General features: G+C 65.8%; 33 protein-coding genes and 1 pseudogene (1 of these 34 only partly in view). 15 read left to right on the plus strand and 19 right to left on the minus strand.

The features are described from left to right. Positions 1-489: 489 nt before the first annotated feature. On the plus strand, positions 490-3,132 hold the full coding sequence (locus tag AC1POX_RS20680; protein ID WP_372356553.1) for a glycosyl hydrolase 115 family protein: 2,643 nt from the start codon (positions 490-492) through the stop codon (positions 3,130-3,132). A gap of 93 nt (positions 3,133-3,225) precedes the next feature. Here the strand turns inward: AC1POX_RS20680 and AC1POX_RS20685 are convergent, their stop codons facing one another. Then, positions 3,226-5,625 carry a GH36-type glycosyl hydrolase domain-containing protein gene (locus tag AC1POX_RS20685; RefSeq protein WP_372183836.1) on the minus strand — a complete coding sequence of 800 codons (2,400 nt, stop codon included), beginning with the start codon at positions 5,623-5,625 and terminating at the stop codon, positions 3,226-3,228. Positions 5,626-5,627: 2 nt separating this feature from the next. After that, positions 5,628-7,010, minus strand: a complete 1,383-nt coding sequence (locus AC1POX_RS20690) for an MFS transporter (RefSeq protein WP_008571735.1) — start codon at positions 7,008-7,010, stop codon at positions 5,628-5,630. Positions 7,011-7,168: 158 nt separating this feature from the next. On the opposite strand from AC1POX_RS20690, the gene AC1POX_RS20695 reads away from it, so the two are divergent. Together AC1POX_RS20695 and AC1POX_RS20700 are read left to right on the plus strand one after the other, a co-directional pair. Next, positions 7,169-7,753, plus strand: a complete 585-nt coding sequence (locus AC1POX_RS20695; RefSeq protein ID WP_008571736.1) for a gluconokinase — start codon at positions 7,169-7,171, stop codon at positions 7,751-7,753. Positions 7,754-8,610: 857 nt separating this feature from the next. Beyond that, complete coding sequence (locus AC1POX_RS20700) at positions 8,611-10,341, plus strand: outer membrane protein assembly factor BamB family protein (protein ID WP_008571737.1); 1,731 nt, start codon at positions 8,611-8,613, stop codon at positions 10,339-10,341. A 338-nt stretch (positions 10,342-10,679) separates the two neighbouring features. Here AC1POX_RS20700 and AC1POX_RS20705 read toward each other — a convergent pair whose 3' ends face one another. The 5 genes from AC1POX_RS20705 to AC1POX_RS20725 form a co-directional block, all read right to left on the minus strand. Beyond that, positions 10,680-10,907, minus strand: coding sequence for a hypothetical protein (locus AC1POX_RS20705; RefSeq protein ID WP_005914565.1), 228 nt, complete (start codon positions 10,905-10,907; stop codon positions 10,680-10,682). Further along, on the minus strand, positions 10,888-11,337 hold the full coding sequence (locus tag AC1POX_RS20710; protein ID WP_031424894.1) for a type II 3-dehydroquinate dehydratase: 450 nt from the start codon (positions 11,335-11,337) through the stop codon (positions 10,888-10,890). Before AC1POX_RS20710 ends, AC1POX_RS20705 begins: the two co-directional genes overlap by 20 nt. A gap of 10 nt (positions 11,338-11,347) precedes the next feature. After that, the gene (locus AC1POX_RS20715; RefSeq protein ID WP_008571740.1) at positions 11,348-11,776 is read right to left on the minus strand and encodes a hypothetical protein; all 429 of its coding nucleotides are present in this window, start codon (positions 11,774-11,776) and stop codon (positions 11,348-11,350) included. Positions 11,777-12,046: 270 nt separating this feature from the next. Further along, positions 12,047-15,901 (minus strand): translocation/assembly module TamB domain-containing protein, encoded by a 3,855-nt coding sequence (locus AC1POX_RS20720; RefSeq protein ID WP_372164673.1) that lies wholly within the window; start codon positions 15,899-15,901, stop codon positions 12,047-12,049. Next, on the minus strand, positions 15,898-17,679 hold the full coding sequence (locus AC1POX_RS20725; RefSeq protein WP_008571752.1) for an autotransporter assembly complex protein TamA: 1,782 nt from the start codon (positions 17,677-17,679) through the stop codon (positions 15,898-15,900). The genes AC1POX_RS20720 and AC1POX_RS20725 overlap by 4 nt, the downstream gene beginning before the upstream one ends. A 237-nt stretch (positions 17,680-17,916) precedes the next feature. On the opposite strand from AC1POX_RS20725, the pseudogene AC1POX_RS20730 reads away from it, so the two are divergent. Next, positions 17,917-20,606, plus strand: a pseudogene (locus AC1POX_RS20730) (TonB-dependent receptor plug domain-containing protein). A 253-nt stretch (positions 20,607-20,859) separates the two neighbouring features. Here AC1POX_RS20730 and AC1POX_RS20735 read toward each other — a convergent pair. The 3 genes from AC1POX_RS20735 to glyQ form a co-directional block, all read right to left on the minus strand. Next, positions 20,860-22,449: a tetratricopeptide repeat-containing sulfotransferase family protein gene (locus tag AC1POX_RS20735; RefSeq protein ID WP_372356554.1), complete on the minus strand. Its 1,590-nt coding sequence runs from the start codon at positions 22,447-22,449 to the stop codon at positions 20,860-20,862. Then, a complete protein-coding gene (glyS, locus tag AC1POX_RS20740; protein ID WP_372356555.1) occupies positions 22,449-24,644 on the minus strand; it encodes a glycine--tRNA ligase subunit beta in 2,196 nt (731 codons plus the stop codon). The genes AC1POX_RS20735 and glyS overlap by 1 nt, the downstream gene beginning before the upstream one ends. Before the next feature lie 318 nt (positions 24,645-24,962). After that, a complete protein-coding gene (gene glyQ / locus AC1POX_RS20745; RefSeq protein ID WP_008577775.1) occupies positions 24,963-25,871 on the minus strand; it encodes a glycine--tRNA ligase subunit alpha in 909 nt (302 codons plus the stop codon). 89 nt (positions 25,872-25,960) lie between these two features. Here glyQ and AC1POX_RS20750 point away from each other — a divergent pair, with 89 nt between their 5' ends. Further along, positions 25,961-27,775, plus strand: a complete 1,815-nt coding sequence (locus tag AC1POX_RS20750) for a GspE/PulE family protein (RefSeq protein ID WP_372356556.1) — start codon at positions 25,961-25,963, stop codon at positions 27,773-27,775. 402 nt (positions 27,776-28,177) lie between these two features. Here AC1POX_RS20750 and xopAD read toward each other — a convergent pair whose 3' ends face one another. Continuing rightward, positions 28,178-36,835, minus strand: a complete 8,658-nt coding sequence (gene xopAD, locus AC1POX_RS20755) for a XopAD/skwp family type III secretion system effector (RefSeq protein ID WP_372356557.1) — start codon at positions 36,833-36,835, stop codon at positions 28,178-28,180. Between the two features lie 470 nt (positions 36,836-37,305). On the opposite strand from xopAD, the gene AC1POX_RS20760 reads away from it, so the two are divergent. Continuing rightward, positions 37,306-38,058 carry a glutamine amidotransferase gene (locus AC1POX_RS20760; RefSeq protein WP_029820757.1) on the plus strand — a complete coding sequence of 251 codons (753 nt, stop codon included), beginning with the start codon at positions 37,306-37,308 and terminating at the stop codon, positions 38,056-38,058. A 59-nt stretch (positions 38,059-38,117) separates the two neighbouring features. Further along, positions 38,118-39,017, plus strand: a complete 900-nt coding sequence (locus AC1POX_RS20765) for a BPSS1780 family membrane protein (RefSeq protein WP_029820758.1) — start codon at positions 38,118-38,120, stop codon at positions 39,015-39,017. Between the two features lie 184 nt (positions 39,018-39,201). Here AC1POX_RS20765 and tatC read toward each other — a convergent pair whose 3' ends face one another. The 4 genes from tatC to AC1POX_RS20785 form a co-directional block, all read right to left on the minus strand. Continuing rightward, positions 39,202-39,939: a twin-arginine translocase subunit TatC gene (gene tatC / locus AC1POX_RS20770; protein ID WP_005923115.1), complete on the minus strand. Its 738-nt coding sequence runs from the start codon at positions 39,937-39,939 to the stop codon at positions 39,202-39,204. Then, positions 39,936-40,562, minus strand: coding sequence for a Sec-independent protein translocase protein TatB (tatB, locus tag AC1POX_RS20775; RefSeq protein WP_372356558.1), 627 nt, complete (start codon positions 40,560-40,562; stop codon positions 39,936-39,938). The genes tatC and tatB overlap by 4 nt, the downstream gene beginning before the upstream one ends. A 15-nt stretch (positions 40,563-40,577) precedes the next feature. Further along, positions 40,578-40,805: a Sec-independent protein translocase subunit TatA gene (tatA, locus tag AC1POX_RS20780; protein ID WP_003484969.1), complete on the minus strand. Its 228-nt coding sequence runs from the start codon at positions 40,803-40,805 to the stop codon at positions 40,578-40,580. Between the two features lie 72 nt (positions 40,806-40,877). After that, positions 40,878-41,786: a lipid-binding SYLF domain-containing protein gene (locus AC1POX_RS20785; RefSeq protein WP_372356559.1), complete on the minus strand. Its 909-nt coding sequence runs from the start codon at positions 41,784-41,786 to the stop codon at positions 40,878-40,880. 153 nt (positions 41,787-41,939) lie between these two features. Between AC1POX_RS20785 and hemH the strand changes: the two genes are divergently transcribed. Genes hemH through AC1POX_RS20800 form a run of 3 tightly spaced genes read left to right on the plus strand, consistent with a single transcriptional unit; the run spans position 41,940 to position 44,084 of the window. Then, a complete protein-coding gene (gene hemH / locus AC1POX_RS20790; protein ID WP_031424901.1) occupies positions 41,940-42,905 on the plus strand; it encodes a ferrochelatase in 966 nt (321 codons plus the stop codon). A gap of 2 nt (positions 42,906-42,907) precedes the next feature. Next, positions 42,908-43,768, plus strand: a complete 861-nt coding sequence (locus AC1POX_RS20795; protein ID WP_372357203.1) for an alpha/beta fold hydrolase — start codon at positions 42,908-42,910, stop codon at positions 43,766-43,768. Positions 43,769-43,817: 49 nt separating this feature from the next. Next, positions 43,818-44,084 (plus strand): hypothetical protein, encoded by a 267-nt coding sequence (locus AC1POX_RS20800; protein ID WP_240993248.1) that lies wholly within the window; start codon positions 43,818-43,820, stop codon positions 44,082-44,084. Positions 44,085-44,213: 129 nt separating this feature from the next. Here the strand turns inward: AC1POX_RS20800 and AC1POX_RS20805 are convergent, their stop codons facing one another. The 3 genes from AC1POX_RS20805 to ttcA all read right to left on the minus strand — a co-directional run bounded on the left by AC1POX_RS20805 (position 44,214) and on the right by ttcA (position 47,448). Beyond that, complete coding sequence (locus AC1POX_RS20805) at positions 44,214-44,999, minus strand: YgjP family zinc-dependent metalloprotease (protein ID WP_008577754.1); 786 nt, start codon at positions 44,997-44,999, stop codon at positions 44,214-44,216. A 562-nt stretch (positions 45,000-45,561) separates the two neighbouring features. Continuing rightward, positions 45,562-46,467 (minus strand): recombination-associated protein RdgC, encoded by a 906-nt coding sequence (locus AC1POX_RS20810; protein ID WP_008577753.1) that lies wholly within the window; start codon positions 46,465-46,467, stop codon positions 45,562-45,564. Between the two features lie 63 nt (positions 46,468-46,530). After that, a complete protein-coding gene (gene ttcA / locus AC1POX_RS20815; protein WP_372166859.1) occupies positions 46,531-47,448 on the minus strand; it encodes a tRNA 2-thiocytidine(32) synthetase TtcA in 918 nt (305 codons plus the stop codon). A 623-nt stretch (positions 47,449-48,071) separates the two neighbouring features. On the opposite strand from ttcA, the gene xylA reads away from it, so the two are divergent. Continuing rightward, the gene (gene xylA / locus AC1POX_RS20820) at positions 48,072-49,409 is read left to right on the plus strand and encodes a xylose isomerase (RefSeq protein WP_011347136.1); all 1,338 of its coding nucleotides are present in this window, start codon (positions 48,072-48,074) and stop codon (positions 49,407-49,409) included. Positions 49,410-49,621: 212 nt separating this feature from the next. On the opposite strand, the gene AC1POX_RS20825 is transcribed toward xylA, so the two are convergent. After that, the gene (locus tag AC1POX_RS20825) at positions 49,622-50,695 is read right to left on the minus strand and encodes a LacI family DNA-binding transcriptional regulator (RefSeq protein ID WP_014091472.1); all 1,074 of its coding nucleotides are present in this window, start codon (positions 50,693-50,695) and stop codon (positions 49,622-49,624) included. 176 nt (positions 50,696-50,871) lie between these two features. On the opposite strand from AC1POX_RS20825, the gene AC1POX_RS20830 reads away from it, so the two are divergent. The 4 genes in view from AC1POX_RS20830 to AC1POX_RS20845 are tightly spaced (at most 23 nt apart) and all read left to right on the plus strand, a layout consistent with a single transcriptional unit that may run on beyond the window. Continuing rightward, positions 50,872-53,067 (plus strand): alpha-glucuronidase family glycosyl hydrolase, encoded by a 2,196-nt coding sequence (locus AC1POX_RS20830; protein WP_372357204.1) that lies wholly within the window; start codon positions 50,872-50,874, stop codon positions 53,065-53,067. Then, the gene (locus tag AC1POX_RS20835) at positions 53,064-55,028 is read left to right on the plus strand and encodes a sialate O-acetylesterase (protein ID WP_372356560.1); all 1,965 of its coding nucleotides are present in this window, start codon (positions 53,064-53,066) and stop codon (positions 55,026-55,028) included. The genes AC1POX_RS20830 and AC1POX_RS20835 overlap by 4 nt, the downstream gene beginning before the upstream one ends. A gap of 11 nt (positions 55,029-55,039) precedes the next feature. Next, entirely contained in the window at positions 55,040-56,299 is a 1,260-nt protein-coding gene (manD, locus tag AC1POX_RS20840) for a D-mannonate dehydratase ManD (RefSeq protein ID WP_008577819.1), read from the plus strand. Positions 56,300-56,322: 23 nt separating this feature from the next. After that, a protein-coding gene (locus AC1POX_RS20845) for a glycoside hydrolase family 43 protein (RefSeq protein ID WP_173427076.1) crosses the window boundary here: on the plus strand, positions 56,323-57,671 show its 5' portion. 322 nt of this gene lie beyond the right edge of the window; the window shows 1,349 of its 1,671 coding nt (coding positions 1-1,349); its start codon is at positions 56,323-56,325; its stop codon lies beyond the right edge, outside the window.

Below are 57,671 nucleotides of genomic sequence, written 5' to 3' on the forward strand. Positions count from 1 at the left end.
GCGGCCACCGGCGCGGCGCCCGTGGCCATTCACACATGCCGGCACGGTTGAGCCACACCGCGACCATCGCCGCGCTCGGCGAAACCATGGCCGCGCAAGACGTGACCTGCGCAGGGCTGCGGAGCGTCTACCGAGCAGCCGGGCTTGCCGGCGGGCTTGATGTTAGCGCTAACACAACATACTGTCTGTCCACCTTGAATCGGACGATGTACCCAAAGCATTTCATTGCTCGATGGCGTCTTGCATGACAGCAATGCCAGGCACAACGTCATCGCTTGCGTCACTGCGTGAGTGCGATCGACTGTTGCAGTGCAACGACGGCAGTCAACGCACCCAGTTGCGCGTTCATCACCACGCGATGGAACGCGACCCCTCGTGCAGGCGTGGCGCAGACCGGTGCGGTGCATCGGCCGCGCCCGCCGCTTGGCAGTGCCGTCGATCCGTGTGTCGCACCCATCCAGAAATCAGCACCGCATGTGTGGAGAGCCCATGTCCGTTCAAGCAAGAAGCCAGATCTCGTCTAGTGCGCCGTCGGGCGTGCGATCCCTGCTGCTCATCGTGGCCGGCCTTTTCGCCGCCGACGGTGCCTGGGCCTGTCGCACGCCGGTGTCGGTGTGCGAACGCGACAGCGCCGGTGCGTTTGCGCTCATCCGCTCGGACGTACCCGCCACGGTCGTGGTCGATGCCTCGGCCGATTCCGCCGTGCGATCGGTGGCCGACAATTTCGCAGCCGACCTGCAACGGGTTGCCGGCCGCACCAGTGGCGTGAGCACCGATCTGGCAGGCGTCCGCGGAACGGCCGTGATCGTGGGCACGCTCGGCCAGAGCCCGATCATCGATACGCTGATCGCCGCCGGGAAAATCGACAGGCGCGCCTTGCTGCAACGCTGGGAGGCGTATACGCAGATTGTCGTCGATCGCCCCACGCCGCAGATCGATCGGGCGCTCGTCATCGTCGGCGCCGATCGCCGTGGCGCGGTCTTCGGTACCTACGATGTCTCGGAGAAGATTGGCGTGTCGCCGTGGTACTGGTTTGCCGACGTCGCAACGGCGCATCGATCCAACCTGTTCATCACCCGCGGCAGCGTGTCCGATGCGCCGAAGGTGCGCTACCGCGGATTCTTCATCAACGACGAAGACCCTGCCTTGAAGGGCTGGGCGACGAAGAAATTCGGTGGCGTCAATGCGAAGATGTACGCGCATGTCTTCGAGCTGGGCCTGCGCATGAAGGCCAACTATCTGTGGCCGGCGATGTGGGGCAAGGCATTCAATGTCGATGACCCCAACAACATGGTGCTGGCCGATCAGATGGGCATCGTCATGGGTACCTCCCATCATGAGCCGATGATGCGCGCGCAGAAGGAGTGGCATCTCAAGAGCATCCCCAACAGCGGCGGCGCCTGGGACTACACCCGCAATGCCGCCAACCTGCGCGCCTTCTGGAAGGGCGGCATTGCGCGAATGATGTCCAAGGGCGGCGGCCAACGCTACGACAGCCTGGTGACCGTCGGCATGCGCGGGGATGGCGACGAACCGATGGCCGAGAGCACGGCCAGCCATTTGCTGGAACAGGTTGTGGCTGACCAGCGCGCCATCATTGCCGATGTGACGAAGGCGCCGGCCGCGCAAACGCCGCAGGTGTGGGCGCTCTACAAGGAAGTGCAGGACTACTACGACCACGGAATGCAGGTGCCCGACGATGTCACGCTGCTGTTTTCCGACGACAACTGGGGCCAGATCCGCCGCCTTCCGGTGACCGACCTGCAGCGCGCCGGTGGGTATGGCGTGTACTACCACTTCGATTATGTGGGAGTGCCGCGCAACTACAAATGGATCAATACCAATCAGGTCGAAAAGATCTGGCAGCAGATGGATCTGGCCTATCGGCGCGGCGCACGGCAACTGTGGGTGGTCAACGTCGGCGATATCAAGCCGATGGAATATCCACTGAGCTTTTTCCTGAAGATGGCCTGGAATCCGGAGGCGATGACGCCCGGCGCACTTGCGGCGTATCCGCAGCAATGGGCACAGGAATCGTTCGACGCGGCGCATGCCGCGCGCATCGGAGAGCTGATCACCCGCTACAGCATGCTGGTTGCGCGGAGAAAGCCGGAATTGGTCGATCAGGACAGCTTCGCCCTGGGCGAAGGTGCGCCGGCCAAGCTGGATGGCGGTGAGTTCGGCGCAATCGCGGCGCAGTGGCAGGCGCTCGAGCAGCGCATGCTCGGCGTCAAGGCGAGCCTGCCTGCCGACCAGCAAGATGCCTATTACCAGTTGATCGAATACCCGATCGCGGCGGTTTCCAATCTCTACCAGCTCTATTACGCGGCCGCATGGAACAAGCGCCTGGCCGCTCGCAACGATGCACGTGCCAATTACTTCGCCGACATGGTCGAAACCACCTTCGAGCGCGACAAGGCCCTGACACAGCGCTACCACGCGATCAACGGCGGCAAATGGGACGGCATGATGAATCAGGTCCACATGAGCTATGTGATCTGGAACGACCCGACCCAACAGTCCATGCCCTCGATCAGCCGCGTTGGCGGCGATACGCCGCCCGACCGGATCGCGCGCTCGATCGCATTCGCCCCGCCTGCCCCGCAAACGCCAGGGGTGCTCGCGCTCGAAGCGCCCATGTTCTCGCGGGTCATCGCCAACAAGGGGCTGCAATGGACGGCGATCCCCGCGCTGGGACGAACGCAAGGCGCCCTAGTCGCGCTGCCGCAGGGGCAGCCTGCCACCACGGCCGAAGACCGTGTCGCCGTGGAGTACGACGTGGTGGTCACCACGCCGGGCCCTGCGACGCTCGGCCTGTATCTTGCGCCCACACTGGATACGTCCAACCGCGGGCCGCTTCGCCTCGGCGTCTCCATCGACGACGGTCCGGTGACCACCGTCAATTGGGAGCTGCACCCGACCGGCGGGGCACAGAACACGCCCGCCGAAAAAGCCTGGGCAACCGCGGTACGGGACAATGCGGTGTTCGTCTCGGCGCAGATGGGCGCGTTGGCGAAGGGTCGGCACACGATCAAGGTCTTCAGGATCGACGACAACATCGTCCTGGAGAAGCTCGTGCTGAGCACCGTGCCGGTGCCTGCCTCCTATCTGGGGCCAGCGCCGACACGCTAACGCAAGCCAGCTGGAGGGCGTCGCAAGCGCGCTCCAGCCGCTTCAGCCGTCCATTGCCGCCGCCAACGCCGAGGCGGCGACCGGCCCGCGGACTCATCCGGGCAACCGGACCTCGACCCGATACACCTGCCCGCGCGCGATGTTGCCGATGCGCTGCTCCGGACAGAGCGCGCCATCGACCAGTACCTCCATCGCGGTGCGACCCGGCTCGCGCGTCAGCGTGACGTCGAAGTCCGCACCACGGAACTGGCGCCTCGCACGCGCGTGCGGCCAATGCGACGGCAGCTGCGGACGGATCGCCAGCGTATCGCCCTGCCCGACCAGTCCGAACAAGCCCTCCAGCACGCAGCGATACACCCATGCCACCGTGCCGGTGTTGAACAGCTGGCTCGAACGCCCGGCCGTGCGCGGGTATTGATGCCACGCGCCACGGTAGTAGTTGGGCAGCGACACCGGCAGGTGGCCGCGTTGCAGCACATCCTCGCGGGTCGGCCCCGGCAGCAATGCGCGCAGGATTTCCCAGGCGCGGTCGGCCTCGCCAATCTGGTACAGGCTGTACAAATAGAATGCCGCTGCGTGGTTGTACACCGCGCCGTTTTCCGCCGCGCCCGGCCACTTCTGGGTCAGCCGTCCTACGTCATCGCGCATGTGCGTGTACGCCGGCGCCAGCATCACCGGGCCATACGGTGTGTGCAGCTGCTCGCGCACCGCCTCCAGCAGCGCCGCACGTTGCTGTGCATCGGCAGTGCCGGCCAGCAGCGCGAAACTCTGCGGATTGAGATAGATGCGCCCCTCCACATCGTCGGCGATGCCGAAGCGCACCCCGTCGTCGGTGATGCCGCGCGCGTACCAGTTGCCGTCCCACAGCTCACGGTTGGCGTCGGCGTTGATGACGGCAACCGCCTCGCCGAATGCCTGCGCCTGCGCGCTGCGCCCTTGCGCGGTGCAGATCTCCGACCACAGGCGCACTGCATACGCGGTGGCCACGGTGAGCCAGCCGGACACGCCCTTGCCGCGCCAGCCGACCATGTTCATCGGGTCGCACCAGTCGCCCTGCGCGATGAAGCTCAACCCACGTGCATCGCGCGCATCCAGTAGCCACTGCATGGCCGCATCCAGGCGCTCGGCCACGCTCAGGCGCTGCCCGTCATGGGTTTCCACGAGCGCGTCCAGGATGCTGGTATCGCCGGTTTCGGCCAGATAGGCGCTCAAAAAGATCGGCAACCACACGCAATGATCGGTATGCGGCACCTGGTTGATGTATTTGAGCTCGGCGCCTTCCACCAACAAGATGCCGTCCGGCATTGCGCCGCTGGGCTCCTGCTGCGACAGGGCGTGCAACAGCGCCGCGCGTGCGGTGGCAGGCTGCAGGTAGGCCATGCCCATATGGTCCTGCAGATAATTGCGCGTCTGCGGATCGGTGGTCAGGCGATTGACGTCGCCGTGATAGAACACCTGGCGCGGCAACCAATGGTTGACCAGATTATCCAGCGCCGCATCGGGTGTTGCGATCTGCACGCAGCCACGACCGGCCTGCAGATACTCCGCATATTCACGCGCCGCCTGGGCGAAACCGGCTTCGGAGAGATAGCGCGCACGCAGCGCAGCGATTTCGGCATCATCCTTGGCCGGCCCGAATGCGAAGCGATACACGCTGGCCGCATCGGCGTCCAGTGTCAGCCGGTATTGCAACGCGGCGGCAGGCGTTTCGTAGTGCGCATCGTGGTTGCCCAGCTGCTCGGCCTGCACGGCCGAAGGCGCGTGCAACCCGCCCTCGCCTTCGAATGCCATCTGCTGTGCGTCCCAGGCCACCGGCGTCTGCTCGTGCAGCAGGAAGGTGCAGTCCTTGAAATCGCGCTGGCGGAAGTAATCGTCCACCTTTTGATACGGCGCCACGCTACGGCAGACGATTGCGCCCAAGGCCGGCTCGTAACCGCCGGACTGATGCATCCACGACATGTAGCCGACCGGGAAATAGGCATACAGGCTCAGCCTGCGTGCGCGCCCGGACAGGTTGTGCACACGACATTCCCACAGCTCCACCGCATCGTCGGTGGGTAGAGACACGCACAACTCCACCGAGATGTCGTCGTGGCGCACCCGCCAGCGCACATCGTGCTTGCCTGCAGAGAATTCAAACGCTTGCGGCTGCGCGCGCACCGGTTCATGCGGCACCGAGTACAACGCGCCGGTGTCTTCGTCCTTGAGATAGAAAAAGCGACCGGGATGATGCGCGTAGTACGGCTGCTCGGGCATCATGAAATTGCGCGCTTCCAGCATCGGCGCATGCGCGTATTTCGAGGGCTCCGGCTGCATGAACTGGCCGGTGGCATAACCGCGGCAGGTCAGCTGCACCATCATGCGGCGGTTCCACAGGAAGCCGCCGGCATTGGGCATTGCAGTAGGGCTATAGAGCGCATAGCGCGCACCATCGGCGCTGGGCGCCATCAGGCTGGACAGCGCATCGGACGTGGCGGGGGGCGTTGCAGACACGGTCAGGGGTGCTCCGGTTCGTCGCGCTTGCGCGCGGCCAGTTCGAGCTGGATGCGGTTCAACAGCCCGTCGTCCAGCGGATAAAAGCGCATGGTCCAGGCCGCCAGCAGCGCAACCGCGCCCGGAATCACTGTCAGCAACAGCACGATGCCGGTCAACGACCCGGTGGACTGCGCGGTATTGGCGACATAGCCCATTGCAGCCAGCACCCAGGCAATGCCGGCCGAGGCCAACGCCCCGCCGAGCTTTTGCGAAAACGTCGCCGCGGCGAACGTCATCGCCGTGGCACGGCGGCCGGTGCGCCATTCGGTGTAGTCGGCGCTATCGGCATACATCGAAAACGCCAACGGCGATTTCGGCCCCAGCGCCAGGCCGATCAGCATGTTCAAGACAAACACCGCCCACACCGCATCGGCCGGCACGAAAAACATCGCACAACTCAGCAGGCCAACAAGCACCATCAGCCAGAACATCAGCTGGCGCTTGTCCCAGCGCCGCGTCAGCAGCGGCGTGATGGCCGCACCCACGCCCAGGGCCACCGAGTAGCTGCCCAGAAACAGGCCGACCAGATCCGGACGTTGTACGTAGTACTTGAGGTAGTACACGCCCGCACCGCCGCGCATGGTGATCGTGATCATGATGATCAACGACAGCACGAACAGTACGCACCACGGTTTGTTCTGCAGCAGGTCGGCGATGTCACGACGAATCGGCGTGCGTTGTTGCGGCGGCGGCTGCACGCGTTCGCGCGTGGTCAGCGCCACGGTGACGAACAACGCCAGCGCCACTGCGCCATACAGCAGCATCGTGCGTTGCCATCCTAGCGCATCGTTGCCTGCGCCGAACCAGCGCACCAGGTCCATCGTGAAGTAATTGACCAACGTGGTCCCTGCAAATGCACCGATGAAACGCAGGCTGATCAGACCGGTACGCTGCTGGCTGTCGGCGGTGATCACGCCGGATAGTGCCGAGTACGGAATGCTCACCACCGTGTAGGCCAGCATCATCACCAGGAAGGTGATCGTGGCCCACCACATACGCCCATGCTGGTCCAGATCCGGCGTGGTGTAGGCAAGCACGCCGGCAGCAGCCATCGGCAACGCACCCCACAACAGGTACGGGCGGAACTTGCCCAGCCGGCTGCGCGTGCGGTCGGCCAATGCGCCCATCGCCGGGTCGGCGATTGCATCGGCGATCTTGGTCAACAGGATCATGGTGCCGACTGCAGCCGCCGGCAGGTGCATGGTGTCGGTGTAGAAGATCAGCAAGAACGCCGAGATGTTGGCCCAGTACAGATTCAGACCCAGATCGCCGGCACCATAGCCCAGCTTTTCGCGCCAGCGCAGGCGCGCCGATGCAGGAGACGTTGCGGGCGATGACGTCATCGACACACCTTCAAATGCGTTGTACCAGGCCGAGCACGCCGTTACGCTGGGTGCCCCGCGCACCTGGCGAGGAGCGCCGACGCTACACCACGCATCGGCTGCCGCCAACGTGAAATCCATTCGAATGCCGAATCGATCCAGAGATATAACCTGACGTGATGGACACCGCCACACATGCCACGCCCGCGTCCGCTTCGCCGCTTGCCATCGTGGTGATGGGCGTGTCGGGCAGCGGCAAGACCACCATTGCACACGCGCTGGCAGCGCATTACCGCTTCCGTTTTCTGGATGCCGACGACTACCACAGCGTGGCAGCACGCGCGCAGATGGCGGCCGGCCAACCACTCACCGACGCGATGCGCCTGCCGTGGGTCGAACTGCTATCGGCCACGCTGCGCGATTGCGTACAGGCCGGCGAATCGGTGGTGCTGGCCTTCTCCGGTTTGCGCAGCGCGCATCGCCAACTGCTGCGCAACAGCGGCGTGCCGATGCGCTTTGTGTTCCTGCATGCGGCCCCGCACGTGATTGCCGCCCGCCTGAGCAACCGCGCCGGCCACTTCATGCCACCCACATTGCTCGACAGCCAGCTGCAGACATTGGAGCTGCCGTTGGACGAAGCGGACGTGGTGTCGGTGGACGTGGACGCCAGCGTGCCAGCGGTTGTGCAGGATGCGATCGCACAGCTAGCCGCGATCGATCCCGCTGCAGTGCAACACGCTTCGCGCGCGTCGGAGCGGGTGTAAGCGGACGCAGACCATTTGCGTGATGCGTGCAGTGGGTGCCGTCTAGGCGTCGTGCGTTGTGCGTTGTGCGTCGTGCGTCGTGCGTTGTGCGTTGTGCGTTGTGCGTTGTGCGTCGCGAGGCTGCCGCTTCCGTGTCGAGATGGTTAACCTGCAGCGATGCGCGGCGCGCAGCGTTACCGCAGTGCAGATCGGTGGTACCCATCACGGCGTAGCGCGCGAAACATCTGCTGTCGCGCTGGCTTGCGTATCCAGCGCGCAGCCGCACGGCCGCACGCCGCTGCCAAGTGCGCGCATCTGCAACGCGCCATGCCCTTCTCCCGCCGGAGAAGGTGTCCCGAGGGACGGATGAGGGTACGGCCACCCGCATCGCGCATCCCGCTACCGCCGCACGCGGCACGACAAGCAATGCGCAATGCAATCGGCCACAGCGCCGATCCCAAACGCCCCGTTCGGTACATACCGCAGGACGCTGCCATCGACCGGAGACGCTGCGCACCGGGTTCTCCTCGCGCCCTTCCCCATCGCGTCCATCCGTTGCAAAGGCCCACCACACAAGGTTGCGCAACATTTCCTGGTTACTTCTTGCAAACCGCCGTCATCGGCGCATCCTGGGCCAAGCCCGCATCAATCATTTTTTCTATCGCAACCCAGGAAATAGTGATGAATCATCACGATTGGTGCGAATAACGAACCGATTGAACGTAAATTTTTCAAGCTGGTCGCACCAGATGCAAACGGACCCGACCGCTGTCTGAATGCAGCGCCGCGCAGGTGTTGCGCAGTCACGTCAATCGTCCATCGTTCGGTCAGCAGATCCGGGGGGATCCAGCGCTTCCTTCCATCTAGGACATGCCGTGATGACCAATCCCAAACGCCGTTTGCGATTTTGCAGTTTGACGCTCGTTCCTTGCCTGCTCGTCAGTGCCGTGGCTTTCGCGCAGTCCGGCGCCACCACCGCGCAACAGCCGGTATCGTCCCTGGATACCGAGGCATTCGCACGCTCCGGCCAGGTCTGGCGCAGCTTCGGTCAAGACCTTCCCTTCGCCAGCCCCACCAACTGGACCACCGCCGGTGGCGGCTACTTGAACTCGCGTTTCGCACCGGGCGAGTGGAAGATCAATCGCACCACCGCCAAGACGCTCAAACCGGCGTGGACGCTGACCACCACCGGCGACATCTCGGCCACGCCCAGCGTCGAAGGCGGCACCCTGTATGTGCCCGACTGGGGTGGCACGCTGTATAGCGTGGACACGCAAACCGGCAAGCCGAACTGGCAAGCCAAACTGTCCGATTACACCGGCAACGCCAACTCGGTGACGCGCAACACGCCGGCCATCAGCGCCAAGAGCATCATCGTTGGCGACCAGGTCGCCGGCACCTTGCTGGCGCTGGACAAGAAGACCGGCAAGCTGCTGTGGAAGACCACGGTGGAAGCCAACCCGCAGGCGCGCATCACCTCCTCGCCGGTCATCTACGGCAACCGCATCTACGTCGGCGTCTCCTCCGGCGACTGGGGCAACCTGGCGGCCAACCACACCTTCAGCTTCCGCGGCAGCGTGGTGGCGGTGGATCTGAACACCGGCAAGAAGGTATGGCAGTTCTACAACGTGCCCGAGGGTTACACCGGCGCATCGGTGTGGGGCCAGGTGGCCATCGATCCGATCAACCGTCGCCTGTATTTCGGCACCGGCAACAACTACAACATTCCGCAGGGCGTGGGTAACTGCATTTCAAACGCGCGCTCCTATCGCGGCAGCGAACTCACCGTGCAGGATGAGCTCAACTGCATGGCGCCGGACAACTACGTCGATTCGGTGATTTCATTGAATCTGGATACCGGCAAATTGATCTGGGCCAACCGTGCACAGGGATACGATGCGTGGAACCTGTCCTGCATCGTGGCGCCAACCAACGGTCTGTGCCCCAACACGCAGGCAACCAACCTGACCGGCCCGGATTACGACTTTGGCGGTGCCGGCGTGCAACTGTTTGCCGTGCCGCGCAACGGCAGGTTGCAGCAGTTGGTCGGCGCTGGTCAGAAGAGCGGCATCTACTGGGCCTTCGACGCCAAGACCGGCGCCAAGGTCTGGTCGACCCAGGTCGGCCCCGGCGGCACCACCGGTGGCGTGGAATGGGGTACCGCGTTCGACCCGTACAAGTCGCAGATCTACGTGGCCATCAACAACAACTCCAACGCGACCTATACGTTGGGGCCGGCGAACGTGCAGACCCATAATGGCGGTTCATGGGCCGCCCTTGACGCGGCAACCGGCAAGATCAAATGGCAGGTCAAGGTGCCCGGCGTCAACCCGGTGAATCCGACCGTGCCGGCGGGCGGCCAGGGCTCGCTGACGGTGTCGCCGAACCTGCTGTATGCCGGCTCGATGGCCGGCAATATGGTGGCACTGGACGCCGACACCGGCGCCACCGTGTGGAACTACAACGCCAGCGGCTCGGTGATCAGTTCGCCGGCCATCGCAAACGGCGCGCTGTATTGGGGCGCCGGCTACGGCCGCTTCAACTTCGGCACGGCGGCCACCGGCAACCAGCTGACCAAGTTCGTGCCGGACAACGCAGCAGCCAAGTAAGCGGAGTTAGCAGGACGGCAGTGACGCGTCCTGTCTGCAACACGACACTGCCGCCTTCGGGCGGCAGTGTCTTTCAGTGATTGTTGTTGGGCTGGTATGGCTGCAAGCGCTGCACGGCGTGAGCCGCAATGCGGTGCGGGATCGTCTGCAGCGATGACGCCGCTCCACGCGCCAAACGCAGCGCGGCAAACTAAACGTCGCCAGTGGTTGCCAGGTGCGTAGGACAGCGTGCAGCAACCGCAGCGTCCACATACCATGCCGGACGAGCAGAGGCCGCACCCGCCGAGTGGCTGCTAGTGGCTGCCGCACACGCGGTGGTGGCTGCTCCAAGCTCCCAGTTACAACCGCGTGACCTGGCATAGGCGAATCTGCCCTGCTTCCAGGCCGTGCGCCTCGGCCGCACGGCGACGCAGCGCGCGCACCAGCGCGGCTGCGTCCAGTTCGCCATCGGCCGGCACGTCCACGCTATGCGCCAGTTGCCCCCATAGCACTGGCCGACCATCGCAGTAGCCCTCGTAATCGGCGAAGTAATGCAGCTGGCGCCGCTCAGGTCCCGACGTGGACATCGCCTTGAATCTCCGTGCAGCCCAGATGTTCCAGCGCGATCTCCAGCCCCAACAGATAGCTCTGCGCGCAGTAGCCACGCACCGTGGCGATGCACTGCCCCAAACCGTGCGGCAGGCAGCGTTCCGGACGGTCCACGCTGTCGTCGTGCGTTTCGACATAGGGGTAAGGCAATTGGCTCAACACGCGATGCAACCGCGTACTGTCCACGCAGCTGCCCGGATCGATCAGCGCAATCTCCATCCGCGCCTGGCCGGCCACACGCAGCGCATCCAGCAGTTCCTGTTCCGAGCCACAGGCACGCAAGGCCACCGTCTTGCCCGCGTCCCCGGCACACGCCACCAATTGGCGAATGACGGCGCGCGGCAACGGCTGCGGCCCACGCACCTGCGGCATGGCCGCCTCCGGCCCACGCATGATCATGATCGACATGGCGACCTCCTCAGGCAGCAACGCGCAGTGGCGCGTGTATCGGCGGCAGACACCGCGCGGCAATGCCGAGCGACATCGCATATGCACGCGGCGCATCGTGCGGCGTGATCACCACTGCCAATGGCGCATGCTGCGCATGCAGCCACGGCTCCAGTTCCTGATCGGCATCGGTATGCAGCTCGATATACGGCGTAGGCAACGCGTCCACGGCAGCACGCAAGGCTCGCGCACAACTGCGCTCGGACAAGGGCAGATCGCCCGAATCCAGCAACACCAGCTCCACCTCGGCATCGCCACCGGCCGCATGCAGCTCGGCAATCAAGCGATCCACATCGGCACACGCCAACGTGCGCAACGCACGGCCAGCACACTCAGGCAACTGCATCGTCACCGACGGTGCCGGATCGGCCTGAGGACCGCGCAAAATCAGGATACACATCGTGTTCGACTCAACGCACCACAGTGCGGGAGTGCCAAGGTAGGCCCGGCGGGCATAAAGGAGCTATTCGCGCGCCGGGGCGCGAGCATAAAGAGTGCGTAATGGCGCGCTTTCCATCAGTAGACACAGTCCAACGCGCCATCGATGCCGATGCGCAGCGCAGGTAAAGCAGATGCAACCGATGTAATCCTCTACCCATGCAACGAGCGCTGCACGCGAACGGCGGCAGAGATCATCGGTCGCCAGCAGTTTCTGCCAGTTCACCGTCGCTTACTTCTCCCGCCGCCAGTTCACCGACCCCTTGGTCTCGATGGTGCTCGATTCGGCTTCGATATCGAAGCCGCGGCTGAGCAGGTACTTGAGCGTCAGTACCGAGCCGCCGCCGACCATCGACACGCCGTAGCCGACGTAGAGTTTGGGCGAGAGATATTTGCCGAAACCCACCACCGAGCCCAACGTGCTGGATTGACTGACGCCGGCTTCGTCCAGGCCGAGCTTGGCGCCGATCTGCGAGGCGATCAGGCTGCTGCCGGCCGATAGCGCGGCCGAGGCGGCGCTGACCTGCTGAGTTTCGTCGCTGCTGGCAGTGGACAGCCCGCGGCCGAGGACCAGGTACGAAAGCGCCTCCGATTGCGACATCGCCGGCTCGGACCACACATCGGCACGCGGCGATTCGGCGCGGCCGCTGACGTCGATGCCGGCGGTGACATCGCCGATCTTGCGTTCGGCGCGCAGGCTCACGCGCGGGTCGGAGACGATGTTGTTGTTCCAGGTCAGCTGGCCACGGGTGATGGTGAGATCCTGGCCATAGGCCTTGTAGCGCCCACGCACATCCAGCCCGCCATTGGCGGTCATTTCGCGGCCAGGGCGCGCGCGGATCTGCATCTGCCCGCTCAGTCCACCCTTGAGGCCGAAGCCGCTCATATTGACCTTGTCGCCGAGCACGATGGCCAGGTCCATGTCCAATGGCGATGCGGGCGTTTGTTCCGGGTCCACCGGGTCCAGCACCACCACGTCTTCGGACACCGAGGTGCCACGGTCCAGGCGTTCCAGGTCGATGTCCGCTTCGGGCACGGTGACCTTGCCGCGCAACTGCATGGTGTTGTCGGTAATGCCGAACTGCATGTCCGGGTTGGCGATGATGCGCAACTCGCTGGTGTTGTAGGCCAACACGTTGTCGCCGCGGATATTGAGCAGCAACGGGGTGCTGGTTCCGAACCACGACAACCCACCATCGACAGTGAGCGTGCCGGGGCCGGACTTGGCCGAGGCGGTGATCTTGGCCGAGCCGTCCGGCAGCGCATCGAAGCGGCCCTTGCCCTCGCTCAGCGTCAAACCCATCGACGGGTATTCGGCAGTGAAATCGCTCAGGGTGGCATCGCCGCCGAGCAGCGGTTTGTCGCGGGTGCCGCGCAGGCTCACGTGGCCCTCGACCAGCCCCTTCGGCCGCACCACGTCGGCAATCACCAGCTCCAGCCAGTACAGCCGCGACATGTTCAGATACAGCTCGCCGTTGAGCGGCGCGTACGCATCCCAGCCGGTATTGAACTTGGCATCGACAAAGCCGGCGCCCTGGAAGCCGATACCGAGCTTGCCCTGGATCTGTTGCTGGGTGAAATCGGCCTGCACGCTGAATTGGTCGTAGCGCAGCAACTCGCCGCGATTGGGATTGCCGGCCACTGCCGCGTAGCGGGTTTCGCCCAAGCGAATGCCGCCTTCGGGCGAGGCGATGCGCAGGCTGCCTTCCCAGGCGTTGCCGCGCGGCTTGAAGCTGCCGTCCAGCGACAGTTCGCCGCGCAGATAGATCTGCCGACCTTCCTGCTTGGGCAGCCACGGCTGCACCAGCGACAGCGGCAATGCGTCGCCGTGCACCACCATGCCCTCGCGCGGCCAGTTGGCGCTGGCGCACAGCGCGCCGCCGGTGGCCGCGCCCAGGCAGGTGTCGGACAAGGTAAACGCGGCGCCATCGGTGCTGAACTGCGCCGGTTTGCGCAGCGCCCAGGCATCGCCCTTGGCAGGTGCGATGCGCAGCGTGGCGACCTGCCCCTGCCAGCGCTCGCCGTTGCGCCGCACATCGCCCTGCAGGGCGACGCTGGCCATGCTGTTGGCGATGTCCGCATCCAGTCGCAAGGCCTCCACCGCGCCGCGCGCCTGCACGCGCACGCTATCCAGCACCACGCCGGCTTCGATGGCGGTGCCTTGCAGGGCCAGTTGCCCATCGCTGCCACGCCACGGCAGCCGGCCACGCAGGCTGATGCTCTGGGCGCTATAGGTGTCCCAACGCAGGCCGTTGCCGGCAATGTCGGCGGTGATGTCGGGTGCGTCGCGCTTGCCGCTGACCTGCAGTTGCCCGCGCACGATGCCGGTGGCGCCAGGCAGCACGTCGTCCAGCTGCAACGGCTGCAGCTGCGCGGCGATATCGAGCTGGTCGCCCACCTTGCCCTTGGCGTTGATGCGGCTATTGCCCAGCGCCAGTTGCAATTCGCCTTCGCCCTGTTCGCCGCGCAACGCGAACTTGCCGTTGCCCGACAGCGCGCGTTGACGCAGCTGCCCGGTCAGGCTGGGTATCTCTGCAGTGGCCTCGAACCCCGGCGAGACGCCGCCGGCAGGTGCCGGCAATCGGCGACCCTTGGACGCGATCTTGCCGGACAGGTTGCCGTTCCAACCCGGCGCGAAATAGCCCGGGTCGAACTTGGCCAGTTGCGCGCTGACATCCCATTGCAGCTCCGGCGCCCAGGCCACTTCACCGGTGAGATCCAGCGCGCCGCCCGGCGTTTTTGCCTGCACCTGCTTGAGCTGTGCACGTTGGTCGTTGCCGCGGCTGTCGAAGACCAGCTCGGCCTGCTGACCATCGCGCTCCAGGGAGGCGCGGCCGATCGCGGCCCAGGCCTTCAAGGTGCCGGCCACGCCCAGGCGTGCGTCTTGCAACTCCACCGGCACCAGCGGCGCGTCCGGCGTGGCCGGATCCGCGGCCGGGGTGAAGCGCAGGCCGCTGGCGTTGACCGCAAACCGGAAACTCGGATTCTGGGTGTCGCGGAAATCGGCGGTGCCACGCAGTTGCGTGCGGCCTTCGAAGGTGTCGATCACCAACGGTTCGACAGTGAGGACCTGCTCGGCCAGGCGGACATGCGAGGGTTGCAGCGTGGCGCTCAGCTCTCCTTGCTTGAGGCTGCCGTGCAGATCGGCGTTGCCGCCCTTGCCGGACGCCTGCAGGTTCAGCGCGATCGGCGTGGCCGGCGGGTTGGCTTGCCCCTCCGCGGCCGGAATCAACAACGAGGTGTCCAGCGCCTCGGTCACGGCCTTGAATGCCCAGGTCGGGTCATCGCGGCCGGTGAACACCAGGCTGGCCTGCAGCGGCGCCGGCGCCCGGCCGGCAATGGCCACTTCCATCTTGTCCAGATCCCCGCGTGCCACCAGCCCCAGGCTGGCCGGGGTGCGCCCGCGTGCGGCAGGCAGCACGGCAGTGGCAGTCAGATCGGCACGGTAGTCGTCGTTGGGCAGGTAATCGCCGTGCAGGCGGAAGTCGCCCATGTCGGTGTCGATCACCAGATCGCGCGTGCGCAGCTCGCCGGTGGCGACCTCGAGCCCGCCCTGCACCTTGTGCAGCACGATCATCGGCTGCTGCAGCTGGGTGATGCGCAGGTTCTGCACATCGATCCTGTCGGCCTGGATCGCCAGCGGCACGTTGATCTGCGGCAGCGACTCGGGCCAGCTGGGCAGGGTGAACGGTTCCTCGCTCTTGCCCAGGTTCAACGTGGCATTGCTGACCTGCACCGCGTCCAGCTGCAGCTTGCGCCCCAGCAGCGGGCGCAGGTCCGGCTCCAGATACACGCGTTCTGCAGTGAAGTGGATGTCCTGATAATGGAAGTCCACATCGCGCAAGGTCAGCGGGCCGGCCACCGGGCCTTCGACGGTGCCGTAGGTAAACGTGGCGCCCACCGGCAGGCGCGCCACGACCTGCGCCAGCAACACGTCGCGCCCGGCCACGGTCTGCAGCAGCCAATAGACCGCGATCAAGGCCAGCAACACCAGCCCGAGCACGGTCAGGCCCGAGCCCACCCAGAACCGGCGCCGGCGATAAAAGCGCGGACGCGGTGCCGGCGGCGTAGGGGAAGGTGCGCTCACAGGTTGGCCCCGATATCGATGTAGAGCTGAAACTGCGAGTCGGGATCGTTCAAGCCATGTGCGATATCCACCCGCACCGGGCCCACCGGCGAGCGCCAGCGCAGACCAAAGCCGACGCCGGTATGCCAGTCGGGCCGGTCATCGAAGGCGCTGCCGCCATCGACGAACACTGCCCCGCCCCAGGGGCCGCCCTTGAGGTAATGCTCGTACTCGGCACTGGCGGTGACCACGTTCTTGGCACCCAGCGCGAATTCGTCGGGCTTGGGCGTACGCGGGCCGACTTCGCGAAACGCATAACCGCGGATGCTGTTCGCGCCACCGGCGAAGAAGCGCAGGCTCGGCGGCATCGCCACCAGGTCGCTGGTCCAGGTGGTGCCACCTTCGCCGCGAAGGATCAACCGGCTGTTGTCGCCGGCGCCCAGAAACCAGCGCAGCTGGCCATACAGCTGGCCGAAGTTGGTATCGGAGCCGGCACCTTCGGCGCCGCCGCGGATGAACATCTGCGCCGACACGCCGCTGCGCGGAAACAGCCGGTCGTCGACATTGACGTAGTTGGCCTGCAACTGCGGATAGATCAGGGTGGAGGTCTCGTACACCGCGCCTTCGAAATCGTCGCCGCTGCTGAAACGCCACCGCTCGCGCAAGGCGTTGATCGAGGCGATCGCGCTCCAACGCTCGTTGATCTGGCCGCTGCGGCTGCCGGTGAGTTTGACGTTGCGTAGGTCGATGTAATCGGTCTGCTCGTCGTACAGCCGCGCCGAGGCGGTGTACCAGCCATCCAGCCAACGGAACGCCGGCACGCGATAACTTGTCGTCAGGCTCTTGCGGTTCTGCGCGTAATCCAGCTGCGTGTCCATCTTGTGGCCGCGCGAGTTCACGTAACGCCGCTCCACGCCACCGCGCACACCGGCACCGCTTTCGCTGCCGTAGCTCAAGCCGGCGGTGTAGACCGTGCGCTTGGCGCGGGTAAGTTTGACGTCCACCGGCACGCGGCCCTGGTCGTCGGCTTCTTCGGGCTTGGGCTGGATATCGATGGTGCTGAAGTAATCCAGCTTGGTCAGCGACTCGCGTAGCCGATCCAGCTTGCCTTCGTGGTAGTAGCTGCCCTCCTCCCAGTACACCAGCGGGTCGAACAGGCCGTCGCGGAAGTAGTCGTAGTCGAAGCGCACCTTGCCCATGTCGTAGCGGCGGCCGCTGTCCCAGTTCAGATCGATGTCGGCCGCATGCTCGGCACGCGTGATCGCAACGCGGCGCTGGGTGAAGTCGGCATCGAAGTAGCCACGCTCGGCCAGGCGCCGGGTGATGCGCACCTTGCTGGCTTCGTATTGCGGATGGCTGAAGACCTGGCCCTCGCGCGGCTCGAACTGCTTGAGGTCCTGGCCCAGGTAGCGGTCCTGCTCGGCCCAGCCGGTGATCGAGATATGCGAGGTGCGCACCCGCACCGGCTCGCCACGGTCCACCGTGATCACCACGGTCACCCTGTCGCCGGCGCGCGGTGCGGCCAGCGTAATGGTCGGCGAGTAATAGCCAAAGGGCTCCAGCGCCTCACGCGTCTGCCGCTCGGCCTGTGCCAACAGATATTCCAGACGCGATTCGCCCTGCTCCTTGCCCACGGCCTCATACAGAGACAGGGAGACCTGGATGTTCTCGATCATCTCGGCGTCGTCGCCGCCGTCCAACCCCTTGATTTCGATCTTGTCGATGGTTGCCCGAGCAACCGCTTGCAGCGGAACGAACAGGGTGCACAGCAAGGAAAGAGCAAACGCGACTTTAAGCATCGTCAAAGGATACCCAGCCTCGGCGTGAAGGGACAAAAAATCTAGGCAAGCGCGACTATACGGGGGCCGAGTGAAGTGGTTACAGTCGGCGTGTTGTTAACGTTTCGTTGACATCGATTGCGAGCGGCCCCCCAATTGCTGCTCGCCCGTTTACACCTTGAGAGAGAGGTCTGTTTCATGAAGCGTCGTTTGCTGGTTACCGCCGTATGCACCGCCCTGACGATGCCATCGCTTGCGATGGCACAAGAGCAAGGTGACGTGACCCAGTTGGACAAGGTCACCGTGACAGGTTCGTTGATCCCCCGCTCCCAGATCGAAACCGCGACCCCGGTGTTTTCGATCACTGCCCAGGACATCCAGCGCCGCGGCTTCAAGGACGTCTACGACGTGCTGCGCTCGCAGCCGATGGCCACTGGCTCGGTACAGGACGGCCAGTTCAGCGGCGGCTTTACTCCGGGCGCCAAGTCGTTGAGCCTGCTCGGACTGGACCCGGGCTTCACCCTGGTGCTCATCGATGGCCGGCCCATGGCCGACTACCCGCTGCTCTATAACGGCCAAAGCAACTTCGTCGATCTGGCCAGCGTGCCGGTCGGCATGGTCGAGCGTATCGACGTTGCGCCCGGCAACCAGTCCTCGATCTACGGTTCCAGCGCCATCGCCGGGGTGGTCAACATCATCCTGAAAAAGCGCATGGACGGCGTGCAGATGAACTACCGCATGGGCACCTACGATGGTGGCGGCGGCAACAACCAGCGCTTTCAGCTCACCGGCGGCAACGAGATCGGCGGCGCCAATATCGTGTGGGGGCTGCAGCTCAATAATCAGGACCCGATCTACGGTTTTCAGCGGCGCGATTTCGATTCCACCAACGACAACCCGGACCCGACCCTGCGCTACGGCTCGCGCATCGCGCTGCACAACACACCGCGCACCTACATCGACCCCGGTGCCGACAACTGCGCCGCGCTGGGCGCGCTGTTCAACGGTTCGGTGCAATACGACAACCGTGCCAACCGTGGCAACTTCTGCAGCAGCCGTGCCGAGCCTGGCTATGCCAGCATCCTCAACAAGGAGCGCAGCGCCAGCGGCTATGCCAACCTGAGCTATGCATTCAACGACAACGCCGAGCTGTATTCGACCCTGCTGCTCAACCGCACCAAGGTCGAAGTCAACAGTGGCTCGCAGTTCTGGCAGGCCTCTTCTGACACCGGCGGTCTGTTCTACAACCAGGACAGCCAGCAGCTGGAAAGCTATCAGCGCATCTTTGCGCCGGAAGAAACCGGCAATCTGAATTTCAACAATCAGCGCCAGACCGCCGATTCCTACAACATCGCAATTGGCCTGAAGGGCGGCCTGGGCGCCAGCAACTGGACCTACGATGCCTATTACGCCCGTTCGGAATACCGCATCGACAGCCGCCAGCAATGGCCGCTGGCCGATCGCATCGAAGACTTCTTCCGCGAACAATTCCTCGGTGCACCGCAAGGCGAGTACTACGGCTACCCGATCTACTCGCCCAACGATGCCAACTTCTATCGCGCGTTGACGCCGGCGCAGTACCGCAGCTTCAACGACGAAATCCGTACCAAGTCCAGAACCTGGACCCAGAACGTCAACCTGCAGCTGACCAACACCGAGCTGTTCAACCTGCCGGCCGGCGCTGTTGGCATCGCCGGCGTGTTGCAGGCAGGCAATCAGTACTGGACCAACCCGACCGACCCGCGTGTCATCGCCGGCGACTTCTATCAGCTGACCGGCACCCAAGGCAGCGGCAAGCGCGACAACTGGGCGGCCGCCTTCGAAACGCGGATCCCGATCCTGAGCACGTTGACCGCCAACCTGTCTGGTCGCTACGACGACTACAAGAACCAGGGGGCGGTGGGGATTCCAAATTCACCTACAAGGCGGCACTGGAATTCCGCCCGATCGACTCGCTGTTGTTCCGCGGCAACTACGCCACCGCCTTCAAGGCGCCGGACATGGCCTTCAGCTTTGCCGGCGACAGCGGCTTCTTCCAGGGCGTCAACGATTACTACCGTTGCGCGGTGGAAGAACCGGGCGTGCCGATCGCCGATTGCACCTACGCTGGCACCACGATTTCAGGACGCCGGGCCGGCAATCGCGACCTGAAGTCGATCACGGCCAAGTCCTGGGGCGCCGGCGTGGTGTGGTCGCCAAGCGCACGCTTCAGCGTCAATGCCGACTACTACAACATCAAGATCGACCAGAAGGTCAGCGATCTAAGCACCGACAATCTGCTGCAGACCGAATCGGCGTGCCGCCTGGGCAGCCTGGACATCAATTCGCCTACCTGCGTGGACGCGCTTTCGCGGATCGATCGGACCGGGCCCGATGCACCGGTGCCCAATCGCCTGAGCAGCATCCGCATCAATCCGGTGAATATTTCCAACGAGGAAATCTCCGGTGTGCTCACCAAGGCGACGTACAACCTGGCGACCGAATCCTGGGGCCTGTTCGTGTTCGACGCGCAGTACAACGCGACCCTCAAGCACGAAAGCCAGCAATTCCCCCAGGACCCGGTACGCGACCTGCTCAGCGAACCGTTCTTCTCCTCCGAGTTCCGCACCATCGCCAATGCCTCGGTCACCTGGCAGAAGGATGCGTGGACGACCACCTTGTTCGGCCAGCGCTACGGCCGCACCCCGAACTTTCTGTCGCAGCAGAGTACCGACGGCTACGCAGTGGAAGGAGCACGCAAGGTCGGCGCGTGGACCACGTTCAATGCAACGCTGGACTACGCGATCAGCGACGATATCTCGCTGACGGCAACGGTCAACAATCTCGCCAATACCCGTCCGCCGCGTGACCGCACCTACACCAGCTACCCGTACTACAACATCTTCAACTACACCGGCTACGGCCGTTCCTACATGCTGGAATTGAACTGGCGCTTCGGCGCGCATTGATCCACAGCACTGTGCATGCGTACCTCCAGCGGCAGCCAATACGGCTGCCGCTGGCGTTTTTGGACTTGCGAGGCAGCTGCGGCACTGTTGCTCGCCTGCATGCCAGAGCACGCAGTAACGGCGTTGCGCAAGCAGACCCGGCTGGCGCAACCGCTGTCCATCGGGGCGACTGCTTCGGCGCGCATCGAACTGGAGGCCGATGAAACGTGCTCGCAGCGCGTCTGATGCGCCGCCCAAGACCTAATGGCTGCTGTCAATGCACGCCAGCATCGAGCAGACCCGCCTGCGACAACGCCTGCCGCAAAGGCTCCAGCTGGACTGCATAGCGGCGCCATTCCTCCACGTTGCGGCTGTGCACGCCCTCGCGCACCTGCACGCTGCTCAGCGTGGCCGACGCTGCGGCATTGCGCGTGATGTCGATTTGCCCCGGCTCGATGTCCAGCCCGCAATATGCCATCAACTGCTGCAGCACCGTGGATGGATCGCGCACCATCTGCGCGTAGTCCACATCGATCACCCGGCCCGGCAATGCAGCGCGCCATTGCGCCATCAAGCCGTGATACGCCTGATAATGACGCGCCAGTGTGTGCAGGTCGTAACTGTAGGCATACGAATCGCCGAACAGCGCGCGGTAATTGGAAAAACATACCGCCATCGGCTCGCGCACCAGGTGCACGATCAGTGCACCCGGCAGTGCGCGCGCAATCGCGCCGATCGCCACCGCATTGGCCGGCAATTTATCGATATACCAGCGCGCCGATCCGGCACGCCACTGCGTTTGTTGCAGATACCGCGCGCCAATCTGCGCATAATCCAGCGTGGGCAGCGCCTGCAACAGCGGCGCGTCCAGCAGACTGCGCCCGGCCTGATCGGCGCCCCAACGCAACTGATGACCGAAGTCGTTCAATTCGCCGGCCGAAACGACCTGCGAATGATTGCCCAGCATGCGCTCCAGCACCGTGGTGCCCGAGCGCGGCAGGCCGAGCACGAAGATCGGCTGCGGACCTTGTAAGGCACCGGTGCCTTGCGCTGCGAACACGCCCCGCGCAGCCAGGTCACCCAGTTGCGCGTACAGCGCTGCCTCGGCATCGGCATCGTGGCGCAGACGTGCATGCATCACTGCATTGCCGTGCTGCAGCGCGTCCCAGGCGGCAGCGGTGTCGCCCAGGTCCTCCAGCTCCTTGTACAACGCGAAGGCCAGCCCGGCACGATCTTCACTGTCGGGTTTGGCGAGCTGCAATTGCTGACGTAATTGCGCGACATGGTTGCTGCCGGTGGTCTGACGGCGCAGCCGCGCACGCGCGAGCGCTGCACGACCGTAGCCGGACGACAGCGCCAGGGTCTGCTCCAAGGCCTGCGCCGCCTCATCCAGGCGCCCATTGAACTGCAGTTGCACCGCAAGAAAAAAACGGAAGTCCGGACCATCGAATCCGCACGCCTGTGCGCGCTGCATCATCGCCAGTGCCTCGACGTGTTCGCCCAAGGACTGGTGCACGTGTGCAAGCAAAGCCAAGGTCGCGCCGTCGCGGCACTGCGTCACCGAGGGATGCCGCAGCAGCGCGTGCAGCACGCGATGTTCGCCCACGCGCAACAAGGCCTGCGCCACACGGCAACGCATCGCCACATCGTCGCCCACATCGCGAGCGGCCAGCTGGAGTTGCGTCACGGCCTCGCGCATGCGGCCGTTGGCCAACACGGTGCCGGCCAGCAGCACGCGTGCAGCCACATGCGTCGGTTCCACCTCCAGCAGCGCCTGCAATGCAGACGCTGCCACGCCCAGGTCGCGCCGCGCCAACGCGGCCTGGGCGGCCTGCCAGTGCAGCGCGCCCGCCGACCTGGACATCAGCTGGACAGATGCTCGATGGCGGCGACGCTGCCGAGGCGGTCGCCGAGCTTCTTCAGCAGTGCGAGCCGGTTGGCACGTAGCTGCGGGTCGTCGGCGTTGACCATCACGCCGTCGAAGAACGCATCCACCTGCGGACGCAGGCGTGCCAGGCGTGCGAGCACGGCGACATAGTCGTGACGATGCAAGGCATCGCCGGTGTCGCCGATGGCCGCTTCCACCGCTTCGGCGAGCGCTTGTTCGGCCGGTTCGCGCAGCAGGCTGGTGTCGATGTCGCCGGGGATCTCGCCCTCGACCTTGCGCAGGATATTGCGGATGCGCTTGTTCGCCGCGGCCAACGCGTCGGCTTCGGGCAACGTGGCGAAGATGCCGATGGCATCGATGCGGCGGTCGAAGTCGTAGAGCGATCCGTGGGTCGCGCCCGGGTGCGCTCCTACGCTGGTCGGTGTCGGCACGGCTTCGGACGTGACGGAGAACAATGCGGCGACCGCGTTGAAATGCGTTGCAGGTACGCCCTTGTCGGCGTAATAGCCGCGTAGGCGGTCGAGGATGAAGTCGAAGATTTCTTGGGCAAGCTGCGCGTACTGCGTGGTGTCGATATCGGAAATCGTTTCTTCGCTGGTTAGCTTGGCTTTTCTGACAAGGCGATCCCACGGCAGCAACTTGACCGCAGCCACCAGCGTCGCCTTCAAATCCAGATCAAACCCACTCTCAATCACCGTCCGCGCCAACCCCAACGCATTGCGCCGCAGCGCGAACGGGTCCTTGTTGCCGGTCGGCTTCAACCCGGCCGCAAAGCCACCGGCCAAGGTATCCAGCCGTTCTGCAATCGCCAGCACCTTGCCCAGCGGCGACAGTGCGATGTCGTCGCCGGCAAAACGCGGTTGGTAGGCCTCGTCGATGGCCAGCGAAATCTCGCTCGGTTCGCCGGCGGCCTTGGCGTAATGGCGGCCGGCAATGCCCTGCAGCTCCGGGAATTCGTTGACCATGCGCGATTGCAGGTCGTTCTTGGCCAATTCCGCAGCACGCCGTGCCTGCGCCGGGTCGGCACCGACCTGCGGTGCAATCGCCTCGGCCAGCGCCGCCACGCGCGCGACCTTGTCGGCCACGCTGCCCAGCTTGGCCTGATACGTGACGCTGGACAGGCCTTCGCCCATCGCCTGCAGGCCCTGCTTGAGATCTTCGTCGAAGAAGAACTTGGCGTCGGCAAAGCGCGGACGGATCACGCGTTCGTAGCCCTTGGCCACTTCGGCCACGTCCTTGGAGTGGATGTTGGCGATGCCGATGAACTGCTCGGTCAAGGTGCCGCCGTCGTCCAGCACCGGGAAGAATTTCTGGTTGATCTCCATGGTTTCGATCAGCGCTTCCTGCGGCACCGCCAGGAAATCGCGTTCGAAACTGCACAGCACCGCCGCCGGCCATTCGACCAGGTTGACCACCTGCTCCAGGTTGTCGTCGCTGATGCGTGCGCTGCCGCCGGCCTGCCTGGCGGCCGCCTGCACTTCGTCGACGATGCGGGCACGGCGCGCGTCCGGATCCACCAGCACGTGCGCCGCACGCAGCGCATCGACGTAGTCGCCGGGTGCCGCCAGCGACACTGCGCCCCCATGCATGAAGCGGTGCCCGCGCGTGATGCGGTCGCCGCGTACGCCCAGCAACTCGGCCGGAATCACCTCGCTGCCGAACAACAGCACCAACCATTGCACCGGCCGTGCGAAGGCGTACTCGTGCGCGCCCCAGCGCATCGGCTTGGGGATGGGCATCGCGGCGATGGCCTCGCGCAAGATCTCCGACAACAAGTCGGCCGTGCGCGCGCCCGGCGTCACTGCGCGATGCACGAAACGCTCGCCCTTGGCGTCGCTGGTGCGTTCCAGCGCGGTCCAGTCGATACCGGCCTTGGCGGCGAAACCGGCCAATGCCTTGGTCGGTTGGCCTTCGGCGTCGAGGGCGATGTTGAGATACGGCCCCAGCACTTCCGAGCGCTGCTCCGGCTGCTCGGTGGCCACGCCCGGCAGCAGCACCGCCAGACGGCGCGGGGTGGACAGCGGCTTGGCATCGCCGCGGGTGACGGCAACGCCGCGCTTTTCCAGGCCGCTCAGCACGCCATCGAAAAAGGCCTGCGCCAGACCCGGCAGCGCCTTGACCGGCAGCTCTTCGGTGCCCAGTTCGATCAGCAGGGGAAGTTGTTCGCTCATATGACATGGACCTTTGCGTAGTCCCTTCTCCCTGCGGGAGAAGGTGCCCCGAAGGGGCGGATGAGGGGACGGGCGAAGCTCTGTGGAAGGTTGGGTGCATGAGGGCTGCGCCTCGTCCCCTCACCCCAACCCCTCTCCCGAGGGGAGAGGGGCTCGCTAGTCCCTTCTCCCTGCGGGACATTGTCCCCCTTCATGGGGGAGAAGGTGCCCCGCAGAGGCGGATGAGGGGACGGGCGAAGCCCTGTGGAGGTTGGGTGCATGAGGGCTACGCCCCGACCCTCACCCCACCCCCTCTCCCGGTGGGAGAGGGGCTCTCGGTTATTTCTTCACACCAGGAAATCCCAGCTTCTCGCGTTGGGCGTAGTACGCCTGCGCCACGCCCTGGGCCAGCGCGCGCACGCGCAGGATGTAGCGCTGGCGTTCGGTCACGCTGATCGCGCGGCGTGCATCCAGCAGGTTGAAGGCGTGGCTGGCCTTGGTGACCTGCTCGTACGCCGGCAGCGGCAGGCCGACCTCGACCAGATGCCTGGCTTCGGCTTCGCAGGCGTCGAAGCGATGGAACAGCTCGGCCACATTGGCGTGCTCGAAGTTGTAGGTGCTCTGCTCCACCTCGTTCTGGTGGTACACATCGCCGTACGTCACCGCGGCGCCGTCCGGGCCGTAGGTCCACACCAGCTCGTAGACGTTGTCGCAGCTCTGCAGATACATGCACAGCCGTTCCAGGCCGTAGGTAATCTCGCCCAGCACCGGCTTGCATTCGAGCCCGCCGGCCTGCTGGAAGTAGGTGAATTGGGTCACTTCCATGCCGTTGAGCCAGACTTCCCAGCCCAGGCCCCAGGCGCCGAGCGTGGGCGATTCCCAGTTGTCTTCGACAAAGCGCAGGTCGTGCACCAACGGGTCGATGCCCAGCGCCTGCAACGAGCCCAGGTACAGGTCCTGGATGTTGTCCGGGTTGGGCTTCATCGCCACCTGGTACTGGTAATAACGCTGCAGGCGATTGGGATTTTCGCCATAGCGGCCATCGGTGGGACGGCGCGAAGGCTGCACGTACGCCGCATTCCACGGCTCGGGCCCCAGCGCGCGCAGGAACGTGGCCGGATGGAACGTGCCCGCGCCCACTTCCAGGTCCAGCGGCTGGATCAGCACGCAGCCTTGCTCGGCCCAGTACTGGTTGAGGGTCTGGATCAGGCCCTGGAAAGTGATTGGAACGCGCCGGGAATCGGACATGCAGCAAAGGCCGTACGGAAGGGGTGCGCTAGTATACCGGCCGACCCGCGGCGCTTTGCCGCGCAGCACCGCTGCTGGGGAAAACACGCATGGAACAGCGGCGTACCGCCGACCCGGATAACGCCGTGGCACTGCTGCCGCGCGGCCGGCTGATGTTCGACCCGGTGGCCGCGGCCCTGCTGGCCGACGGCATGGTGGTACCGCACGAACACGAGCGCGTGCAGTTCTCCGCCAGCGGCGCGCGCACCGCCAGCGATGTGCATCCGCTGGTGCTGCTGGCCAATCTGAAATTGCACGCCGCGCAGCCGCCGGCCGGCGAGCTGGGCCTGGAACGGCTCACCGAATGGCTGGCCACCCGCACCGGGCTGCGCTATCTGCGCATCGACCCCACCCGCATCGATGTGGCCGCCGTCACCGGCGTGGTCTCGCACGCCTACGCGCGCCGCCACCGCATCCTGCCGCTGGCGTTGGATGCCGAGCGCGTGCTGATCGCCACCAGCGAGCCGTTGGCGCTGGACTGGCTGGCCGACGTGCAACACCTGAGCCGGCGCCGCATCGAGCTGGCGCTGATCAACCCGCTGGATCTGCATCGCTACACGATGGAGTTCTTCGGCGTGACCCAATCGGTGCGCGGCGCGCGTGGCGATGCGCGCAGCACCGAATCAAACGCGGGCCTGCCCAGCTTCGAACAGCTGGTGGAACTGGGCCGCGCCGGCGACGTCAATGCCGACGACCACCACATCGTGCATATCGTCGACTGGCTGCTGCAGTACGCCTACGAACAGCGGGCAAGCGACATCCATCTGGAACCGCGGCGCGAGGCCGGACGCATGCGTTTCCGCATCGATGGCGTGCTGCACAAGGTGCTGGAAGTGCCGCCCTCGGTGATGACCGCCGTGGTCAGCCGCATCAAGGTGCTCGGGCGCATGGATCTGGCCGAACGCCGTCGCCCGCAGGATGGCCGCATCAAGACCCGCTCGCCGGGTGGGCGCGAGGTGGAAATGCGCCTGTCCACGATGCCCACCGCCTTCGGCGAGAAGTGCGTGATGCGCATCTTCGACCCGGATTCGGCGTTCAAGAGCATCGAGCAGCTCGGCTTCAGTCCGGAAGAGGCCGCCGGCTGGAGCGCGCTGGTCGAGCGCCCGCACGGCATCGTGCTGGTCACCGGCCCCACCGGCTCGGGTAAGACCACCACGCTGTATTCCACGCTCAAGCGCCTGGCCACGCCGGATGTGAACGTGTGCAGCGTGGAAGACCCGATCGAGATGATCGCGCCGGAATTCAACCAGATGCAGGTGCAGCAGAACATCGACCTGGATTTCGCCAGCGGCGTGCGCACGCTGCTGCGCCAGGACCCGGACATCATCATGATCGGCGAAATCCGCGACCTGGAAACCGCGCAGATGGCGGTGCAGGCTTCGCTCACCGGGCATCTGGTGCTGTCCACGCTGCACACCAACGATGCCGCCTCGGCGATCACCCGCCTGCTCGACCTGGGCGTGCCGCATTACCTGGTGGCCTCCACCCTCAACGGCGTGCTGGCGCAGCGGCTGGTGCGCACGCTGTGCGTGCATTGCAAGCGCCCGCACACGCTCAGCGATGCCGACTGGTCGGCCATCCGCGAGCCAGGCGAGGCGCTGCCGGAACCGCTCAACGTGCACGCACCGGTCGGTTGCCTGGAATGCCGCCGCACCGGTTACCTGGGCCGGGTGGGCCTGTACGAACTGCTGCCGGTCAGCCCGCGCCTGCGTACCCTCATCCGCCCCGACACGGAACTTGCCAGCTTCAGCCAGGCTGCCCGCGGCGAAGGCCTGCGCACGTTGCGCCGCACCGGCCTGGAGAAGGTCGCCGCCGGGCTGACCACCATCGAAGAAGTGCTGTCGGTGTTGCCGCCGCGCGAATAGACGCCTCCTTCGTCCTGACGACCACGCCGCTTGCGCGCGCATGATCCGTAGGGACCTTCGACGCGGCGAGGCGTCGAGGGCCGGCGGGATTCGTTGAAAACTGCTGTGCTGGCGGCAGGACCGATCCCTGCCGGGTGCTCGTGTTCGCTCAGGTGCACGGTTGCGTTGCATGCATGCATGCATGCAGCAACGCCTCCGGAGTGCACGCCGGTCTCGCACACGTCGCGGTCCATCGCAATGACGGCGATCGACGCGTTCGCCCGCGCCTGCGAGCCGCACGCGCGTGATTCCCGCCCCAGTGGCACACGGCGCTCGTGCCTTGAGGGCGGAGATAACGTCCGGCGCACAGCTAAACCGGCTTGAGAGCCGCAGATTCGCGAGGTCTTGCGCGTTGATGGATCCTCATGCGCGGCCTCCGAGGCGCTCGATGTGGGCGGGCTTGCTCACCCTGGCCGTCATCTCGTGCATCGCCTGTCTGTGCCCTGCGATTTCCTGCGTCAGTTTTGCCTGCCTGACCGGATCGGGCCGGGGTTTTTGCCGCTCCTTGTCAAGGCGTGTCTGCGCCAACTGCATCCGCTTGTAGGACAGATGCGTTTGCGCCTTGGCGTTGAAGCTCTCGGCCGTGTGGAACTGCACTTCGAACGCGTAGCCCTCGGCATCGGTGAAGCTGGCATTGATGCCCCGGTAGGTGCCATCTCCCGAGGTAAAGTAATTCTGCAGCTTCACGCACGTCATCCCGTGCCGACGCAGTGCGTCCTGGGCCGCCTGCACCTTCGCCACAAAACCCTCGGACGGCAACTCAAGCGCATAGCGCAGCGCATCGCCCACGCGTTGCGTGGCCTGTTCTGTTGTCATGCCGGCGCGCTGATGGCGCCGGATCTTGTCCTTGATCGAGGCGACCGATTTCTGGAACGGGTCGTGTTGCACCTGCTCGATCCGGCCCTGGCTGGCGTTGTAGCGCACGTTGCCCCAGACCCGCGCGCCCAAGCCGTCGGCCAGCGTGTCGAGCACCGGCGTCAGCGACGCCTGCTTGCGTGTGGCGGCATGGAACACGCTGTGTGCCGGCGATGCGCCTGTATTGACGGCGTTCTGTTCGGAGGCAAGCGCCGGCGGCGTGCTTGCCAACGCCGGCACGGTCTCTTCCTGCCAGTCGTCGATCTCCTCGCACCCCGGCGGCGAGGCCACACGCTTGAAGGCCTCCAGCGCAGGCGCCTGTAGCTTGCGCTGCTCGGCCCGCGATGCGCCGCCAAGCGCCAGCGCATGGGCGTGCTTGTACAGATCGTGGAAGCGCTCCTTCAGCGCGAAGGTCTCCGGGGTGTGGAACTGGATCTCCCATAGCGCACCCTCAGGGCTGCGCAGCGTGACATTGATGGCCTTGAAGACTGGCGGGTATTCAGTAAATTGATTGGTCAGCTTGACCCGTGCATGGCCCTGATCGTCCAGTGCGGCCAGCACGGCGCGCAGGCCGGCGGTAAAGCCCTGCGGTTCCAGCACCACGCTGTAGCGCAGCGCGTCGTTGACGCTGGCTGCCGCCTCGTCCAACGGCTGCTTCTTCAGCGCCATCCGCTGCTTGAGCTTGTCCTGCAACGAGCCGTAGGACTTCAGTTGATGCTGCGTGCCGGCCAGTTGCCCACCATGGCGCGCGGCGATGTTCTGCAGCATGTCGGTGACCTGCGGCTCCATCTGGCGAGCGCGCCTGAGCAAGGCCTGTGCCTTGAGCGCAATGTCCTGCGGCTGCACGTCGCGCAGACGCTCGGCCGGCGGCTGCGACCGGGCGATCCAGCCGGCCTGCTGTAGTGCCTCGAGCGCGTCTTCCATGACGCCGGCGGCCATCGACGGCATGCGCTGCAGCAGCAGCTTGGTCTGTTCGGGATCGAAGCGCCCGTCCTGCATGGCCCGGGCGGTTGCCCTGCTGTAGGGCACGTTGCGGACCCGCTCGGCGAAGCCCCGCTCGGCCCGTTCGCAGGCCTCCACGATCTTGGCGAACAGCGCCGTGCCGGTGTCGGACTTCAGCGCATCGGTGCCGACCTTGATCGCGATGGTGAACAGGTTGCGCATGGTCAGTTCCGGCTCGCCGGGGACGAGCCCGGGTTGCCCGTCCGGGAACTGCGCATGCGACAGCCGGCACACCGGGTAGTTGTCCAGGATGGCGTGGATGCGCGCATCCACGCCAGAAGCGGCGTCGTAGGCCTTGGCCAGGCCGGGAAACGCCTCCGCCAGGGCGTCGGGCAACGCCGGGGCGTCGCTGTCGGCGGCCGGGTCCGTCTCAAGCGCAAGCAGCTGCGCGTGCAGCAACTCGGCAGCTTCACGCGCCTCGGGCAGGTGGGCGCGTTCGATCGCCTCGCGCGCCTGCACGCGCAGCGTGGCCAACACCACCGGATCGCGGACCGGCTCTTCGAGCAGCTCGCGCAAACCGTTGCGCAAGCCGCGCTCGATGCCATCGTAGGTGCCGAACATCATGTCGCGCGCCATCGCTTCGCGCAGTTCGTTCGGCTGCCCCATGAAGCGCGCCGCCAGCGTGGCGGCCGCCGAGGTGATGCGCTGACCGCGCTTGAGGGCCATGATCTCGGCCAGCCGCCCGGGCTGGTAGTGACCGGTCACCGGATCGATGGCCGGCGTGGCCGTCTTCGGCGGCTTGAAGGACTTTTGCCGACCGAGCCTGGCCTTGCGATCCATCACCCGCGAAATCAGCGCAGCCAGCTTGGGATAGCCTGCGTAGATGAAGGCGTCGTCGCCATCGGTGTCCATGTCGCGTTTGCGCAACTCGTCGATCGGCAGTGCGCCCAGGCGCCCAGGCTCCACGATGTCCTTGAGCCGCAGGCTGCCGGTGCTGAGGATATCGCGCGGCAAGGCACCGCGGTCACGGCCGTTTGTCCAGCACGACAGCGTCTTCAGATCTTCCTTGGAGCAGGCCAGGTCGGTGTCGCTGAACGCGGCCGGCCACTGCTGCTCCGGCACCACCACCAGCATGCCCTTGCTGTGCAGCATCTGCGGATCGACGCCGGAACGATCATCGAAACCGGTGTAGCTGTACTGGATGCCGAAGCACTGGGAGAGGAACGCGGCGGTGGCATCGCCCTGGGCCACGGTGGCGATGCGCTGCTCCGGCACCGGCAGCAGATTCTCCTTGTCGTAGGGAGGCTTGCCGAGCAGCAAAGGGCCGCCCGCGACGTCGAAGGCCTGGCTGCGCTGCTGCGGCAGATGCACCTTGTCGTCGGCCGACGGCACCGCCCGCACCCGCTGACCCTGGTAGCCACCGCCGATGAGCGGCCTGTACACCCACAGCGGATCATCGCCTGTCGGCTCCAGTGTCTGCAGCCGGTCCTGCAGCGCCGCGTGCGCCTCTTCCAGCGCCGCCGCATCGCGCGGGTAATGCTGCAGCGCCTGCGCCGGCATCAGCGAAGGACCCTTGTCCTTGGCCACCAGCTCGCGCTGCTCCTCGGTGGCCTGGTTCGCCTGCACCGCGTGCCAGGCCTCGTAATGCTTGCGGAAGGCCGGAATGGCCAAGGCCACCTCCAGTTTCAGGAAGCCGCAGCCATCGTTGGGGCACAACGCCAGGGCCGTGCCATCCACGGCCAACGGCTTGAACGGATGCGCAGGGCCCTCGACGTCATCGAACACGCCCAGGCGCAGCGTGCCTTCCACGACATGGTCGCTGGGCACCATCTCCAGCAGCGAGCGCTGCATGCGCGACCAGTCCTCGCGTTGCGGAGCGAGCTTGGCCGCCAGGTGCATCAGGCTGCTGCCCGGGGCAGTGTCGGCATAGCGGAACGCCGGCAACAGCGACGCCGACTCCTTCCTGTGAGACATCACCAGACTGCTGCTACCGGATTTGCTGCGCGCGGCGCGACTGCCGCCGAACATGTCGAAGCGCCAGGGCTCGCCGTTGTAGTTGAACGTCCGCGCCAGCATGAAGGTCGATAGCTCACCAGGCAATTGCACCTCCACCAGTGGCAGCCCGGTCAGGCGCGCAAACAGCGAATACGGCTTGTCCGATTCGGCACGGTTGGTCGACAGCTCCTTGCCCACCAGATCGACCACCACATGGGTCGTGCTGCCGTGGCCGGGCGCCGGCGCCACCGGCCGGCCGGGAACCGAGGCCATGCTCAAGCGCCCACTGTCCAGGTCGAAGCGGGTCGGTGGATGGGCCTGGGTAATGGCCGGCGCGTCCTTGGCCATGCGCAGGTCCAGGGCGTCGAACATCCGGTCGCCGGCCTCGATCTGCGCGATCAGGTTCCAGCTCATCTCGCCCAGGTCCGCCTCGATCGCCTCGCGCGTGCGCGCCAGCGTCAGGTCCACCCACTTCACCAGTTCGTCGCGGCGCTGGCGCAGTTGCTTGCGCGGGCCGTCCAGATGGCGCGCTTTCCACTGCCGGCTCACCACCGCGTAGGCCTTGAGCACCTGGTAGAAGGTCAGCGCCGGGCAGCGCGTGGCATGCTGTTCGATGTCGGCCGACGCGCGCGCGCCGTCGCCGCGCAGGTACAGCTCGATCTTGCGCGCGACGATGGGCTGCAACGTATCGAACACGTGCAATGCCTGGCCCCGATGGCGAGGGGCCAACTCCGGACTGCGGATCAGCGGCAACAGTCCCATGCAGAGGCTGCCGATCCCCTCAAGGCTGGTCTGGCGTAATCCGTCGTCCCCGATCAGGATCGACACCCGCTCCAGCGCCGGTTGTCCCAGCGGACGCATCTGGCGCTGCAGCCGCGCCGATGCAAGGGCCTTGAAGAGCACACCGATGTCGGCGGCCGACGCGGACGCAAACCGCTCGCGATGCACATCCAGGTGCCCGGCCATCGCCTGCAGCTTGGCGACACCCAGGGTCTGGAACTGCTCATCGTCCTCATCGTCCAGGGGCAGCAGGCGGGACATCGCGTTGGCCACCACCGCGATCCCCCGCATCTGGAACTGCCGCCAGGGCAGCTCGGCCGAGCCTGCACGCTCGGCGACCAGCACGAATGCCGACTGGCACACCGGCCTGGCGAGACATTTGCTCAGTGCGTTGAGCGCGACGGCCACGCCTTGCGGGTCCAGGGCCTTGCGCAAATCGGGATCGTCGGCCAGCGTCGCCGCCAGGACGTCGATGGCGGTCTCGCAGGCGGGCGTGCCGGGCCATTTGCTCAGGGCATTGAGCGCTTGGCTCACGTTGATAGGGTCGAAGGCGCGACGCAAGCCGGCATCGTTGGTCAGCCGCTCGGCCAGTGCGCTAGCGGCGGCAGCGCAGACCGGCGCGTCGGGCCATTTGCTCAGGGCGTTGAGTGCGTTGCCAAGGCCCTGCGGATCCAGATCCCTGCGCAACCCGGGATCGTTGGCCAGCCGCGCGGCTAGCGCGTCGACGGCGGCCGCACAGACCGGCATCTCGGGCCATTTGCTCAGGGCGTTGAGCGTATTGGCCACCCCGAACGGGTCGAGCGCATTGCGCAGCTCGGGATCGTCGACCAATCGCTGGGCCAGCGCGTTGACCGCCTTGCCACAGACCGGCACGTCCGGCCATTTGCTCAGGGCATTGAGCACTTGGGCCAGACTGGAAGCGTCCAGCGCCTTGCGCAGGTCGGGATCGTCGGTCAGCCGCTCTGCCAGCGCGCTGGCAGCGGCTGCGCAGACCGGCATGCCCGGCCATTTGCACAGCGCGTTGAGCGCAGTGGCCATGCGATGCGGACTCAGGGCCTTGCGCAACTCCGGATTGTCGACCAGCCGCTCGGCCAGCGCACTGGCGGCGGCCGCACAGGCCGCGTTGTCGGGCCACTTGCTCAGGGCGTTGAGCACGGTGACCACGCCATGCGCGGTCAGAGCGTGGCGTAACGCGGGTTCGTCGGCCAAGCGCTCAGCCAGCGCGCCGCCGCCGGCCGCACAGGCCGCGTTGTCGGGCCATCTGCTCAGGGCGTTGAGCACGGTGGCCACTTGCTGCACGTCGAAGGCCTCGCGCAACCTGGGATCGTGGGCCACCCGTGCGGCCAGCGCGCTGGCGGCGCCCGCACAGGCCGGCGTGTCGGGCCATTTGCTCAGGGCGTTAAGCGCGTTGGTCATTTCTCGCGGCTTGAGCACGTCGCGCACGTCGGGCTCGCGTCTCAGTCGCTCGGCCAAGGTGTTGGCGGCCGCCGCACAGGCCTGGTTGTCGGGCCATTTGCACAGGGCGTTGAGCACGGTGGCCACTTGCTGCGCGTCGAAGGCCTTGCGCAACCTGGGTTCGGCGCCCACCCGTGCGGCCAATGCGCTGGCAGCGGCCGCACAGACCGGCGTGCCGGGCCATTTGCTCAGGGCATTGAGCGCATTGGCCACGTCCAATGGATTGAGATCCTTGCGTAACCCGGGATCGGCGGCCAGCCGCTCGGCCAGCACACCGGCGGCAGCGGCACAGACCGGGGTGTCAGGCCATTTGCTCAAGGCATTCAACGCGTTGGCCACGTCCAGTGCATTGAAGGCCTTGCGTAACTGGCGATCGCCGACCAGGCGCCCTGCCAACATGCGGGCAGCTTCCGCACAGACCTCGGTGCCCGGCCATTTAATCAAGGCGTTCAAGACGTTGGTCACGTCGACCGGGCCAAGTGCGTTGCGCAGGTCGGGCTCTTCGACCAGACGCTCGGCCAGCGCGTTGACGGCCTCAGCACAAACCGTAATGTCCGGCCACTTGCTCAATGCGTTGAGCACGATGACCACACCTTGCCGGTCCAGGTCCGTGCGCAGCCGACGCTCGTCGGCCAGCCGCCCGGCCAGCGCGCTGGCGGCAACCGCACAGACCTGCTTGTCAGGCCATTTACTCAAGGCCTTGAGCGTGGTGACAGCTTGGTATGCGTCCAGCGCCTTGCGCAACTGGCGATCGTCGACCAACCGCTCGACCAGCGCGCAGGCTGCCTCCGCGCAGACCGGCGTGGCGGGCCATTTGCTCAGGGAATGGAGCGCGGTGACCACTTCTTGCAGCTTGAGGGCATGACGCAATTCGCTCTCGTCGGCCAGCCGCCCGGCCAGCGCTTTGGCGGCGGCCGCACAGACCGGCGTGTCGGGCCATTTGCTCAGCGTGTCCAGCGCCTGGGTCACGTTGATCGGGTCCAGCGCCCTGCACAGCTCGGGATCGTGGGCCAGCCGCCCGGCCAGCGCACTGACGGCCTGCCCGCAGATCGGTGTCTCCGGCCATTTGCTCAGCGCGTTGAGCGCGTTGGCCACGCCTTGCGGATCCAGATCCTTGCGCAACTCCGGATCGTCGACCAGGCGTTCGGCCAGTGCACTGGCGGCCGCTGCACAGATGGGAGTGTCGGGCCACTTGCTCAGCGCGTTGAGCACGTTGGACACGCCTTGCCGGTCCAGGTCCTCGCGCAGCCGGGGATCGTCGGCGAGCTGCCCTGCCAGCGCACCGACGGCGGCCGCACAGACCGCGTTGTCGGGCCATTTACTCAGGGCGTTGAGCGCGTTGGACAGGCCTCGCGCGTTCAGAGCCTTGCGCAACTCGGGGTCGTCGGCCAGCCGCTCGGCCAGTGCGATGGCGGCGGCCGCACACACCGGACACACCGGTATATCGGCCCATTTGCTCAGCGCGTTGAGCGCTTGCGTCACGTTGATGGGGTCCAGGGCCTTGCACAACCGGGGATCGTCCACCAGCCGTTCGGCCAGCGCACTGGCGGCCGCCGCACAGATCGGGGTATCGGCCCATTTGCTCAGGGCGTTGAGTGCGTTTCCCAGTTCCTGCGGCTTCAGCTCCTTGCGCAATCTGGACTCGTCGGCCAACCGCTCGGCGAGCGCGCTGACGGCATTCCCGCAGTCCGGCGCGTCGGGCCATTTGCACAGGGCGTTGAGCGCGGTCGCCACGCTCTGGGCATCCATGGCGCAACGCAGGTGGTAGTCGCTGGCGACAAGCGCGGCAAACCGGTGCGCCATCGCCTGGCAGTCCGGGTTTTCGGACCACTTGCTGAAGGCATTGAGTGCCAGGCTGATGTGCTGCGCACTCAGAGCCTGTCGGGCGTGATCGTCACGCCACAGATGACGTGCCACACGCGCCACCGCGCGTTCACACCGGCCGCTGTCGAGATTCTTCGAGAAGGCGTTCAGAAGCAGAACTGAGGGGTAGCCTCCCAGCCCCACCAGATCGTCGGCCTGGGTGAGCTCTCCGGCGATCCACGCGATTGCCTCCATGCATGCAGGCAGGTTCGGGTGCTTGCTCAGCTTGTTGCCCATATGCGCCAGCTGCGCCAGCGATGCGCCTTCGAACCATCCGGTCCCGGACAGGTACTGCGCCGCAAGCTCGATGCAACGATCAAGATCGCGGGGCGTTGCCCCCCTGGTGCGCTGTGCATTGGCAACCAGCTTGAGGTACTTGTCGAGCCGACTCGCGTTGACTTGCGCATGCAAACTCTCTTCCAGGAAGGGCAACGCCATCCCGTCACGCATGCGAGGCGCCAGCTCGTTGTCATATGCCATCGACACGCACAGACCCGCATTGTGGTTGCGAGCGATTCCGTGGGGCTCGCTCAACTGTCGCTGCTGTTGCAGTCGCTGTGCCTGTAGCCGTTTGCTTGCGGCCCAGTCCAGCTGATGTTCGGCCCTGCGCAGATCCTCGGTCAGCCCCATGCCATGGAATGGCCGCTTTGACTGCCGAGAGGGCGCCTGCTCTTCACGCGGTCGCTTTCTGGCGGACCATTCGGAGGGTTGTTCGCGCGGTCGAAGAGATGCTTTTACCTCCCCACCATGCTGCGACGATCGTTGTGGTCGATGCTGCGCTGACGACGCGCCGACGTCAGCGGTCACCCTGTCCGGATACCGCTCGGTTTTGATGCGCGCGTTTTTGATGGCAGCCGGCTGCCACTGCCGAACGCGCCTGTCCCATGCGCCTTCGCTGGCATCGATTTCCTCTTTCTTTAAGGCGTTTGCCGTAAAGGGCTGCCTGTCGCGCGTCGAGGCCCCTGGGTCATCCGATTCTATCCTCTGCCGTTTTCTAGGCGGCCGTCCAAGCGGTTGATGCGTGCCGCTGCTGCTGGCTGCTGCCTGATCCTCCGTTAGCCTGGGCTTTTCCTCATGAGCGTAAGACAGGTTTGTGCGTGTCGCGTTTGAATTGGTGGCATGGGTTTTCATGCCCGGAAATTTAGTCAATCTGCCCGCGAGCGACTTCTTCAATACGAAGCGCCGACGACGTGTGCGACGCCCGCTGCGCATTGGGCCAATGGCCCTACTACATTGCATGGATTGAACGCGTGGGATGCAGCACGCCGGCACGGCGACGTGCTCCGCTGCCGTCAAGCGCAGTGTTCTGAAGGGTATGCACGATTCGATGCTTTTCCACACCAACCCCGCCGAACCTTGCCTCGACCTGACCACCGCGACGGCGCAAAGGCACTGTCATTGCAGCCCTGCGTTTGTCTGCCGATATCCAGGACATGCACCAGTCGGCAACCACCGCTACCATCATCCGCATCTCGCTGCGAGGGCATCAGGACATGTCATTCGGCAATGACCCGCAGCGCGCGTCTTGGAGTGCCGCTTGAAAAAAAACGCGTCGCTGCCGCCTACAATCGGGGGCATCTGTTGTGTCCGGATCTTTGCGCATGTCCGTTTTGCCGTTCCTGATCATCGAAACCGGGCAGCCCGTGCCGGAGATGAAGCGATACGGCCGTTTTCCGCACTGGATCCGCGTGGCGGCCGGGCTGGCCGAGCAGGAAACGGTGGCCATCGACGTTGCCAATGGGGACGCGCTGCCCGACCCGGCCGACTTTGCCGGCATCATCGTCAGCGGTTCGGCCGCCTTCGTGACCGACCGCGCCGACTGGAGCGAACGCAGTGCCGAGTGGCTGCGCCATGCCGCCCATCAGGGCATGCCGCTACTGGGCATCTGCTACGGGCACCAGTTGCTGGCGCACGCGCTGGGCGGCGAGGTCGACTACAACCCGGCCGGGCGCGAATCCGGCACCATCGCGCTGGAGCTGCACCCGCCGGCCGAGCAGGATCCTTTATTCGCAGGGCTTCCGCCGCAGTTCCCGGCCCATGCCACCCATCTGCAGACGGTCGTGCGTGCCCCGGACGGCGCCATCGTGCTGGCGCACTCCCGGCAGGACCGCTGCCATGCCTTCCGCTGGGGCCGGGCCACCTGGGGCGTCCAGTTCCACCCCGAATTCGCCACCCACCACATGCGCGGCTATGTGCAGGCGCGTGCCGACTGCATTGCCCGCCACGGACATTGCGCCCGCACGGTCGCCCGCGAGGTCACCGCCGCCCCCATCGCCCGCAAGTTGTTGCGCCGCTTCGTGCATCACGCACGCCGGTTGCAAACCGTGAGCGCTCGTCCCGCCGCGCACACGTAAAAGCAGCGATAATCGCGTGACGCCGGATGGTCCGGCGCGCGTATCGATCCGGAATGGGAATGAGCGAAATTCGTAAGGTGCCGGCATCTGCCGGCGCAGAGTGGCTGTTGACCGGTTTCTCGCTGTTGAAGCGGGCGCCGCTGGCGCTTGGCTCGATGGGGGTGATCTGGAGCGTGGCCGCCTCGCTGGTGGTGTCGCTGTCGGTCCTGGTGCCGCTGTTGGGCCCGGCTCTGCAGTTCCTGCTGGTGCTGGCCGGCCCGTTGTTCATGGGCGGCCTGCTGTGGGCCATCCGCGAAGTGGACGAAGGCCGCATCGCCAAACCGTCGCATCTGCTGCATGGCCTGCAGGACGGCCGCGCGCCGCACCTGCTGGTGTCGCTGCTGCCGCAGCTGATCGCCGGCCTGCTGCTGGGCGTGCTGCTGCTGGCGATGATCGGCGCCAGCGGGCTGCAGCAGTTGTCCGAGGTAATGGTGAAGATCAACCAGATCAGCCAGTCCGGCGCGCAGCCGGACCCGGTGCAGATCGAGCAACTGGCCGCCAGCCTGCCGGCCGGGCGCATTCTGCTGTGGCTGCTGCTGACCATCGCCACCTTCGCGGCGATGACGCTGGCGCTGTTCGTGATGCCGCCGCAGGTCATGTTCGACCGCAGCACCGGCGGCCACGCGCTGCGCGAGAGCCTGCGCGCCAGCCTGCACAACCTGCCGGCGATGCTGGTGTTCTTCGTCCTGGCCTTCATCGCCATTTTCGCGATCTATTTCGCGGTCATGATCGTGGCGCTGATCGTCGGCCTGATTGCCGGCCAGACCGTGGCGATGTGGCTGGCCCAACTGCTGTTGATGGCGGTGCTGATGCCGGTGTTCGCCGGTTCGGTCTACGCCGCGTGGAAGCAGATGTTCACCCACGCCGGCGCCGCCGCCCAACCAGCCCGGCCATCGCGGCCGGATGTATTTGTTGCTTGAATTCGCTTAGCCGTAGGAGCGCACCCGGGCGCGACCAAGGCTTCTCGACGTAGGCTTCGTCGCGCCCGGGCGCGCTCCTAACGTGGACCATGGCGTCCGGGGCGATGCCGCGCAGCGACGCATGTGCCCGAAGACGACCGCACCGCGCACCTGCATGGCGGCGCGCTTGGGTGCAGCGACGGCACTAGGCGCTCTTCGGCGCCACCGCTCGCGAAGCCATGATGCCCAGCTCGTAGAGCAGGCACATCGGGATGGCCAGCATCAGCTGCGATACGACGTCTGGCGGGGTGAGCACGGCGGCCAGGATGAAGATGCCGACGATGGCGTAGCCACGGCCTTCGCTGAGCTGCTTGGGGCTGACCCAGCCCAGCAGCACCAGGATCACCAAGGCCACCGGCAGTTCGAAACTCGCGCCGAAGGCGAAGAAAATGGCCAGCACGAAATCCAGGTACGAATTGGCATCCGGGGTAATGGCGATCACGTCTGGCTTGAACGTGGTCAGGAAGTGGAACACCGCCGGCAACACCAGGAAATAGGCGAACGCGCAACCGATATAGAACAGCGCCACCGCCGACGCCAGCAGCGGGAATGCCAGCTTCTTTTCGCGCTGGTACAACCCCGGCGCCACGAACGCCCAGGCCTGATACAGCAGCCACGGCACGCTGAAGAACACCGCCACGAAGAAGGTCAGCTTGAGCGGGGCGAAGAACGCGCCGGCCGGATTCATCGCGATCATCGTCTGCCCCAGCGGCAGTTGCGAGATCAGCGGTGCGGCCAGCCACGAATAGATCGCCCGCGAAAACGGCAGCAGCGCCAGCAACACCACGCCCAGACCGATCAGTGCGCGGACTAGGCGGGCGCGTAATTCGACCAGATGCTCGATCAGACTGCTTTCGGCCTGTGCGTCGTCGAACAGGCTCACGGCTGTTTCTCCTGGAGTTTGGCTGGCGCGCCCGGCGTCCACGCGGCCGGTGTGCCCGCATCGACTGGCGCAACGACGACCGGCTCGGGCGCGCTGGCAAGATGCGCGGCATGCGGCGCGGGCACTATCGTGTCGTGCGGAGCCGGAACCAGGGTTTGATGCGGCGCTGGCGCAATGGGTTGGGCCTGCGCAATCACCGGCGCGGTATGTGCAGCTCCAGCCGCATCGGTTACGCCGGCTGTTGCATCCACATCGGGGCTGGCAGACAAATCCGCATGGGCCAGTTCCAGCGGCGTTGCCACCGGCGTGGCGCTGGCGCGGATGTCGATATCGCGACTGACGTCGTCATGCAGCGTGCGGGCGCCCTGCTCGACCTGCTGCTGCGTGTTGCGCAGCTGGTCTTCGGCCTCGCGCAGCGAGGCCTGCACGTCCTGCAGGCTGCGCTTGAGCTCTTCGGCCTCGAGTTCGCGTTCGAGTTCCTGCTTGACAGAATCCCACTGCATTCGGGCACGGCGCACCCACAATCCGGCAAATCGGGCCGCCTTGGGCAAACGCTCGGGGCCGAGCACCACCAGGGCGACGACCGCAATGAGCGTCAGTTCGCCAACACCTATGTCAAACACCGACGCCGCTCCGGATCAGCGCGCGTCGCGGTCGCGTTCGGCCTGCGCCTCACGCGCCTGCTCGGCAGTGCGGGAGTCGTCGCCGAGCTTGCCGGCCGGCTTGTCGTCGTCGTGCATGCCTTTCTTGAATTCCTTGACCGCGCTGCCGAGATCCTTGGCACCGCTGGTGAGCCGCTTGGTACCGAACACCAGCAACACGATCACCAGCACGATCAGCCAGTGCCAAATGCTGAAACCGCCCATGATCTGCTCGCTTGCTTGAAAGATGGAACGCGCAGGATACCCCAGCGCACCGCGCAGGGGGATGACAGTGCGTTAGCGGTTGCGGTCCAGTGATTCGGTGCGGATTTCGCCCTCCGATACCGGCTGAAAACCTTGCTGGGCGGGCGGCGTGGTGCTGGGCTGCATCGGCACGGTGCTGGCTTCGCTGGCCGGCGGCGGCACATTGGCCGGTTGCTGTGCCTGCACCGGCGGCGGGGTCTGCGGACGCGGTGCCGGCGGCGCGCCATCGGCGGCGGCATCGGTGCTGCGATTGGCGCGCGCGGTGTAGGTCGCCTCTTCCAGCCGGTCGCGGAAAGCGATCACATCGGTGGATGGGCGTTCGTTGGTGCGGCCTTCGAAAATCATGCGCGGGGTTGCGCCGCTGCCGTAGGCATTGAGGTCGGCGGCATCGTCGATCTGCAGCACCGCACCGTCCAGCGCCACGCCGGCGAACAGGCCACGGGCACGCGACCACGACCAGATTTCGGCCTTGAGCTGGCCGTCGGTCGCCGCGGCGGCGTTGCGCCCGACCGGACCTGCCGCCACGCCGGCGTCGGCGCCGAGGGTGAACTTGCCGTTGACGATGTTGTCCAGGCTGCGGTCGTTGCGGAACACCAGCACCACGTCGGAGGACTGCACCCCGGCCTGGAAGCCGATGCTGCCGCCGGTGAGCTTGACGAACACCGGTTGCGACCAGCTGCCGTCGGCATTCTTCATCGACATCAGGCCGTGGCCGCGACGGCCGCCGATCACCAGGCCGGCCTTGAGCGTGTCGGGAATGACCACGATGGCGCGCGCCTCGTCGAGCAGTTTGTCCGGAATGGCCTGCTCGGGGATCTTCATGATCTCGGTGAGCACCCGCACCGCATTGCGTGCGCGCTGGTCTTCTTCCGGGCCGGCGACGGCATGGCCGGCGACCAACGTCAGCGACAACAACAGGGCCAGGCGCGACAAACGAGGCATGACAAGCTCCAAGGAAGAATCCGTCAAAGATAGCAATGCCGCGACGTTAGTGCCGGCGCAATGAATCGGTGGTGAGCGCAACCGGCGTGGAAGAGGCGGCCGATCGCAGCGATCGTTGCGCTGCTGTCGGCAGCGGTGCCCGGCTCTGCCAGAATGGTGCGCATGAACACGACACCCGATACCGCCCTGCTGGTCGTCAACCTGGGCACTCCCGAATCGCCGACCGCCCCGGCCGTGCGCCGCTACCTGGCCGAGTTCCTGAGCGACCGCCGCGTGGTCGCGATTCCACCGTTGTTCTGGAAGCCGCTGCTGTACGGGGTGATCCTGCCGATCCGCGGGCCGAAATCGGCCGAAAAATACGCCAAGGTGTGGTTGCCGGAGGGCTCGCCGCTGGCGGTCTACACGCGCCGCCTGGCCGACGGCCTGCAAGCGGTCATGCCCGACTGGCATGTGGAATGGGCCATGCGCTACGGCGAGCCGGCCTTGCGCAAGACGCTGGACGGGCTGCGCGCACGCGGCATCAGGCGCATCGTGGTGCTGCCGCTGTATCCGCAGTATTCCACCACCACCACCGCCTCGATCCAGGATGTGGTGGAGGCATGGCGCACCAGCGCGCCGGAGATCGCGGTGGAGGTGATCCAGGACTACTGCGAGGACGCCGGCTGGGTGGCCGCGATCGCCGAGTCGATTCGCGCGCACTGGCAGGTGCATGGGCGCAGCGAAAAATTGATGTTTTCCTTCCACGGCCTGCCGCAGCGCGTGGCCAATGCCGGCGACCCGTATCCTCAGCAGTGCGAACGCAGCGCGCAGGCCATTGTGGCAGCGCTGGGGCTGGGCGAGGACGAGTGGCAGATGGGCTACCAGTCGCGCTTCGGCGCCGAACGCTGGCTGCAGCCGTACGCCGAACCCACGCTGTGGGCGTTGGCCGAAGGCGGCGTGCGCAGCTTCGACCTGGTCTGCCCGGGCTTTGCCACCGATTGCCTGGAAACGCTGGAAGAAGTGGCGCTGGGTTTTGCCGAAACGCTGGCCGAGCGTGGTGCCACGCTCAGCTACATCCCCTGCCTCAACGCCAGCGATGCGCATGCGCACGCGCTGGCCGCCGTGGCGCGCCGGGCGTGAAGTTGGAGCCGTTTGCGTGCGACCTGGCCGTCGGCCGGGTCACCGGATTGCGCAACCAAGATCGTGGCCCGCGCCGGGTGCTGGCCTTGCATGGCTGGCTGGACAACGCGGCCAGCTTCGTGCCGCTGAGTGCGCATCTGCACGCGCGGGACTTGGATCTGGTGCTGCTGGATCTGCCCGGCCATGGCCACAGCGCTTGGCTGCCGACAGGCGCCGAATACACGCTCAGCAGCGCGATCGCCCTGTTGTTGCAGGTCGCCGATGCCCTGGGCTGGGAGCGCTTCACCGTGCTCGGCCACTCGATGGGCGGCGGCATTGCCAGCCTGCTGGCCGCCGCTGCGCCCGAACGCGTGGAGGCCTTGATCGCCATCGAGGCGCTGGGCGCCCTGGCCGAGCCCGTGGAAAGCACTGCCACACGCCTGCGCGAGGCCGTTGCGTCGGCACGCACGCTGGCAGAGCGGCCGCTGCGGGTATTTCCGTCGATGGAAATGCCGGTACGCGCGCGCATGATGGCCAACCAACTCACCGAACCGGCTGCACGGCTGCTGGTCGAACGCGGCGTACGCGTGGTGGAAGGTGGCTACAGCTGGTGCAGCGATCCGCGCCTGACCCTGCCCACCGCCATCCGCATGACCGAAGCGCAGATCGACGTGCTGCTGGCCTCCATCGCCTGCCCCGCCCAGGCGATCTTCGCCACGCCCGCCCAGGCGTATTTCCCGGAAGCATTGCGCGACCACCGCGTGGCGATGATGCGCGACGCACGCCTGCAGCTGCTGCCCGGCACGCACCACGTGCATATGGAAGCGCCGGAAGCAGTCGCGGCGGTGATCAACGGCTTCTTGGATGGTTTGCGTCACGCGTGATACGCAGATGCCAATCGCGCAGGTGAACGTGGCAGATGCAGCCCGTGTCGTGGGCGCACTCGAATCCTTCGATCGGTGGCATGCGCCGTGGACCTTCATCCAGGTGGTGCGCGCCGCTGCCCACCTGGATGCGGGCGATCGCGTCCTGTTGGAGCAGGCATGGGCAGCGGCATGTCACGCCGACCACTGGATGTCGGCGCGCACCCTGGACGCAGGCGCTGCGGCTGCAGAACACGCCGTGTCAAAACGCTTTGCCTGGCTGTCGCTGCTGGCCTGCCGGCAACTTGCCCGGGCTGCCTCCTACGCGTGGCGCTAGCGGCGTCTTCGCTGCAGCGTTGACCACTCGCCGGTGCCGGCCGCACCGATCGCCTGTTGCTGTTGCCGCACCCGTAGCTGCACCACTGTCGCGAAAGGCACGTCATCGCAGCCGCGCGCTACGCCTGCGTCACTGCACGTGCAGCAACCGGCGCAGTTGCGCCTTGAGCTGGCGGCCGTGTTCGTGGAAGTAACTGCGTTCCTCGCGCCAAGTGGGAAAACGTTGCTCCACTTCGGCCCAGAACGCAGGCGAGTGGTTGGCCTGCACCAGGTGGCAGAGCTCGTGCACCAGCACGTATTCGAACGCGGAAGGGCGACCAAGCACCAGCGCCAGGTCCAACGCCATCGAGCCATCCGGTGCGAGCGAGCCCCACTGCGAGGACATCACCTTCAGCCGCAGTCGCGCCGGTGCGCGCGGCAGGCCGGGCAGATAACCCGGCAACCAGCGGCCGACATCGGCGCGCGCCTGCGCTTCGTAGAATTCCTTCAAGGTGCGGCGCAGGCCGGCATCGCCCAGGCGGGTGGGCACATGGAACTGCGCCCCGTCGTCGGTGATATCGATGCGTGCATAGCGCCCTTCGTGCCAGCTCAACGGCAGCAACGCACCGCGCAATGGCAGCTGCCCGGGCACGCCACGCTCAAGCGCAGGAAACGCATCGACCTGCTGATACCGCGACAGCTGCGTGGTCAGCCAGTCCAGATGCGCATGCAGAAACCGTTCGCCGGACATCAGGCTTGCGCGCAGCGGCAAGGTCAGCCGTGCGCCGCGCTCGTCGACGCTGAGTTTGATGCGTCGTGCACGCGGATCGCGCACGCGCAGCACTGCGATGTCGCGGCCGTCCAGCTGCACGTGCACGCAGTCGCGTTCGACAACCTGCGAGGGCGGAACAATCAGGCGGCGGACGGGCTTGAACATGCGCACAGGATACCGCCGCGATGTGTCAGGCGGTGAGACGCATCGATTGCCGCACTCGGTGACTGCCAGACCGTGATCGGCGTCGTCCCTGGAAGCGATTGGCCAACCGATGGATCAGTGGTGAGGCAGCTGTTCTGCAACGTTGCTGCCGGGCCCTTGTCCGCCACCGCGCAGGACACATCGCACGTATGTCCTTCACGAGAGCAGCGGAAGAACGCTTTGGTGCGGTGTTCTCAACGCCTGCGGGACTTTTGGCGGCATGGATGCCGCCATCGAATCCCCAGCGACGGGTTCACGGCGTGTCCCGCGACGGCGGGCAGGCAAGGACTCGTCGAGTTGGCCGGTGTGCAGGGCCTTCACTAAAACGATCCGCACCTTGTCTGGTGCGGTGTCCTTGCCGCTTGCGGGACCGTGTGGCGACATGGATGTCGCCGCCGAGCCTCCACGGATGGATTCACGGCGTGTCCCGCGTGTGGCGAGGGCACCGCGCCCTCGACGCACCGAAAGCGTTTGATTCGCGCCACGCATCGCGCCTCAACGCCGCCACCGTCCGACGTTCCGGTTACTCGGCCTTGCTCAACTTCAACGCGGTTTCCAGTAGCAGGAACAGCCGGCGGATTTCCGCGCTCATCAACGCAAAGCGTGCGTCGAGTTCGGCACGTGCGCCATCGTCTTCGCTGTGTTCGAGCTGATCCAGGGCGCCGTCGAGGAACTTGAGCTTGCGGATCACCAGATCATCGCCGAGCACGAACGATAGATTGTCGTCCAGCACCAGCGCCAGCTTGGTGACCTGCTTGCCGGCTTCCAGGTGTTTGTCGATCTCGTCGCCGCGCAGTTCCTGGTGCTGGCACTTGACCACCGCGCCGCCTTCGATGGGGTCCTTCATCTCGCACTCTTCGCCCAGGCTCAGGCCTTCGGGCAAGGGTTCGCCGGCGATCCAGCCGGTGAGGATGGCGCGCGGGGCCACTTCGGCATTGAGCGGCAGCGCCGGGAAGCTGCCGAGCGCGCCACGGATCTCGCTCATCACGTTCTCGCCGCTCTTGCGGCTGGAGCTGTTGACCGCGATGTAGCCGTGCTGCAGGTCCAGGATGGCGTCGGTGCGCGAGCTCTTGACGAAGGCGCGCGGCAGCAGCTCATGGATCAAATCGTCCTTGAGGCGCTTGCGTGCCTTGCCACCGGGGCGGCGGCCTTCCTTTTCCTCGATCTCGGCCACCTTGCGCTCGAGCAGGTCGTTGACCACCGCGCCGGGCAGGATCTTGTCCTCGCCACCGACGGTGAGCCACAGAAAATCTTCCAGACGGTGCGAGAGCACTTCCTGCTCGTCGCGGCCGAACGGGGAAATGAAACCGCGCGAGCTCATTTCCAGCGGGCCGACCGGCTTGAGCTGCACCGGCGGCAGCAAGGTGTCGATCTCGGAGAAATCCAGGGTGGTGGGAAAGCGGAACAGGGTGAGGTTGCGAAAGAACATGCGTTGGACCGAATGAAGAAAAACGTGGAGGGTGGAAGACTGCCGGCAGCCGGAGCGGCGGCGTCAGTCGCTGTCGTGGGGGGCGTGGCTGGCGGACAGCCACGCGCTGGGATCGGGATCAACATCGCTCGGCGCATCGCCGCTGCGGCCCAGCGCCAGGAAATCGAACAACGTGCGATCGGCCAATTGCTCGGGGCGGACATCGCCCAAGGCGCGGGCGATCTGCTCCACGCGGCCGGGGAACTCGCGGTCCCATTGCTGCAACAGCTTGCCGACCTGCTGGCGCTGCAGGTTTTCCTGGCTGCCGCACAGGTTGCACGGAATGATCGGGAACTGCCGCGCCTGCGCGTACGCCGCGATATCGGCTTCGCGCACATAGGCCAGCGGGCGGATCACCACATGCGCGCCGTCGTCGCTGCGTAGCTTGGGCGCCATCGCCGCCAGCCGCGCGTGGTGAAACAGGTTCATGAAGAAGGTGGCCACGATGTCGTCGCAGTGATGGCCGAGCGCGATCTTGGTCACGCCATGCGTCTGCGCGTAGGCATACAGCGCGCCGCGCCGCAGCCGCGAGCACAGCGAACACATCGTCTTGCCGGCCGGAATCACCCGGCTGACCACCGAATAGGTGTCCTGCTCGACGATATCGAACGGCACCCCCAGCCCGCGCAGGTAGGCCGGCAGCACATGGGCGGGAAAGTCGGGCTGTTTCTGGTCCAGGTTGACCGCCACCAGGCTGAACGGCACCGGCGCCTTGCGCTGCAACTGCAGCAGCATGTCCAACAAGGTGTAGCTGTCCTTGCCGCCGGACAGACAGACCATGACCTTGTCGCCGGGTGCGATCATGCCGAAATCGGCAATCGCCTGGCCGACCTGGCGCTGCAGGCGTTTGCCCAGGCGCAGCTGTTCGCGCTGCAACCGCTGGCGCGGGTCGCGCGGTGCGGGGTCGGCCAGGGGTTGCGGCAGCGGCAGGACAGCGGTCATAAGCCGGCCATTGTAGCTGCCGGGGGCTGGCAGGCGACGGGGTTGGCTGCGCGCGGGGGTGGCACGCCGACACGCAGCCCTTGTGACGCATTGGACGTTGACGCGGCAGCGGCACGGACGGCTGCAATGGCGCCGGTCGATGCAGACCTGTTGCCTGGACATGGTGTCCTGCGGCCGTTGCCAGGTAACCACTTGCCGGCAGTCCGGCTTTTTGTCCGCAGATGCATGCAGTCGTCAGCGTGCAATGCGCACGGTAGCTGCGCGCATTGTTGCTTGCGGGCCGCCTCCATTGACCCGCGTTGCCTGGTGCGGTGCCACAGCACAGCTCGTATCTCGCAGCGCAGCAAGCCTTTCTGCGGCAGGCTCGGTACAGTCGGCAGGTCGCTTGACCCGGGACCGGCATGGCATCTTCAGCTTCGCTACAACGCGCGGCTTTTTTCAGTCGCAGTTGTGGTAGCGCTAACATTTTCTGGCTGGATGCCGATGGCAGTCGCGCGGACGCATCGGTTGCCGGTGCCATGCGCGCTGCGCAACGCGTAAGTGGCCATGGCCTGTGCGCTGATGCCGATGTCCCGGTGTAACGCTTTCCTTCTCTTCCCTCCCCTGCTGCAGGAGTTCACCCCATGAGCAACACCGTGTACATCGGCGCGAAAGAATATTTCCCCGGCATCGGCAAGATCGGTTTCGAAGGCCGCGATTCGGACAACCCGCTCGCGTTCAAGGTCTACGACGCCAACAAAACCATCGGCGACAAGACCATGGCCGAGCATCTGCGCTTTGCCGTGGCCTACTGGCACAGCTTCTGCGGCAATGGCGCCGACCCGTTCGGCCCGGGCACGCGGGCGTATCCGTGGGATGCGGGCACTACCGCGTTGAACCGTGCCGAAGCCAAGGCCGATGCGGCGTTCGAGTTCTTCACCAAGCTCGGCGTGCCCTACTACTGCTTCCACGACATCGACCTGGCACCGGATGCCGACGACATCGGCGAGTACGAAAAGAATCTCAAACACATGGTGGGCATCGCCAAGCAGCGTCAGGCCGACACCGGCATCAAGCTGTTGTGGGGCACGGCCAACCTGTTCTCGCATCCGCGCTACATGAATGGTGCATCGACCAACCCGGACTTCAATGTCGTGGCGCGTGCGGCGGTGCAGGTCAAGGCCGCGATCGATGCGACCGTTGAACTCGGTGGCGAGAACTACGTGTTCTGGGGCGGCCGCGAAGGCTATGCCTGCCTGCACAACACGCAGATGAAGCGCGAGCAGGACAACATGGCGCGCTTCCTCACCCTGGCGCGCGACTACGGCCGCGCGATTGGCTTCAAGGGAAATTTCCTGATCGAGCCCAAGCCGATGGAGCCGATGAAGCACCAGTACGATTTCGATAGCGCCACGGTGATCGGCTTCCTGCGCCAGCATGGCCTGGATCAGGACTTCAAGCTCAATATCGAAGCCAATCACGCCACGCTGTCGGGCCACAGCTTCGAGCATGACCTGCAGGTGGCATCCGATGCCGGCCTGCTCGGCAGCATCGATGCCAACCGCGGCAACCCGCAGAACGGCTGGGACACCGACCAGTTCCCGACCGACCTGTACGACACCGTCGGCGCGATGCTGGTGGTGCTGCGGCAGGGTGGCCTGGCACCGGGCGGCCTGAACTTCGATGCCAAGGTGCGTCGCGAATCGTCCGACCCGCAGGACCTGTTCCTGGCCCATATCGGCGGCATGGACGCGTTCGCACGCGGGCTGGAAGTGGCCAACGCGCTGCTGACCGCCTCGCCGCTGGAACAGTGGCGCGCCGAGCGTTACGCCAGCTTCGACAGCGGCGCCGGCGCGGACTTTGCCGCAGGCAAGACCACGCTGGCCGATCTGGCCAAGCACGCGGCCAGCAATGCGCCCCAGCAACTCAGCGGCCGCCAGGAAGCGTATGAAAACCTGATCAATCAGTATCTGACGCGTTGAGCATTGCCACTGCACGCGCTTCGCCTCACCTGGCGCGTGCAATGACCGTCTGCATTGCGACGGTGGGCCAGCTATCACTGCAGCGGCCAGCAATGGCTGCCAATGTGATGCGCGGTCACCAGAAACGTGAGCGCACACCGGCAATGCCGGTGTGTTGCATGCAAGCCTGCGAGGCGACTACATCCGGCTTGCGGCATGCAGGGGTCTGATCGCTACGTTGACTCGGCCGCATCGTCCGCTGTCGGTGCGGCCACCGAATCCCGCTTGACCAGCAGGTGCGCGACCACATGATCGACCATCCTTGCCGTACGCTCCTTGGCACGAATCGTCTTCAGCAAGATGTCCAGCGCGGCATCGGCCATGGCGGCGATGGGCTGCTGCACGGTGGTGATTTCGGGCCACACCGCAGTGGCGGCAGAGGTGTCGTCGAACCCGACCACCGACAGATCGCGCGGCACATCCAGCCCACGCCGGTGCGCGACCGAGATTGCCGCGGCGGCCATGTCGTCGTTGCTGGCGAAGATGGCGCTGGGGCGACGTTTGCGCGCCAGCAATTTTTCCGCGGCAACCAGCCCGGATTTGTAGGTGTAGTCGCCCGGCTGCACCAGGTGCCGATCCAGGCGCAGACCGGCGTCGGCCAGCGCCGCCTGAAAGCCTTCGAAGCGCCGCGTGCTGGCCGACAGGTTCGGATGCCCGGCGATGTAGCCGATGCGCGTATGCCCCTGTGCGATCAGGTGCTCGGTGATCTCTTTGGCAGCAGCGAATTCGTCGATGCGCACACACGCGACATCCGGGCTGAAATGGTTGGAGGCGATCGCCACTACCGGCACCTTGGCGCGCACCAATTCCAGCACTGCGGCCCTGGATTCGCACAAGGGCGGCGGCAGGATCACACCGGCAACGCCTTTGGCGAGCTTGCGCGCGGCCTTGCGTTCGGCATCGGCGTCCAGGTCGTCCCAGCAGTCGATCACCAGCTGGATCGACGTACGCGATGCCACCCGCAGCACGCCCAGCAGCAACTCGCGCAGGTAGGCACCGCTGGGATCGCTGTAGATCAACGCAATCCGCGTGCTCTGCGCGGCCGCCAGTGCGCTGGCGGCAAGATTGGGCGTGTAGCCCAGCTTGTCGACCGCGCGCATGACCCGTTCGCGGGTGGCATCGCGCACGCTGCCGGTGTTGTTGACCACGCGCGAGACCGTCATCGGCGAGACCTTTGCCAGCGCTGCAACCTCGTCGATGGTGGTCGCGCGGCTGGTGCGGCGGACCGATTTCCTGACCTTCTCCAAGCGTGGCCTCTTCAAATGCGTGCGAAAGCTGCGGGATGCACGGGCGCTGCTGCGGTAACGCGGACGCCGGGTGCAGGTATGACGATGCGAGCCATGGTACCGGGAAGCAGGCAGAGCGGCGATATGCGCCTGCATGCGCCGGTGACGCTCGAGCATGCCGCATGAGCCGGTCTGCAATGCAGCGGTACGACACGGGTGTCGGCGCATTTACGCTGCAGGCAGTGATGTGGGCGGCGCTGTTATGCAGTGGCCTGTTGATCGGCGCCAACGCGCATGCGGAGGATGGCTACGATCTATGGTTGCGCTACCAACCGCTGGCCAATGCCGCGCAATTGCGTGACAGTGCCAGTCAATTGGTCGTCGTTGGCGATTCGCCCACCCTGCATGCAGCACGCGATGAACTGGCGCGCGGCCTGCAGGGATTATTGGGACGCACACCGCCGCGCGTGGACGCGGTGACGCAAGATGGCGCCATCGTCCTGGGCGCCGCCAGCGCGCCACAGATTGCCGCCCTGAAGCTCGATACAGGCCAGTTGGGCCGCGACGGCTATCTGATTCGGAGCGCCGAGGTACATGGGCATCGCATCACCGCCATTGTCGGCGGCAGCGATCTCGGGGTGCTATACGGCACCTTCCACCTGTTGCGTCTGCTGCAGACCGGGCAATCGCTCGCAGCGCTGGATGTGCGCGCGTCGCCACGCTTGCAGCTGCGCATGCTCAATCATTGGGACAATCTCGATGGTCTGGTGGAGCGTGGCTATGCCGGCGCGTCGCTGTGGAACTGGCAGACGCTGCCTGGCTATCTGGATCCGCGTTACACCGACTACGCACGTGCCAATGCGTCGCTGGGCATCAATGGAACCGTGCTCAACAACGTCAACGCCAAGGCCTGGAGCCTGACGCCGCAATACCTCGACAAGGCGGCCGCCCTGGCGAAGGTGTTTCGTCCGTACGGGATTCGTGTGTTCCTCAGCGCGCGTTTCAGTGCACCGATCGAAATCGGTGGCCTGAAAACCGCCGACCCGCTGGACCCGCAGGTACGGCGCTGGTGGCGCGACACCGCCGACGCCATCTATGCGCGCATTCCGGATTTTGGCGGGTTCCTGGTCAAGGCCAACTCCGAAGGCCAGCCCGGCCCGCAGGACTATGGACGCAGCCACGCCGATGGCGCGAACCTGCTGGCCGATGCCCTGGCGCCGCACGGCGGGGTGGTGATGTGGCGCGCCTTCGTCTATTCGCATGAGCAACCGGACGACCGCGCCAAGCAGGCCTACAGCGAGTTCGTGCCGCTGGATGGCGCGTTTGCCGACAACGTGATCGTGCAGGTGAAAAACGGGGCCATCGACTTCCAGCCACGCGAGCCGTTTCACCCATTGTTCGGTGCGATGGGCAGGACGCCATTGATGCCGGAGTTTCAGATCACCAAGGAATATCTGGGCTTTTCCACCCATCTGGCCTATCTGGGCCCGCTGTTTTCCGAGACCTTGCAAGCCGACACCTATGCGCGCGGCAAGGGCTCGACCGTTGCAAAGACAGTGGATGGCAGCTTGTTCGCCGAGAGCAAACGCACACGGCTGACCGGGATCGCCGGCGTGGCCAATATCGGCGCCGATCGCAACTGGAGCGGCTCGATCTTCGATCAGGCCAACTGGTACGCGTACGGGCGGCTGGCGTGGGACCCGCAGCTGTCGCCGCAGGCCATTGCGCAGGAATGGACGCGCATGACCTTTTCCAACGATCCGGCAGTGGTCGAGCCGGTGGTCGGCATGATGCTGCGTTCGCGCGAGGCAGTGGTGGACTACATGACTCCGCTCGGTCTGCATCACCTGATGGGGCGCGGCCACCATTACGGCCCGGCGCCGTGGGATGCCGGCAGCGAACGTCCGGACTGGGATCCGGTGTATTACCACCGCGCCGACCGCAACGGGATCGGCTTCGACCGCAGCGCCAGCGGCAGCAATGCCGTTGCGCAATATGCGCCGCCGGTGGCGCGCGAGTTCGGCGATGTGCGGCGCGTGCCCGAGCCGTTGCTGCTGTGGTTCCATCATGTGCCGTGGGATCACCGCATGGCCTCCGGCAGACCGCTGTGGGACGAACTGGTGCGACGTTACGACCATGGCGTGGCCGAGGTCGCTGCGATGCGCACGACCTGGCGGGGTGTGGCCGGCAGGATCGATGCACAGCGCTACCAGCAGATCGCCGATTTTCTGGCGATCCAGCAAGGTGAGGCGCAGTGGTGGCGCGATGCCAGCATCGCCTATTTCCAGAGCGTGTCCGGGCGCCCGCTGCCTGCAGGCGTCAGCCCGCCGGCGCACCCGCTGGCGTATTACCAGGCACTGACATTTCCGTATGCACCGGGGAATCCGAAGTGAGCGCATGTCGCGTAAAGATATTGATCGGCACGCTGTCGGCGTTGCTGTTGCCGCAACTTGCGCGCGCCGCGGATGCGCCGCTGCTGCATCCGGTGTTTCAGGACCATGCGGTGCTGCAACGCGATGCGCCGATCCGCCTGTGGGGCGATACGGCGCCGGGCACGCGTGTGACCGTGCAACTGGACAGTGCGCAGGTGCAGACGCGCGCAGACCGGCAAGGTCACTGGGAGGCGCGCTTGCCCGCGCACGCCGCCGGCGGCCCGTACAGCCTGAAGGCCAGCACTGCCAACGGTGCGATGCAGCAGATCGATGACGTGCTGATCGGCGATGTCTGGCTGTGTTCGGGGCAATCGAACATGGAACTGCAGGTACATCGCACGCTGGATTCGCGCAGCGAGATTGCCGATGCCGACCACCCCAGCATCCGCATGTTCAAGGTGCCCGCGCAATCCAGCCCGACACCGCAACGCGGTTTCGGCGGCGCTGCAACCTGGCAGCGCACCACACCGGAGACGGTGAAGGACTTTTCGGCTGCCTGTTACTACTTCGCACGCGAGTTGCAGAAGAAGGTCGACGTGCCGATGGGGTTGATCAATGCGTCATGGGGCGGGTCGCAACTGCAGGCCTGGATCGGCGACAAGGCCCTGCGTGCGGCCGGCGACGATGGTCCGGCGCTGGATGTGCTGGCGCGCTATGCAACCGACCCGGTGGCGGCCGCACCGCGGTGGGCCGCGCTGTGGGAACGCTGGTGGCGTGCCCATGGCGAAGGCGAACCGTGGCAGCCGGATGCGCCCGGCCATTGGCAGGATGCGCCGCCGGCCTTGGGCGCATGGGACGACTGGGGCGTGCCGCAACTGGTCGGCTTCAACGGCATGGTCTGGTACCGCACCAGCGTCGAGCTGACCCCGGCACAGGCCGCACAGGACGCCTCGTTGCGACTCGGGCCGGTGGACGAACTGGACCAGACCTGGGTCAACGGACGCGGCGTGGGCAGCAGCTATGGCGCCGATCAACCACGTCGCTATGCGCTACCGCGCGGACTGCTGCATGCCGGGCGCAACAGCATCGTGCTCAATGTGCTCAATACCTATCGCCGCGGCGGGCTGCTGGGCGACGCGCCATCGCGCGCACTGCAATTTGCAGACGGCAGCACCGTGGCACTGGACGCGCCCTGGCAATACCGCATCGTGCCGCAGGCAGTGGGCACGCCACCGCGCGCACCGTGGTCGTCGGCCGCCGGGCTGACCACCTTGTACAACGGCATGATCGCGCCGCTGGAACACCTGGGCCTGCGCGGCGTGCTGTGGTACCAGGGCGAATCCAATACCGGCGATGCAGCGCGTTATCCGGCCTTGCTCACTGCCTGGCAGCGCGACTGGCGGCAGCGCTTCGGTGCAGGCCTGCCGTTGCTGGTGGTGCAGTTGGCCAATTACGGCGCACCGCCTACCCAGCCGACCGACAGCGGCTGGGCGCAATTGCGCGAGGCGCAGCGACGCTTTGTGGCCAGCGACGCGCACGCAGGATTGGCGGTGGCGATCGATATCGGCGACCGCTACGACATCCATCCGGCCAACAAGCAGGAGCTGGGCCGGCGCCTGGCGCGCGCGGCGCGGCATGTGGTGTATGGCGAGGCGATTGCGCCGTCCGGCCCGGTGCCGCGCAGCGTGCAGCGCGAGCGCGACAGCGTGCGCATCGGCTTCGACGATGTCGACACCACGCTACTGAGTTACGGCAACGACGCACCGATCGGCTTCGAGCTGTGCGGCGAGGCGTCCGGCACTTGCCGCTATGCCAGCGCCACACTGCAGGGCCACGATGTCAGCGTGCCCATTCCTTCCGGCATGACCGCAACGCGCGTGCGCTACTGCTGGGCCGACAGCCCGGTGTGCACCTTGTACGACCGCAGCGGCCTGCCGGCCGGCCCGTTCGAACTTCCCATCACTGCCACCTCTTCCCCCTGAGCGAGATCACGATGTCACAGACTTCCGACTCCCCTGCACCGCTGCAAGGCTCTGCCCGCGACCGCGAGATCGTCGAGGCGCGCGTCATCGTCACCTGCCCGGGCCGCAACTTCGTCACCTTGAAGATCCGCACTCGCTCAGGCATCACCGGGCTGGGCGATGCCACCCTCAACGGCCGCGAGCTGGCGGTGGCGGCGTATCTGCAGGAACACCTGGTGCCGAACCTGATCGGCCGCGATGCCGGGCGCATCGAGGACATCTGGCAGTTCTTCTACCGCGGTGCGTACTGGCGGCGTGGACCGGTGACGATGAGCGCGATCGCCGCGGTGGACGTGGCGTTGTGGGACATCCTGGGCAAGATGGCCGGCATGCCGTTGTACCAGCTGCTGGGCGGGCGCTCGCGCGAGGGTGCGTTGGTGTATGGCCATGCCAACGGCCGCGATATCGCCGAAACCAGCGACGAGGTGGGCCGCTTCCGCGAGATGGGCTTCATCGCGATTCGCGCGCAATGCGGCGTGCCCGGCATCAAGAAGACCTACGGCATTTCTGTCGGCGGCAAACCGTACGAACCGGCCGAAAGCGAGCTGCCCACCGAAACCGTGTGGTCCACGCCGCGCTATCTGGGCGTGGTGCCGAAGCTGTTCGAACAGCTGCGCAACGACCACGGCGACGCGATCGAGCTGCTGCACGACGCGCATCATCGGCTGACCCCGATCGAAGCCGCCCGGCTGGGTCGCGACCTGGAGCCGTACCGGCTGTTCTGGCTGGAAGATGCCACACCGGCGGAAAACCAGCGTGCGTTCGAGATCATTCGCCAGCACACCGTGACGCCGCTGGCAGTGGGTGAGGTGTTCAACTCGATCTGGGACTGCAAGCACCTGATCGAGCAGCAGCTGATCGACTACATCCGCACCACGATCGTCCACGCCGGCGGCATCACCCATGTGCGCCGGCTGGCCGATTTCGCCGCGCTGCATCAGGTGCGCACCGGCTTCCACGGCGCCACCGACCTCTCGCCGGTGTGCATGGGCGCCGCCCTGCACTTCGACACCTGGGTGCCCAACTTCGGCATCCAGGAATACATGTTCCATTCCGACGAGGCCAATGCGGTGTTCCCGCACGACTACCAATTCCGCGATGGCCGCCTGCACTGCGGCGAAACCCCGGGGCATGGCGTGGACATCGACGAAGCGCTTGCAGCGAAGTATCCCTACGTGCCCAAGCAGCTGCCGATCGCGCGACTGGAAGACGGCGCGATGTGGGATTGGTGATGCGCGCGTTTTCTGCCACGTGTGTGGCCCTGCTGATGGCCTTGGCGGTGCCTGCGAACACGCAGGCGCAGGCCGCTGCCGATGTTGCGTTCGACTGGTTCGAATACCGCGGCGACGATGCGGTGTTCGCCACGCCGCTGCCGGCCGGGCACTACCGCAATCCGGTGCTGGCCGGTTTCTACCCGGACCCCAGCATCACGCGTGTGGGAGAGCGCTATTACCTGGTCAATTCGACGTTTACCTACTTTCCGGCGATCCCGGTGCTGGAGAGCACCGATCTTGTGCATTGGACCCAGATCGGCAACGTGGTCGAACGCCGCGAGCAGCTCGACTACGACGGGCTGCGCATGTCGCGCGGCATGTATGCCGCCAGCATCCGCCATCACGACGGGCGTTTTTACGTGGTGGGTACCTCGGTCGACAGCGGTGGCAATTTCATCGCCAGTGCCAGCAATGCGGCGGGCCCATGGTCGGCATTGACATGGTTGCCCAGCATCGACGGCATCGACCCGTCCCTGTTCTTCGATACCGATGGCAGCGCGTACCTGCTCAACAACGGCCCGCCGGAAGGCACGCCGTTGTACGACGGGCATCGCGCGATCTGGATGCAGCGCTTCGATATCGCGAAGAATGCGCCTGTCGGCCCGCGCAAGGTGCTGCTCAATGGCGGCGTGGACCTGGCCAGCAAGCCGATCTGGATCGAAGGCCCGCACCTGTATCAACGCGACGGGTGGTACTACCTCTCGTGTGCGGAGGGCGGCACCGGGCCGCAGCATTCGCAGGTGGTGTTGCGCAGCCGCAACGTGTGGGGGCCGTATGCACCGGCACCGAACAACCCCATTCTGACCCAACGCGACCTGCCGGCCGGGCGCGCGCATCCGGTCAGCAATGCCGGCCACGTGGACCTGGTCGACACACCGGACGGGCAGTGGTGGGCGGTGTTTCTCGCCAGCCGTCCGTATCGCGGCGATCACTACAACACCGGGCGCGAAACGTTTTTGCTGCCGGTGCAGTGGCGCGATGGCTGGCCCTCGATCCTGCCGGCGGGACAGCCGATTCCTTACATCGCCAAGGCGCCCGCAGGCATGAAGGCAGTTGCCACGCAGGCACCATTGTCGGGCAACTTCGTCTGGCATGACGATTTCGATCAGGCCACGCTGCAACGCGAATGGCTGACCGTGCGCGTGCCAAAGCACGACGTGGCCGACCTGCGCACGCGGGCAGGCTGGTTGACGTTGCATGCCAGCAGCCAGGGGCTGGACGGTACCGGCACGCCCGCGTTTCTCGCACGCCGCCAGCAACATCTGCGTTTCACCGCCAGCACCGCACTGGAGGTCCCGACCCAGGCGGGCATCAGTGCAGGCTTGGCCGC

The organism is Xanthomonas sp. NCPPB 3442, from assembly GCF_056725145.1.

What these genes read in the sequence shown, in the direction of transcription:
- AC1POX_RS20680 (WP_372356553.1), top strand. Translation starts at nt 490, where the DNA reads ATGTCCGTTCAAGCAAGAAGCCAGATCTCGTCTAGTGCGCCGTCGGGC.
- AC1POX_RS20690 (WP_008571735.1), bottom strand. Translation starts at nt 7,010, where the DNA reads ATGACGTCATCGCCCGCAACGTCTCCTGCATCGGCGCGCCTGCGCTGG.
- AC1POX_RS20695 (WP_008571736.1), top strand. Translation starts at nt 7,169, where the DNA reads ATGGACACCGCCACACATGCCACGCCCGCGTCCGCTTCGCCGCTTGCC.
- AC1POX_RS20700 (WP_008571737.1), top strand. Translation starts at nt 8,611, where the DNA reads ATGACCAATCCCAAACGCCGTTTGCGATTTTGCAGTTTGACGCTCGTT.
- AC1POX_RS20705 (WP_005914565.1), bottom strand. Translation starts at nt 10,907, where the DNA reads ATGTCCACGTCGGGACCTGAGCGGCGCCAGCTGCATTACTTCGCCGAT.
- AC1POX_RS20710 (WP_031424894.1), bottom strand. Translation starts at nt 11,337, where the DNA reads ATGTCGATCATGATCATGCGTGGGCCGGAGGCGGCCATGCCGCAGGTG.
- AC1POX_RS20715 (WP_008571740.1), bottom strand. Translation starts at nt 11,776, where the DNA reads ATGTGTATCCTGATTTTGCGCGGTCCTCAGGCCGATCCGGCACCGTCG.
- AC1POX_RS20725 (WP_008571752.1), bottom strand. Translation starts at nt 17,679, where the DNA reads ATGCTTAAAGTCGCGTTTGCTCTTTCCTTGCTGTGCACCCTGTTCGTT.
- AC1POX_RS20735 (WP_372356554.1), bottom strand. Translation starts at nt 22,449, where the DNA reads ATGTCCAGGTCGGCGGGCGCGCTGCACTGGCAGGCCGCCCAGGCCGCG.
- glyS (WP_372356555.1), bottom strand. Translation starts at nt 24,644, where the DNA reads ATGAGCGAACAACTTCCCCTGCTGATCGAACTGGGCACCGAAGAGCTG.
- glyQ (WP_008577775.1), bottom strand. Translation starts at nt 25,871, where the DNA reads ATGTCCGATTCCCGGCGCGTTCCAATCACTTTCCAGGGCCTGATCCAG.
- AC1POX_RS20750 (WP_372356556.1), top strand. Translation starts at nt 25,961, where the DNA reads ATGGAACAGCGGCGTACCGCCGACCCGGATAACGCCGTGGCACTGCTG.
- xopAD (WP_372356557.1), bottom strand. Translation starts at nt 36,835, where the DNA reads ATGAAAACCCATGCCACCAATTCAAACGCGACACGCACAAACCTGTCT.
- AC1POX_RS20760 (WP_029820757.1), top strand. Translation starts at nt 37,306, where the DNA reads ATGTCCGTTTTGCCGTTCCTGATCATCGAAACCGGGCAGCCCGTGCCG.
- AC1POX_RS20765 (WP_029820758.1), top strand. Translation starts at nt 38,118, where the DNA reads ATGAGCGAAATTCGTAAGGTGCCGGCATCTGCCGGCGCAGAGTGGCTG.
- tatA (WP_003484969.1), bottom strand. Translation starts at nt 40,805, where the DNA reads ATGGGCGGTTTCAGCATTTGGCACTGGCTGATCGTGCTGGTGATCGTG.
- AC1POX_RS20785 (WP_372356559.1), bottom strand. Translation starts at nt 41,786, where the DNA reads ATGCCTCGTTTGTCGCGCCTGGCCCTGTTGTTGTCGCTGACGTTGGTC.
- hemH (WP_031424901.1), top strand. Translation starts at nt 41,940, where the DNA reads ATGGTGCGCATGAACACGACACCCGATACCGCCCTGCTGGTCGTCAAC.
- AC1POX_RS20805 (WP_008577754.1), bottom strand. Translation starts at nt 44,999, where the DNA reads ATGTTCAAGCCCGTCCGCCGCCTGATTGTTCCGCCCTCGCAGGTTGTC.
- AC1POX_RS20810 (WP_008577753.1), bottom strand. Translation starts at nt 46,467, where the DNA reads ATGTTCTTTCGCAACCTCACCCTGTTCCGCTTTCCCACCACCCTGGAT.
- ttcA (WP_372166859.1), bottom strand. Translation starts at nt 47,448, where the DNA reads ATGACCGCTGTCCTGCCGCTGCCGCAACCCCTGGCCGACCCCGCACCG.
- xylA (WP_011347136.1), top strand. Translation starts at nt 48,072, where the DNA reads ATGAGCAACACCGTGTACATCGGCGCGAAAGAATATTTCCCCGGCATC.
- AC1POX_RS20830 (WP_372357204.1), top strand. Translation starts at nt 50,872, where the DNA reads ATGCAGCGGTACGACACGGGTGTCGGCGCATTTACGCTGCAGGCAGTG.
- manD (WP_008577819.1), top strand. Translation starts at nt 55,040, where the DNA reads ATGTCACAGACTTCCGACTCCCCTGCACCGCTGCAAGGCTCTGCCCGC.